At 63.9% G+C, this 57671-nt stretch carries 51 protein-coding genes and 1 tRNA gene (2 of these 52 only partly in view); 29 read left to right on the top strand and 23 right to left on the bottom strand.

Annotated elements, in window-relative coordinates:
- The 3 genes in view from E3T41_RS04415 to E3T41_RS04425 are tightly spaced (at most 37 nt apart) and all read left to right on the top strand, a layout consistent with a single transcriptional unit that may run on beyond the window.
- A protein-coding gene (locus E3T41_RS04415; RefSeq protein WP_134477473.1) for a DUF2092 domain-containing protein crosses the window boundary here: on the top strand, window positions 1-123 show its end. 1020 nt of this gene lie to the left of the window's left edge; the window shows 123 of its 1143 coding nt (coding positions 1021-1143); its start codon lies off the left edge, out of view; it ends in the stop codon at window positions 121-123.
- 37 nt (window positions 124-160) lie between these two features.
- On the top strand, window positions 161-1141 hold the full coding sequence (locus E3T41_RS04420) for an ATP-binding cassette domain-containing protein (protein WP_134477475.1): 981 nt from the start codon (window positions 161-163) through the stop codon (window positions 1139-1141).
- Window positions 1128-2000: an ABC transporter permease gene (locus E3T41_RS04425; RefSeq protein WP_134477477.1), complete on the top strand. Its 873-nt coding sequence runs from the start codon at window positions 1128-1130 to the stop codon at window positions 1998-2000. The genes E3T41_RS04420 and E3T41_RS04425 overlap by 14 nt, the downstream gene beginning before the upstream one ends.
- A gap of 110 nt (window positions 2001-2110) precedes the next feature.
- On the opposite strand, the gene E3T41_RS04430 is transcribed toward E3T41_RS04425, so the two are convergent.
- Window positions 2111-2195, bottom strand: a tRNA-Leu gene (locus E3T41_RS04430).
- Window positions 2196-2301: 106 nt separating this feature from the next.
- On the opposite strand from E3T41_RS04430, the gene E3T41_RS04435 reads away from it, so the two are divergent.
- Genes E3T41_RS04435 through mshC form a run of 3 tightly spaced genes read left to right on the top strand, consistent with a single transcriptional unit; the run spans window position 2302 to window position 5901 of the window.
- Window positions 2302-3669 carry a M20/M25/M40 family metallo-hydrolase gene (locus E3T41_RS04435; protein WP_092448594.1) on the top strand — a complete coding sequence of 456 codons (1368 nt, stop codon included), beginning with the start codon at window positions 2302-2304 and terminating at the stop codon, window positions 3667-3669.
- Between the two features lie 59 nt (window positions 3670-3728).
- Entirely contained in the window at window positions 3729-4583 is an 855-nt protein-coding gene (locus tag E3T41_RS04440) for an undecaprenyl-diphosphate phosphatase (RefSeq protein WP_092448595.1), read from the top strand.
- A 43-nt stretch (window positions 4584-4626) separates the two neighbouring features.
- A complete protein-coding gene (gene mshC, locus E3T41_RS04445) occupies window positions 4627-5901 on the top strand; it encodes a cysteine--1-D-myo-inosityl 2-amino-2-deoxy-alpha-D-glucopyranoside ligase (RefSeq protein ID WP_104132477.1) in 1275 nt (424 codons plus the stop codon).
- Between the two features lie 3 nt (window positions 5902-5904).
- Here mshC and E3T41_RS04450 read toward each other — a convergent pair whose 3' ends face one another.
- Window positions 5905-6861, bottom strand: coding sequence for a proteasome assembly chaperone family protein (locus E3T41_RS04450; protein WP_092448597.1), 957 nt, complete (start codon window positions 6859-6861; stop codon window positions 5905-5907).
- Between the two features lie 79 nt (window positions 6862-6940).
- On the opposite strand from E3T41_RS04450, the gene E3T41_RS04455 reads away from it, so the two are divergent.
- The 9 genes from E3T41_RS04455 (at window position 6941) to lnt (ending at window position 17355) form a co-directional block, all read left to right on the top strand.
- Window positions 6941-7705 carry an HAD family phosphatase gene (locus E3T41_RS04455; protein ID WP_255411845.1) on the top strand — a complete coding sequence of 255 codons (765 nt, stop codon included), beginning with the start codon at window positions 6941-6943 and terminating at the stop codon, window positions 7703-7705.
- Window positions 7702-8703 carry a tRNA (adenine-N1)-methyltransferase gene (locus E3T41_RS04460; protein ID WP_092448598.1) on the top strand — a complete coding sequence of 334 codons (1002 nt, stop codon included), beginning with the start codon at window positions 7702-7704 and terminating at the stop codon, window positions 8701-8703. Before E3T41_RS04455 ends, E3T41_RS04460 begins: the two co-directional genes overlap by 4 nt.
- Before the next feature lie 129 nt (window positions 8704-8832).
- Window positions 8833-9780: an FKBP-type peptidyl-prolyl cis-trans isomerase gene (locus E3T41_RS04465; RefSeq protein ID WP_092448599.1), complete on the top strand. Its 948-nt coding sequence runs from the start codon at window positions 8833-8835 to the stop codon at window positions 9778-9780.
- A gap of 17 nt (window positions 9781-9797) precedes the next feature.
- Complete coding sequence (locus E3T41_RS18340; RefSeq protein ID WP_241991025.1) at window positions 9798-11927, top strand: YafY family protein; 2130 nt, start codon at window positions 9798-9800, stop codon at window positions 11925-11927.
- Window positions 11928-11930: 3 nt separating this feature from the next.
- A complete protein-coding gene (locus E3T41_RS04480) occupies window positions 11931-12257 on the top strand; it encodes a hypothetical protein (protein WP_092448600.1) in 327 nt (108 codons plus the stop codon).
- 19 nt (window positions 12258-12276) lie between these two features.
- Entirely contained in the window at window positions 12277-12507 is a 231-nt protein-coding gene (tatA, locus tag E3T41_RS18815) for a twin-arginine translocase TatA/TatE family subunit (protein ID WP_092448601.1), read from the top strand.
- A 47-nt stretch (window positions 12508-12554) separates the two neighbouring features.
- The gene (gene tatC, locus E3T41_RS04490; protein ID WP_092448602.1) at window positions 12555-13316 is read left to right on the top strand and encodes a twin-arginine translocase subunit TatC; all 762 of its coding nucleotides are present in this window, start codon (window positions 12555-12557) and stop codon (window positions 13314-13316) included.
- Between the two features lie 30 nt (window positions 13317-13346).
- Complete coding sequence (locus E3T41_RS04495; RefSeq protein WP_104132480.1) at window positions 13347-15824, top strand: RNA helicase; 2478 nt, start codon at window positions 13347-13349, stop codon at window positions 15822-15824.
- 7 nt (window positions 15825-15831) lie between these two features.
- A complete protein-coding gene (gene lnt / locus E3T41_RS04500; RefSeq protein ID WP_134477478.1) occupies window positions 15832-17355 on the top strand; it encodes an apolipoprotein N-acyltransferase in 1524 nt (507 codons plus the stop codon).
- Between the two features lie 93 nt (window positions 17356-17448).
- On the opposite strand, the gene E3T41_RS04505 is transcribed toward lnt, so the two are convergent.
- From E3T41_RS04505 to E3T41_RS04520, 4 genes are all read right to left on the bottom strand, one after another.
- Window positions 17449-17817 carry an RNA polymerase-binding protein RbpA gene (locus E3T41_RS04505; protein WP_092448605.1) on the bottom strand — a complete coding sequence of 123 codons (369 nt, stop codon included), beginning with the start codon at window positions 17815-17817 and terminating at the stop codon, window positions 17449-17451.
- Between the two features lie 111 nt (window positions 17818-17928).
- Window positions 17929-18693 (bottom strand): glycerophosphodiester phosphodiesterase family protein, encoded by a 765-nt coding sequence (locus E3T41_RS04510; RefSeq protein WP_241991026.1) that lies wholly within the window; start codon window positions 18691-18693, stop codon window positions 17929-17931.
- 3 nt (window positions 18694-18696) lie between these two features.
- On the bottom strand, window positions 18697-19791 hold the full coding sequence (locus tag E3T41_RS04515; RefSeq protein ID WP_134477480.1) for an SPFH domain-containing protein: 1095 nt from the start codon (window positions 19789-19791) through the stop codon (window positions 18697-18699).
- Window positions 19784-20269: an NfeD family protein gene (locus E3T41_RS04520; protein ID WP_134477482.1), complete on the bottom strand. Its 486-nt coding sequence runs from the start codon at window positions 20267-20269 to the stop codon at window positions 19784-19786. The genes E3T41_RS04515 and E3T41_RS04520 overlap by 8 nt, the downstream gene beginning before the upstream one ends.
- Before the next feature lie 192 nt (window positions 20270-20461).
- Between E3T41_RS04520 and E3T41_RS04525 the strand changes: the two genes are divergently transcribed.
- From E3T41_RS04525 to E3T41_RS04540, 4 genes are all read left to right on the top strand, one after another.
- On the top strand, window positions 20462-21226 hold the full coding sequence (locus tag E3T41_RS04525) for an SDR family oxidoreductase (protein ID WP_092448609.1): 765 nt from the start codon (window positions 20462-20464) through the stop codon (window positions 21224-21226).
- Between the two features lies 1 nt (window position 21227).
- A complete protein-coding gene (locus E3T41_RS04530; RefSeq protein ID WP_134477484.1) occupies window positions 21228-23612 on the top strand; it encodes an excinuclease ABC subunit UvrA in 2385 nt (794 codons plus the stop codon).
- Window positions 23613-23953: 341 nt separating this feature from the next.
- Window positions 23954-26584: an AMP-binding protein gene (locus E3T41_RS04535; protein ID WP_134477486.1), complete on the top strand. Its 2631-nt coding sequence runs from the start codon at window positions 23954-23956 to the stop codon at window positions 26582-26584.
- Window positions 26585-26727: 143 nt separating this feature from the next.
- Window positions 26728-27387 (top strand): hypothetical protein, encoded by a 660-nt coding sequence (locus E3T41_RS04540; protein WP_134477488.1) that lies wholly within the window; start codon window positions 26728-26730, stop codon window positions 27385-27387.
- Between the two features lie 40 nt (window positions 27388-27427).
- Here the strand turns inward: E3T41_RS04540 and E3T41_RS17785 are convergent, their stop codons facing one another.
- The 4 genes from E3T41_RS17785 to dhaK form a co-directional block, all read right to left on the bottom strand.
- Entirely contained in the window at window positions 27428-27649 is a 222-nt protein-coding gene (locus E3T41_RS17785) for a hypothetical protein (protein WP_134495584.1), read from the bottom strand.
- 65 nt (window positions 27650-27714) lie between these two features.
- Window positions 27715-28422, bottom strand: coding sequence for a dihydroxyacetone kinase phosphoryl donor subunit DhaM (gene dhaM, locus E3T41_RS04545; RefSeq protein WP_241991027.1), 708 nt, complete (start codon window positions 28420-28422; stop codon window positions 27715-27717).
- Between the two features lie 2 nt (window positions 28423-28424).
- A complete protein-coding gene (gene dhaL / locus E3T41_RS04550; RefSeq protein ID WP_092448614.1) occupies window positions 28425-29090 on the bottom strand; it encodes a dihydroxyacetone kinase subunit DhaL in 666 nt (221 codons plus the stop codon).
- Window positions 29091-29102: 12 nt separating this feature from the next.
- Window positions 29103-30104, bottom strand: coding sequence for a dihydroxyacetone kinase subunit DhaK (gene dhaK, locus E3T41_RS04555; protein ID WP_092448615.1), 1002 nt, complete (start codon window positions 30102-30104; stop codon window positions 29103-29105).
- Window positions 30105-30342: 238 nt separating this feature from the next.
- On the opposite strand from dhaK, the gene E3T41_RS04560 reads away from it, so the two are divergent.
- Both E3T41_RS04560 and glpK read left to right on the top strand, forming a co-directional pair.
- Window positions 30343-31089 (top strand): MIP/aquaporin family protein, encoded by a 747-nt coding sequence (locus E3T41_RS04560; RefSeq protein WP_092448616.1) that lies wholly within the window; start codon window positions 30343-30345, stop codon window positions 31087-31089.
- 93 nt (window positions 31090-31182) lie between these two features.
- Window positions 31183-32697, top strand: a complete 1515-nt coding sequence (glpK, locus tag E3T41_RS04565; RefSeq protein WP_134477492.1) for a glycerol kinase GlpK — start codon at window positions 31183-31185, stop codon at window positions 32695-32697.
- 28 nt (window positions 32698-32725) lie between these two features.
- On the opposite strand, the gene trpD is transcribed toward glpK, so the two are convergent.
- Window positions 32726-33778, bottom strand: a complete 1053-nt coding sequence (gene trpD, locus E3T41_RS04570; protein WP_092448618.1) for an anthranilate phosphoribosyltransferase — start codon at window positions 33776-33778, stop codon at window positions 32726-32728.
- A gap of 143 nt (window positions 33779-33921) precedes the next feature.
- On the opposite strand from trpD, the gene E3T41_RS04575 reads away from it, so the two are divergent.
- The 5 genes from E3T41_RS04575 (at window position 33922) to E3T41_RS04595 (ending at window position 39119) form a co-directional block, all read left to right on the top strand.
- Window positions 33922-34551 carry a heme-copper oxidase subunit III gene (locus E3T41_RS04575; RefSeq protein ID WP_241978832.1) on the top strand — a complete coding sequence of 210 codons (630 nt, stop codon included), beginning with the start codon at window positions 33922-33924 and terminating at the stop codon, window positions 34549-34551.
- Window positions 34552-34588: 37 nt separating this feature from the next.
- Window positions 34589-35404, top strand: coding sequence for a cytochrome c (locus E3T41_RS04580; protein WP_092448619.1), 816 nt, complete (start codon window positions 34589-34591; stop codon window positions 35402-35404).
- Window positions 35405-35499: 95 nt separating this feature from the next.
- Window positions 35500-36573: a ubiquinol-cytochrome c reductase iron-sulfur subunit gene (locus E3T41_RS04585; RefSeq protein WP_092448620.1), complete on the top strand. Its 1074-nt coding sequence runs from the start codon at window positions 35500-35502 to the stop codon at window positions 36571-36573.
- Window positions 36570-38246 carry a ubiquinol-cytochrome c reductase cytochrome b subunit gene (locus E3T41_RS04590; protein ID WP_092448621.1) on the top strand — a complete coding sequence of 559 codons (1677 nt, stop codon included), beginning with the start codon at window positions 36570-36572 and terminating at the stop codon, window positions 38244-38246. Before E3T41_RS04585 ends, E3T41_RS04590 begins: the two co-directional genes overlap by 4 nt.
- A 33-nt stretch (window positions 38247-38279) precedes the next feature.
- A complete protein-coding gene (locus E3T41_RS04595) occupies window positions 38280-39119 on the top strand; it encodes a methyltransferase domain-containing protein (RefSeq protein WP_092448622.1) in 840 nt (279 codons plus the stop codon).
- Window positions 39120-39288: 169 nt separating this feature from the next.
- Here E3T41_RS04595 and E3T41_RS04600 read toward each other — a convergent pair whose 3' ends face one another.
- The 5 genes from E3T41_RS04600 to E3T41_RS04620 form a co-directional block, all read right to left on the bottom strand.
- Window positions 39289-39711 (bottom strand): cytochrome c oxidase subunit 4, encoded by a 423-nt coding sequence (locus E3T41_RS04600; protein WP_092448623.1) that lies wholly within the window; start codon window positions 39709-39711, stop codon window positions 39289-39291.
- The gene (ctaD, locus tag E3T41_RS04605) at window positions 39712-41442 is read right to left on the bottom strand and encodes a cytochrome c oxidase subunit I (protein ID WP_092448624.1); all 1731 of its coding nucleotides are present in this window, start codon (window positions 41440-41442) and stop codon (window positions 39712-39714) included.
- A 3-nt stretch (window positions 41443-41445) separates the two neighbouring features.
- Complete coding sequence (gene coxB / locus E3T41_RS04610) at window positions 41446-42336, bottom strand: cytochrome c oxidase subunit II (protein ID WP_092448625.1); 891 nt, start codon at window positions 42334-42336, stop codon at window positions 41446-41448.
- A 256-nt stretch (window positions 42337-42592) separates the two neighbouring features.
- Entirely contained in the window at window positions 42593-42964 is a 372-nt protein-coding gene (gene erpA / locus E3T41_RS04615; protein WP_370257105.1) for an iron-sulfur cluster insertion protein ErpA, read from the bottom strand.
- A 142-nt stretch (window positions 42965-43106) separates the two neighbouring features.
- Window positions 43107-44555, bottom strand: a complete 1449-nt coding sequence (locus E3T41_RS04620) for a dipeptidase (RefSeq protein WP_134477494.1) — start codon at window positions 44553-44555, stop codon at window positions 43107-43109.
- A 38-nt stretch (window positions 44556-44593) separates the two neighbouring features.
- Here E3T41_RS04620 and E3T41_RS04625 point away from each other — a divergent pair, with 38 nt between their 5' ends.
- Window positions 44594-45187, top strand: coding sequence for a DUF3043 domain-containing protein (locus E3T41_RS04625; RefSeq protein WP_092448628.1), 594 nt, complete (start codon window positions 44594-44596; stop codon window positions 45185-45187).
- Window positions 45188-45226: 39 nt separating this feature from the next.
- Here the strand turns inward: E3T41_RS04625 and E3T41_RS04630 are convergent, their stop codons facing one another.
- Entirely contained in the window at window positions 45227-46372 is a 1146-nt protein-coding gene (locus E3T41_RS04630; protein ID WP_241991028.1) for an alkaline phosphatase family protein, read from the bottom strand.
- Between the two features lie 122 nt (window positions 46373-46494).
- Between E3T41_RS04630 and E3T41_RS04635 the strand changes: the two genes are divergently transcribed.
- Window positions 46495-48984, top strand: a complete 2490-nt coding sequence (locus tag E3T41_RS04635; protein ID WP_134477496.1) for a DNA topoisomerase (ATP-hydrolyzing) subunit A — start codon at window positions 46495-46497, stop codon at window positions 48982-48984.
- A 183-nt stretch (window positions 48985-49167) separates the two neighbouring features.
- Here the strand turns inward: E3T41_RS04635 and E3T41_RS04640 are convergent, their stop codons facing one another.
- Entirely contained in the window at window positions 49168-51249 is a 2082-nt protein-coding gene (locus tag E3T41_RS04640; RefSeq protein ID WP_134477602.1) for a type IIA DNA topoisomerase subunit B, read from the bottom strand.
- A gap of 190 nt (window positions 51250-51439) precedes the next feature.
- On the opposite strand from E3T41_RS04640, the gene E3T41_RS04645 reads away from it, so the two are divergent.
- The gene (locus tag E3T41_RS04645; protein ID WP_166787589.1) at window positions 51440-51691 is read left to right on the top strand and encodes a hypothetical protein; all 252 of its coding nucleotides are present in this window, start codon (window positions 51440-51442) and stop codon (window positions 51689-51691) included.
- 109 nt (window positions 51692-51800) lie between these two features.
- Here E3T41_RS04645 and E3T41_RS04650 read toward each other — a convergent pair whose 3' ends face one another.
- The 5 genes from E3T41_RS04650 to E3T41_RS04670 form a co-directional block, all read right to left on the bottom strand.
- Window positions 51801-52562: a type 1 glutamine amidotransferase gene (locus E3T41_RS04650; RefSeq protein WP_134477498.1), complete on the bottom strand. Its 762-nt coding sequence runs from the start codon at window positions 52560-52562 to the stop codon at window positions 51801-51803.
- On the bottom strand, window positions 52563-53843 hold the full coding sequence (locus E3T41_RS04655) for a MurT ligase domain-containing protein (RefSeq protein ID WP_134477500.1): 1281 nt from the start codon (window positions 53841-53843) through the stop codon (window positions 52563-52565).
- Between the two features lie 44 nt (window positions 53844-53887).
- Window positions 53888-55165 carry an RNA polymerase sigma factor gene (locus E3T41_RS04660; protein ID WP_092448633.1) on the bottom strand — a complete coding sequence of 426 codons (1278 nt, stop codon included), beginning with the start codon at window positions 55163-55165 and terminating at the stop codon, window positions 53888-53890.
- A 194-nt stretch (window positions 55166-55359) separates the two neighbouring features.
- On the bottom strand, window positions 55360-56694 hold the full coding sequence (locus E3T41_RS04665; RefSeq protein ID WP_092448634.1) for a nitrate/nitrite transporter: 1335 nt from the start codon (window positions 56692-56694) through the stop codon (window positions 55360-55362).
- A gap of 62 nt (window positions 56695-56756) precedes the next feature.
- A protein-coding gene (locus E3T41_RS04670; protein ID WP_092448635.1) for a proteasome assembly chaperone family protein crosses the window boundary here: on the bottom strand, window positions 56757-57671 show its 3' portion. It continues 9 nt past the right edge of the window; only the last 915 of its 924 coding nucleotides appear in the window; its start codon lies beyond the right edge, outside the window — the gene reads right to left on this strand; it ends in the stop codon at window positions 56757-56759.

Here is a 57671-nt window from a genome sequence, read left to right on the forward strand (position 1 = left end):
ACCACGGCCGTCGACGGTGGCCGTGCCGTGACCACCTCCCTCGTCACGGTGTTCCTGAGCAACGACGGGCGGGTGTTCGCCGGCGCGGTTCCGCTCGCCGCGCTGCAGGCCGCCGCGGAGTGACAACGGTGTCCGGGACCGGCATCCTGCGCACGGCACGATGACCGGCACCGTGACAACCGCAAGCCAGGGTCACGGCCTGGCGATCGAGACCCGGGGGCTCACCAAAAAATTCGGCTCGCAAACGGCGGTGAACGGCATCGACCTCATGGTGCCGCGCGGCTCGGTCTTCGGCTTTCTCGGGCCCAATGGATCGGGCAAAACGACGAGCATCCGCATGCTCCTCGGACTCACCCAGGCGACGAGCGGCACCATCAGCGTGCTCGGTCAGTCCATGCCCGCCCGACTGCGCGAGGTGCTGCCCCGCGTCGGCGCCCTCGTTGAAGGTCCGGCCTTTTACCCGTTTCTGTCCGGTGCGGCAAACCTGCGGCGCCTCGATACCGCCGATCGGTTCGCCCCACGCGGTACCCGTCGGGCCCGAGTTCAGGGTGCTCTCGAACGGGTCGGTCTCTCCCACGCTGCCGATAAGAAGGTGCACGCCTATTCACTGGGCATGAAACAAAGGCTCGGCATCGCCAACGCCCTCATCCTCCCACGCGAGCTGCTGGTGCTCGATGAGCCCACCAACGGCCTCGACCCGCAGGGCATGCGTGAAGTGCGCAGCCTCGTGCGCTCGCTGGCCGCCGAGGGCACGACCGTGTTCGTGTCCAGCCATCTGCTCGCCGAAGTCGAGCAGATGTGCACGCACGCCGCCGTGATGAGTGCGGGCAGCCTCGTCGCGCAGGGCACCCTGGCCCAGCTGCGGCAGGTGGGCGAATCACGGGTCCACCTGCGCACACCGGACGCCGCCGGCGCCCTCCGGGTGCTCACCCACCTCGGGCTCGGGCCAGCACACGCCACGAGCGATGCCGCCGACGCGGTCGTCGTTGCGCCGCTCGGAGACACCAACTGGCAGCCGGAGGCCATCGTGACGGCTCTCGTGGCCGGTGGCGTGCGCATCCGTGGTTTCGCCATCGTGGAACCCAGCCTGGAAGAACGTTTCGTCGCACTGACCGGGGAGGGTTTTGATGTCGTCCAGTGAAATCCTGCCGCAGACGCCGGAGCGCGTTCTGTCAGCCCGCGCGGGAGGCTGGGATCTGCTCGGCTCGGAGATCTCCGTGCTGTTTCGTCGTCGTCGTACCTGGGCCATGCTCATCGCGGTGGCGCTCATCCCGATTTTGCTAGCCGTGGCCGTGCGTCTGTCCTCGTCGACGCTGGAACCGGGGGAGGGGCCGCCGTTCCTCGACCGGGTCACCCAGAACGGCCTGTTCGTCGGCTTCACCGCCATGGTGGTCGCCATTCCCCTGTTTCTGCCACTAACCATCGGAGTCGTCGCCGGAGACACCATCGCAGGGGAGGCTGGCCTTGGCACCCTGCGCTACCTCCTGGTGGCCCCAGCCGGCCGCGTACGGCTGCTATTGGTCAAATACGCCGGCGCTGCCCTGTTCTGCCTCGTCGCGACGCTGACGCTGACCGTGTCCGGCGCACTCATCGGTGCGGCACTGTTCCCGGTCGGGCCAGTGACGCTGCTCTCCGGCGACACCATCAGCGTGCCTGAATCGCTGTTGCGGTCGCTGCTGGTGGCCGCGTACGTCACGGTGTCGCTGCTCGGACTGTCCATGATCGGACTGTTCATTTCCACCCTCACCGATGTGCCCGTCGGAGCCATGGCGGCAACAATCGTGGTCTCGGTGATCGCGCAGATACTCGACGTCGTCCCGCAGCTCGACTGGCTGCACCCGTGGCTGTTCAGCCACTACTGGCTCGGCTTCGCCGATCTGCTTCGGCAACCGCTCGACCTGGGTTCGTTCGGCCAGAACGCGATCGTGCAGTTTTGCTACGTGGCCGTTTTCGGGGCTTTGGCCTATAGCCGATTCGTGACCAGGGACATCCTGTCCTGACCGACTCCCGTCACTGCTATGAATCTTAACGAGACAAGGCCGGATCCAGGGGATCCGGCCTTGTGAACTGTCTCAACCAGTCCTCGTAGATTTCTTGAAAGAAATCTCCGTGTCCGAGATGGGAATTGAACCCACACGCCCTTAACGGGCACTGGCACCTCAAGCCAGCGCGTCTACCAATTCCGCCACCCGGACTGGGTGAAACGGCCTCCGGATGAACCGGCTGCCGAGGTAATAACTTAGCACGGTTTAGAACGCCCGTTGTGTCACTGCACCCGTTGGCGACGGGTAGCGTGTGGTTATGGCTTCCTCCCCGAACACGATTCCGGCCGCAAGTTCCGCTGATTCAGCGGGTGCGTCACCCGGAACGGCCGCTGCGAAACTCGATCTGACCGCCGAAATCGCGCGCGATCTCATCCGTTTCGACACCACTAATTATGGTGAGGGTCGTTCAAACGGTGAAACGGATGCCGCCGAGTACGTTGCCCAGAAGCTGCGAGCCCTGGGCCTCGTGCCCGAACTGTTCGATTCCGAACCCGGCCGCACCAGTGTGGTGGCGCGGGTGCAGGGTCGCGATACGTCCCGCCCGGCCCTGGTCGTGCATGGGCACCTCGACGTGGTGCCGGCCGACCCGGCGAACTGGAGTGTCGACCCCTTCGCCGGCGTCATCAAGGACGGCTTGCTCTGGGGGCGCGGTGCGGTCGATATGAAGAATATGGACGCCATGATTCTGGCCTCCCTGCAGGACGTGATCGGCTCCGGCGGTGCGCCGGAGCGCGACTTGGTCATCGCCTTCTTCGCCGACGAAGAGGCCGGCGGTGTGCTCGGTTCCCATTTTCTGGTGAACGAACACCCGCACCTGTTCGACGGTGCGACCGAGGCGATCAGCGAGGTCGGCGGGTACTCCATCACCCTCGGCGGCCAACGCGCCTACCTGCTGCAAACCGGCGAGAAAGCCCTCATCTGGGTCAAACTGGTGGCCCGCGGCGAGGCCGGGCACGGCTCTCGTATGCATCCGAACAACGCGATCACCCGGCTCGCCGAGGCCGTGGCAAAACTGGGGCGTCACGAGTGGCCGATTCGGCTTACCGACACAACCGAACAGCTGCTCGGCGAGATCGCACGCATTCTCGACGTGGATCCGCAGCGGGTCGGCCCCGACGAGCTCGCCCTGGCGACCGGCACCGCCTCCGGCTTCATCCAGGCCAGCCTGCGCACGACCGCCAACCCGACCGGCCTCACCGCCGGATATAAGCACAATGTGATCCCGGATGCGGCCGAGGCGCTGATCGACATCCGCTCGCTGCCGGGGGAGGAAGACCTCGTGCTCGCTCAGATTCAGGACATCGTCGGTGCGGACATCGAAATCGTGACGATGCACCGCGATATCGGCCTGGAGACCGAGTTCAGCGGTCCGCTGATCGACGCCGTAGTGAGCACCCTGGAGCGCCACGATCCCGGAGCGCCGGTGCTGCCGTACCTGCTGTCCGCCGGAACGGACAATAAGGCACTGAGCACGCTTGGCATTAAGGGCTACGGGTTTGCCCCGCTGCGGCTGCCGGCCTACCTCGATTTTCCGGCCATGTTCCACGGCGTGGATGAACGAGTGCCCCTCGACGCATTAGTGTTTGGCAGGCGGGTTTTGACCGACCTGCTCTCCAGCTACTAGCAAGCCCTGGATCCGACACGGAGCGGGCATCCCTTGAATAATCTGAGAAAGCGAAGCGTGTGGACTTTCTGAATGCGATCATCCTGGGTCTGGTCCAGGGCCTGACCGAGTTCCTCCCGGTATCCTCGAGCGCGCACATCGCCATCGTCGGCCAGTTTCTGGGCACCGGCGAAGATCCGGGGGCACGCTTCACCGCCATCACCCAGATCGGCACCGAGGCGGCCGTGGTGATCTTTTTCTGGCGCGACATCGTGCGCATTATCGGCCAATGGGCCAGATCGCTCGGGGGCAGCGTTCCCCGCACAGATCCGGATGCCCGCATGGGCTGGCTCATCATTCTCGGCTCGCTGCCGATCATCATCCTCGGACTGCTGTTCCAGGACCAGATCGAGACCGTGCTGCGGTCGCTGTGGATCACCGCGACCATGCTCATCGTCTTCGGCATTCTGCTCGGAATCGCCGATCATGTCGGAGCCAAACGGCGCAGGCTGCAGGACATCACGGTCGGTCACGGCGTCATCTTCGGATTCGCCCAGGCCCTCGCCCTCATCCCTGGGGTGTCGCGCTCCGGCGGAACCATCACGGCCGGACTGTTTCTCGGCTATGAGCGCGCTGCCGCCGCCCGTTATGCCTTCCTACTGGCCATTCCGGCGGTGCTCGGCAGCGGCTTCTTCCAGATCTATAAGTCCATTGCCGAGCCGTGTCTGGCTGGCGCAGCCAACTGCACGCCCGAAATCTTCGGCCCGCTGGAAACGCTCGTGGCCACCGTCATCGCCTTCTTCGTGGCCCTCGCCGTGATCGCGTTCTTCATGAACTACATCTCCAAGCGCAGCTTCCTGCCGTTCGTGATCTACCGCATCGTGCTCGGCATCGTGCTGTTCGTGCTCCTCGGCACGAACGTCATCTCCGCGTAGCCCGCTCGCAAGGCGACCGCCCTTTGAAAGCTAGGCTGGTTGTATGCGTGCATGGGAACGACCCGAAATTGTCTCTGTCCCCGGGGAATCCAGTGCTCCCTGGCTCCACGACACCAAAACGGACAGCCTGGTGCTGGCACAGCCACGCGATGCGGCCCGTCTGTACGTCTGCGGCATCACGCCCTACGACGCGACGCACATTGGTCACGCCAACACCTACCTGGCCTTCGATACCCTGCAGCGGGTTTGGATCGACGCCGGCTTCCGGGTGCACTATGCCCAGAATGTGACGGATGTCGATGACCCGCTCCTGGAGCGGGCGACGGCCACCGGCGTGGACTGGCGCGAACTCGCCGCATCTCAGGTGGAGCTGTTCCGCACCGATATGCAAGCGCTCAGCATCATTCCACCGAACGATTTCGTCGCCGTGACCGAGGTCATTGACGAGATCGCTGAGGCGGTCGCCGCGCTTCGCGATGCCGGGCTGGCCTACCCCGTGCCGACCGACGATGCCGTGGCCGGTGCTGACGGGCAGATCGCCGCCGATCTTTACTTCGATATCGCAGCAGCGCAAGCGAACACGGGCTGGACGCTCGGCGAGGAGAGCAACCTCGACCTCGTGAGCATGCTCCGACTGTTCGCTGAGCGCGGGGGAGACCCTGACCGATTGGGCAAGCGCGACCGTCTCGATCCGCTGCTCTGGCGGGCCGCCCGGGCCGGAGAACCTGCCTGGGAATCCCTCGTCGGTGCGGGGCGACCCGGCTGGCACATCGAGTGCTCGGTCATCGCCCTGAAGGAGCTCGGCACCGACTTCACCGTGCAGGGCGGCGGATCCGACCTGATCTTCCCGCACCACGACATGAGCGCCGGACACGCGGAAGGGCTGTCTGGGCATCCGCTCGCCGGCGTCTACAGCCACACCGGCATGGTCGCCTACCGGGGGGAGAAGATGAGCAAGTCGCTCGGAAACCTCGTGCTGGTGTCGCGCCTGCGGGCCAGGGGCATCGATCCTCGGGCCATTCGTCTTGCCCTGCTCGACCGTCACTATCGCACCGACTGGGAGTGGACGTCCTCTCTGCTCGACGAAGGGGTGGAGCGTTTGGCCCGCTGGTCGGCGGCCTTCGGTGCCGGCGCCACGTTCGGCGCCGGTGCGTCCGGTTCAGCGACAGCAATCGTGCAGTCGCTTCGTTTGGCTCTCCGACACGATCTGGACACGCCGGAGGCGCTGCGCATACTCGACCACGCTGCAGCCGACACCGTTGACGCCCCTGAACTCGTCCATCGCGCCGTCCATGCCCTGCTCGGCGTGGAGCTCTAGAACCTACTGCCGCGGGCCCTCTGGCCGGCTGCCCGGCCCGTCGGGTCGACCGTCAGCGCGTCCATCACGTCCGTCAGTGCCGCGTTTTCGCAGGTATTTCTCGAACTCCTGCGCGATGGCTTCGCCGCTCGCTTCGGGGGAGTCGACGGTATCGCGGGCCTGCTCGAGCTGGGCGATGTAGGCGGCCATCTCTTCATCCTCACCGGCCAGCACATCGATCCCGGTTTCCCATTCGGCCGCCTCGGTGACGAGCGCACCACGGGGGATCACGACGTCGATCACTTCTTCCAGCTTGTCGATCAGGGCCAGCATCGCCTTGGGGGACGGCGCATTGTGCACGTAGTGGGGAACGGATGCCCAAATCGACAGCGTCGGAATGCCCGCCGTCTCGGCGGCGTCCGACAGCACGCTGAGAATGCCGACGGGTCCCTCGTAGTTGCTTCGTTCGATCTGCAATTCGCCGCGTACCTTCGAGTTGTCGCTCGACACGAAGATGGAAATGGGTCGGGTGTGCGGAACGTCGGCGAGCATCGCTCCCAGAAACACCACACCGCTGACATCGGCGGCGAGGGCAGCGTCGAGAATCTCCGCCGCAAAACTCTTCCAACTTCGTGACGGTTCGGTACCGATGAGCAAGTAGATGTTGCCGGCATTCGTACCACTGACCCGCAACTCGGCGTCTTCGGCCAGCGGAACGCTTACCGGGCCGGCGGCCGTCGGTCCGTACATGATCGCGCTCGGCCATCCGATGGCACGCACGCCGTCTTCATTGGTCGACACGGTCGGTCGGTTGAACTGGTAGTCAAAGTACAGTTCCGGATCGACCTCGGTAATGACCTCGACGTCGAGGAGGTCCTTGAGTGCACGTACTGCCCCGGTCGCAGCTTCGCCGGCATCATTCCAGCCCTCGAAAGCAACGACGAGAAGCCGCCCGCCCAGAAACCCAATACCGTCAGTCACCGTGTATGTCCTCAATTCTTTCGGCCTCCCGGTGGAGCGCCTCAGTCAAGGATAGGCGGTGGCCCTAGACTTGAATCCCGTGAATGTTTCTCCTGTGCCGCCCTCCGCGCCCGTTTCCCTTCCCGCCGCCGTCCTCTGGGACATGGACGGGACCATCGTCGACACCGAACCGTACTGGATGCGTGCGGAAACGGAGCTGGTCGCTGAATTCGGCGGCGTCTGGACGCATGATGATGGCATGCTGCTGGTCGGCTCCGGACTGTGGAACTCTGCGGCGATTCTGCAGTCCCGCGGGGTGGATCTCACGCCAGACGCCATTGTCGCTCGCCTCACCGACCGGGTGCAGCAGCAGCTGGCCGAGCATGGTATTCCTTGGCGCCCCGGTTCTCGTGAACTCCTGCAGGAGTTGAAGGCGGCGGCAGTGCCGACTGCGCTCGTCACTATGTCGGTCGAGCGCCTGGCTCGGCAGATCATCGACCTGATCGATTTTCCCGCGTTCGACCTGGTTATCGCCGGCGATATGGTCGCCAACAGCAAGCCGCACCCTGACCCCTACCTCGTGGCCGCCGAACGGCTCGGCGTCGATCCGCGCCGGTGCATCGCCATTGAGGATTCCGTTCCCGGCGTCGCCTCGGCGGTGGCCGCCGGTACCATCACCATCGCTGTGCCCCACCAGATCGACCTGCCGGAAAGCGACGACTACACCCGCTGGTCGACGCTGGTCGGTCGCACGATTGATGATCTGGCAGCGCTCTATCGTTTCTCCACCGCTGAACTTTCCGAACCCGTTCATCTTCTCGCCCCCACCCGGGCTGCCCAACACGAAAGCGCACCACTCGCATGAGCAACAACCAGGTAATCCAAAACAGTGGACTCTTTCGCGTCGGCGACCGCGTGCAACTCACCGGACCGAAGGGGCGAATGAACACCATTTCGCTCCAGGCTGGCCTGACCTTTCACACGCATCGCGGAATTCTCGCGCACGACGACATCATCGGGCAGCCCGACGGATCGGTCGTCACCAACAACGTCGGGGTCGAGCATCTTGCGCTGCGCCCCCTGCTGGTGGACTTCGTGATGAGCATGCCGCGCGGCGCGGCCATCATCTATCCCAAGGATGCTGCACAGATTTTGGCCCAGGCCGATATCTTTCCCGGTGCCACTGTCGTTGAAGCCGGGGTCGGTTCGGGAGCGCTCTCGCTCTGGCTGCTGCGGGCGATCGGTCCGGCCGGTCGGCTCGCTTCCTTCGAACGGCGGGAAGAATTCGCCGACGTCGCCCGGGACAATATCGCCACGTTCCTCGGCAACGATCCGGAGAACTGGACCATCACGCTCGGTGACCTCGCCGAAACCCTGCCGGAGACCCTGCCGGCGCAGAGCGTTGACCGGGTCGTCCTGGACATGCTGGCACCGTGGGAGTGCCTTGGCTCGGTTTCCGACGCCCTCAAGCCCGGCGGGGTCCTGCTCTGCTATGTTGCCACGGTGACGCAGCTATCTCGCGTGGCCGAGGCCATTCGTGGTACCGGGTTGTACACCAACCCGGACTCCAGCGAGACCATGATTCGTGGCTGGCACGTCGAGGGACTCGCCGTTCGCCCAGACCATCGCATGATCGGGCACACCGGCTTTCTCATCACCGCCAGACGGCTCGCTCCCGACACGATTCTGCCCGAATTGAAACGGCGACCGTCGAAGACCGACTTCAGTGACGCCGACGTCGAGGCGTGGACGCCCGGGGCGCTCGGTGAGCGCAATGTCAGTGCCAAGGTCATGCGCAAACGCGTGCGGATCGCCGGGACCAGCGCAGACCTCTCCAAAGCTCGAGACCTCGACGCCGGTTAGGATAGGGCTCGGCCCGTTTCGGTTGTAGTACGCGCGAGGCCTCGGCCGCGCCACCCGGTCACAGATCGACCCCACAGCATCCAGCGCAGCGCCCAGTGCTGCAGCAACCCCGTATCGAAAGAAGGACTTGTGCGCAAAGCATCCGCGCTGATCGCCACCGCCGGACTCGTGATGGCGGCATTGACCGCCTGTGCCAGCCCCGGCACGGCCCAGGCCTCCTGTGACGCACCGGTCTCCGCGGGTGCCGCCTCCGAGCTGGTGAAAGTTTCCGGCGACTTTGGTTCGGCACCGGAGGTCACTTTTCCGACGCCCCTCAAGTCAGCGTCCACCCAGCGCACCGAGGTGATTGCGGGTTCGGGGGACAACATCGTTCCCGGACAGAAGATCACCGCAGAGTTCAACCTCTACAACGGTACGACCGGTGCTGCGATCCAGCAGAGTGCTTTCGACGGCTCAACGGCCGTCCCGATCATCCTCAACGAGAGCACCCTTCCTGGATTCGTCGACGGTCTGCTCTGCGCCCAGGTCGGGGCACGTGTCGCGATCGTCATCGCACCCGAGGACGCCTTCGGACCAGCCGGCGGCAACGAACAGTTCCAGGTCGCGGCGACGGACTCCCTCGTGCTCGTGGTCGACATCGTGAAGGCCTTCCTGCCTCGCGCCGACGGTGCAGACCAGCTGGTCGCCAACGGTCTTCCCGCGGTCGTTCTGGACGCCGACGGTACGCCCGGCATCGTGGTGCCGTCCGGCGATGCGCCCACTGAACTTGAAATCGGGGTCCTCAAGAAGGGCACCGGGGCCAAGGTCTTGGAAGATTCGACGGTCACCTTGAACTACACCGGAGTGCTCTGGAAAGAGAAGACGGTCTTTGATTCCAGCTGGGCGAACGGCAGCCCGGTCGAGTTCGTTCCCACTGAGCTCATCCCCGGCATGGCAGCGGCTCTCACCGGGCAAACCGTCGGGTCGCAGATCGTCGCCGTCATTCCGCCCACACAGGCCTACGGTAAGACCGCGTCGGGCGCAGTTCCGGCCGATTCCACGCTCATCTTCGTCTTCGACATCCTCGGCATCAACTAAACGGCGGGAGTGACCTCGTGCCTTCCCTGGTCGACCCAGACGAACGCGGCGACGCGCCCAAACCGCGCCCGGTCACCGCTCCGGAACGTCTGTTCAGCTTGGTCCTGGCGCTCGTAGCGACGGACACCGGGCTGACCAAGGCGGATATCCTCGCCAACGTTCAGGGCTATCGGCAGCGATTCCTGATCGCTGGACCCAATGGCAGTTTGGAGCGCCAATTTGAGCGCGACAAGGACGACATTCGGGAACTGGGTATTCCCCTCGAGACGGTCGAGACGCCGGACGATCCGGGCAGCAACCATCACTTGCGCTATCGCATACCGAAAGGGCTGTACGACCTCCCGGCCGATGTGACCTTCACTCCCGACGAAGTGTCGCTGCTCAAACTCGCCGGCACGGTCTGGCGTGAAGGATCGCTGTCCGGTGAATCCCGTCGCGCCCTGATTAAGTTGAATTCGCTCGGCGTCGACTCGAGCGAACCTGTGCTCGGCTACGCACCGTTGCTGCGCACGCGGGACCATAGCTTTGACCCGCTCAGCAAAGCGCTGGATCGCACCGAGGTAGTGGCCTTTCTCTACCTCAAACCGGGCAAGAGGAAACCGCTTCGTCGCGTGGTCGTCCCCCGGGCGCTCGTGCAGCATGAGGGGCGCTGGCACCTCTACGCGACCGATGAAGTCGCTCATGCTCCGCGCACCTTCCTCCTTTCGCGCATCGTGGGAGCGGTCAAGGTCGTACCGGCGGCGTTCCCGTCCCCGGTCACCGATGCTGCCAACGACGTGTCCGCGGGCACTGCCGCCGACAGTGCTCGCGCCCTGGCCGAATTGGAAGAACTGTGGGCGAGCAACGTCGCGCACGTCCTGGTGCAGCCGGGCACCGACGCGGCAGTGCGCCTCGGCGCGCGTCAGTCGGGAATCCCGGCAACTGACCCGGCGTCCAGCCCGGAGCGCGTCGTGCATTTCACCGACCTGCACGTTCTAGCCGACGAATTGGCCGCCTTCGGGCCGGAAGTATTCGTCGTTGGTCCTCCCGCACTCCGCACGGCCGTGATCAGCCGATTGCTCGCTGTTCGCGATGCTCATTCGCCCGACCTGCCGGTCGGGGCAGCCGGAGCGGCGCCGCGCCGCCGCCTGACGCAATCCAAAACGCAACCGGCCACGACGGCCGCGCAGTCGCGAATCGCCAGCGACCAGCTCACTCTCCTGCTCTCGCTGGTTCCCTACCTGATCGAGCAGGGTCGGGTGACCGTCACGGAGGTCGCCGAGCATTTCGACCTGCCCCCTGAGCGTGTGCGCTCCCTGGTCAGTCTCATCGCCTTATCCGGAATTCCCGGAGAAACCCGTCAGTATTTGCACGGCGATCTCTTCGACATCCTCTGGGATGAATTCGAGCTGAACGACCGCATCGTCCTCACCCATCAGGTCGCCATCGACGATTCGCCCAGGTTCTCGGCCCGGGAGGCTGCAGCGCTCATCGCCGGCCTGCAATATCTCTCGGCCCTACCCGACAACGCTGATACGGATGCGATTGCATCGCTGATGGCCAAATTGACCCGCGGGGCGTCTGCTCCGCCGACCCAACTCGCCGTCGCGCGGCGCGATGGCGGGGCGACACGTGCGCTCCTCCAGGCAGCTCTCACGTCGGGGATGCAGGTAGAGTTTGACTACCTAAACGCCCGCGGTGCTCAGGAACACCGTCTCGTCGATCCGCTGCGCATCGAATCTGTTGACAACGACTGGTACCTGCGCGGCTGGTGCCATCTCCGCGAAGCGGTACGCACCTTCCGTCTCGATCGCATCAGCGACCCGCGCACGACCAGCAGAGCACGCAGCATGCACGCCGCGGATATTCTGTTGCCCGATACCCTGTTCCAAGCCTCCAGCGGCGACCTGGACGTGCGACTCGAACTCGAAACCGCGGCGTTGCCGTTGCTCGCCGACTATCGCCCCGAACGGTCGGTTCCGGTCGGTACGGGGGGTCATACGCGCACCACCCTGCGGGTCGCCCACTCCCACGCCCTCAAACGACTGGTCGCGGGATTGGCCGGGATCGTCACTGTTCTCGAACCGGCCGAATCACGCCGTGTCGTCGCCGAGTGGGCGGCGGCCGGCGTCGCGCAGTACACCGATGCCCCAGCCAGCGAGGAGTAGCGGATGCCCTGGTGGTCCTGGCTGCTCATCTGGAGCGCGCTGACGCTGGGTCTCCTCGCCCTTCTGGTGTGGTCCGGTGTGCGGCTCTACCGAAAATCCCTCGGTGCGCTGCGTGGCTTCGAAGCCCTGGGCGATCAGATCGCCGCACTGAACGTGGACGTCAGCCCGAGGCCGGAGCAGTTCAGACCGGCCGTCTTCACGGATCTCGCGGCGCTGCGCCACGAGGTCGAGCAGCGCGAAGCGGAACGCGTCCATCGGCGGCAGGTGCGTCGCGACGGCCGGATCGTGCGGGGTAAACTGATGCGAAACGCCCGCTACGTTACCCGCTAAGACAAGAGGACACACCCTCATGCTGCAAAACCTGACCGGATGGCATTTCCTGATCATCCTCGTTGTCGTACTGCTTCTCTTCGGTGCGCCCAAACTGCCCGGACTCGCCCGCAGCCTCGGCCAGTCGATGAAGATTTTCAAAAGCGAAATCAAGAGCGACAGCGTCGACCCCGATCCCAACGCACCGACCCAGTCGGGCGATGACACCGCGAAGTCCGCGGGTCCGACCGACCCGGCCGCGAAGCCCTAGCTACCGTGGCGGTACGCACGCGTCGGCGTACGCCCGTTGAAGGCAAAATGTCGCTCGGCCAGCATCTGGTCGAGTTGCGTAAGCGACTCTACCTAGCCGCCGCTGGCCTACTGATCGGTGCGATTGCCGGATGGTTCCTCTCGGATTTCGTCTGGGACCAGCTGCGCGAACCGATCTACGCCATCATCAACGCCCAACATCGCAACGCTCAGATCAACTACCCCGACATCACGAGCGCCTTCGACCTCAAGCTGAAGATTTCTCTGTACGTCGGCCTGATCGTGTCCAGCCCCGTCTGGCTGTACCAGGTGTTCGCGTTCCTCGTACCAGGCCTGACGCGCACGGAGAAGAAGTACACCTTCGGTTTTCTGTTCACCGCCATCCCGTTGTTCCTGGCGGGATGCGCGGCCGGCTGGGTCGTGCTGCCGCACGTGGTCGAACTCATGACGAGTTTCGCCCCGACCGAGGACTCCGCATTCATCAACGCCCAAGGGTACTTCGACTTCGTGCTCAAGCTCGTCGTTGCCATCGGGATCGCCTTCGTCCTGCCGGTGTTCATTGTGCTTTTGAACTTTGCCGGTGTCATCAGTGCTGCATCCATCATCAAATCCTGGCGGATCGCCATTCTGGTCATCGTGCTGTTCACCGCGATCGCCACCCCCGCGGCCGATGTCGTGTCGATGTTCCTGCTGGCGATCCCCATGGTCATGTTGTACTTTGCCGCCTACGGGATCGCGTGGCTGCACGATCGACGCGCGGCCAGAAAAGTGCTCGCGTTCGAAAAGGAACTTGGACTCCGGGCACCCTAGGAGCCCGCTGTCGTAACTGATAAGGATCACGTGACGCACACGCAATCGCCGGCCGAACGCTACTCGGCCGCTCGTACCCGGGCTAGCCAGCCAAAACTGCAGGCCTTCGAAAGCGGTCTCAAGTTCGACCTCGACCCGTTTCAACGCGAGGCCTGCGCTTGTCTGGAGGCGGGCAATAGCGTGCTCGTCGCGGCACCGACCGGTGCCGGCAAGACGATCGTGGCCGAATTCGCGATCTACCTCGCGATGCAGCAGTCTCGCGCAAAGGTGTTCTATACCGCGCCGATGAAGGCGCTCAGCAATCAGAAATTTCAGGAGTTTGTCGCCGAGTACGGTGCGGATCAGGTCGGATTACTCACCGGCGACAGCAACGTCAACCCCGGTGCGCGCATCGTGGTCATGACGACCGAGGTGCTGCGCAATATGCTCTACGCCGACTCCGACCTGCTGGCCGACCTCGCGTTCGTCGTTATGGACGAAGTGCACTACCTCGCCGACCGCTTTCGCGGCGCTGTCTGGGAAGAAGTAATCATCCACCTTCCGCAACCGGTGCGGATGGTCTCGCTGAGCGCCACCGTGTCAAACGCGGAAGAATTCGGAGACTGGTTGCAGGCGGTCCGTGGCGAAACCGACGTTATTGTCTCCGAGGAGCGCCCAGTACCCCTGGAACAACACGTTCTGGTCAAGAACAACATGCTCGATCTCTTCGATTCCACCGGTTTGATCGGCACTCATCGGGTGAATCCCGAACTCGTTCGGCTGTCCCACGCCGGCGGGCGTTCGGCCGGCGGGCGCGGCCGTGGCTCCGGCCGGCAGGGCGGTTCCTCCGGAGGGTATCGCGGTCATGACAACCACCGCCCGCAGTTCGATGCCGGCCGGATGGATCGCGGCGACATCGTGCGCATGCTCGACAGTAAACATCTGCTGCCGGCCATCTTCTTCATCTTCAGTCGGGTCGGTTGCGACCAGGCGGTGCGTCAGGTGCTCCGCTCCGGTGTGCGCCTGACGCAGGAACACGAACGCGACGAAATCCGCCAGATTGTCGACGACCGATGCCGCACCCTGCTCGACGAAGACCTCGGTGTGCTCGGCTACTTTGAGTGGCTCGACGGGCTCGAACGCGGAGTAGCCGCTCACCATGCGGGCCTGCTGCCCGCGTTCAAGGAGGTGGTTGAGGAGCTGTTTCAGAAGAAGTTGGTCAAGGCCGTCTTCGCGACCGAAACCCTTGCCCTCGGCATCAATATGCCGGCGCGCACCGTGGTCCTCGACAAGCTCGAGAAGTTTAACGGTGAAGCGCGGGTGCCGATCACGCCGGGGGAGTACACCCAGCTGACCGGGCGGGCCGGCCGTCGCGGCATCGACACGCTCGGTCACTCCGTCATCCAGTGGGCCCAGGGCCTGGACCCGCAGGCTGTCGCGTCGCTGGCCTCCCGTCGTACCTATCCGCTGAATTCGAGTTTCAAGCCGACCTACAACATGGCCGTCAACCTGATCGATCAGTTCGGCGTCGCCCGTACCCGAGGTATCCTCGAATCCTCCTTCGCCCAGTTCCAGGCCGATCGGGCTGTCGTCGACCTCGCGCGCTCCGTGCGTCAGCAGGACGAGTCCCTGGCCGGGTTCAAGACCAGCATGACCTGCCACCTCGGCAATTTCGAGGAGTACTCATCCATTCGACGACGGCTGACCGAGGTCGAGCGTGAAGGTACCAAGGCCGACAACTCACTCCGTGGGGAGCGCGACAAGCGGCAGCGTGAGGTGGCCAGCCTGCGCAAGCAGATGCGCGCCCACGGCTGTCACCACTGCCCCGACCGCGAGGCGCACTCCCGCTGGGCTGAGCGCTGGTTCAAGCTCAAGCGGCAAACGGATGCCCTCAACCAGCAGATCTCCCAGCGCACCGGCGCCATCGCGCGGGTTTTCGACCGGGTGACTGACGTTCTGCTCGGTTACGGCTACCTCGAATCCGACGCGCGCGGAACGATCGCGTTGAGCGAAAGCGGACGCATCCTGCGCCGCATTTACGCCGATCGGGACCTGCTCGTCGCCGAATCCCTGCGCCGCGGCCTGTGGAAGGACCTGGATGCCGCCAGTTTGGCCGCCATGGCCTGCGCTCTGGTGTTCGAGCCTCGCCGCGAGGAGGGGCTGATCGATGCCCGCTACCTGCCCAAGGGGCCGTTCCGACCGGCACTGGACGAGACGCAAGACCTGTGGAGCAGCATCGACGACCTCGAACGCAACAACAAACTGCCCGGCAGCAATCCGCTGGCGGTTGGCCTTAGCCTGGCCATGTGGAAATGGGCCCGCGGCGCGTCGCTCGCCGATGTGCTCTACGAAGCCGAAATGGCCGCGGGAGATTTCGTGCGCTGGACCAAACAGACCATCGACCTCCTCGACCAGCTCGTGCAGGTTGACCAGCGCAGTATCGCCGGTAACGGTCGCGTTGGGCCGACCGCGCGCGAGGCCATGGACTCGATCCGTCGCGGCATCGTCGCGTACTCCTCGGTGGCCTGAACCAGCCATGGGGGGGAACGAGAGTGCGTTCAGCCTGCCACTGTGGGCATCCGTTCTGGTGGCGGCCGGTGCCGGCGCCATCCTCGACGCCGGATTTCCGGACCGGGACTGGTGGTTTCTCGCCCCGGTCGGCGTGGCGCTCATGCTCGTGGCGCTGCTCGGTCGAAGCCTCGGTACCGGGTTGCTGGTCGGGCTGGTCGCCGGGCTGTCCTTCTGGCTGATCCACATCTACTGGATCACTCTGTATCTCGGACTCGTGCCGTGGTTCGCGCTCGGTGGCTTGCAAAGCCTGTTCTTCGGCCTCGGCCTCGGCCTCACCGCGCTCGTTCTGCGGCACGGGCCGCGCCTCTGGCCGAGCGTCTGGGGTCGCGTCGGACTGGTTCCGGTCATCGTGGCCGGGCTCTGGACGGCCAGGGAAGCGATCAGCGCGGTCTGGCCCTACGGCGGATTCGCCTGGGGCCGAGTCGCGCTCTCCCAATCGGAGAGTCCGTTCGGCTCGCTCGTCGCCTGGGTGGGACTGTCCGGCCTGAGTTTCATCCTGGTCTGGCTAAGTGCCCTCGCCGTGCAACTATTGCGGGAGCCCGACCTGGCCCACACCCTGCGGGCAGCCGTGGCGGTCGGTGCGGTCGCCCTCGTGCTCGCCATCCCCGCGTGGCCGACGCTGCCCAGCGGTACGACCCGGCTGGCCGCGGTGCAGGGCAACGCCGACGCCGGGCTGTTTGCGGAGTATTCACCCGGTCAGATTCTGCAGGACCACACTTCGGCCACCCTGCCGTTGATCGGCGAGAGCGTGGATTTTGTGGTTTGGCCGGAGAACGCCAGCGACATCGACCCGACCCGCTCGGCGGCGGCGGCGCAGGTACTCGACTACATCAGCACCGAAATGGATGCTCCGCTCATCACGGGCACGATCACCCAGCCCGAAAACACCTATTTCAACAGTTCTCTGCTCTGGGAGGCCGGACGCGGGGCCGTCGACGTATATGACAAGGTGCATCCGGTGCCGTTTGCCGAATATATGCCGGATCGAGCATTCTGGCGCCCGTTCGCGCCGGAGCTGATTGATCTGATCGCACGCGACTACGGTATCGGTACCCGCGACAATGTCTTCAACATTGACGGTGTGCTGGCCGGCATCGCAATCTGCTTCGACATCGCCGATGACCAGCTCGTGCAGGAGATGATCGACAGCGGGGCGCAGCTGATTCTGGCCCAGACCAACAATGCCGACTTCGGACACACCGATGAAAGCGTGCAGCAGCTCGCCATCGCCCGGCTGCGTGCGATCCAAACCGGTCGCACCGTTGTGAACATCTCCACGGTCGGGTCGAGCGCCATCATCACACCCAACGGTGACACCCTCGACAGCCTGCCCACGTTCACTGCGGGCGCCATGGTGCAGACGGTGCCGCTCAGCGACACCATCACGCCGGCGATGGTGGCCGGTCGGGCAACTGAGTGGTTGCTGTCGGGTCTGGGCCTGGCCGGTCTGGCGCTCTGCCTGGGCGCGGCCCGGCGACACCGCCGGTAAAATCCGCGTTAACCAACGACGACCCCGCCACCACGGGTGCGAGTACGGGGGTACAAACGCAGTGGTGCGGGGTCGAGCGGGGATTTTGAGCGGTTAGGCACCGATCTTCTGCTGGCCACCACGGCGCAGACGCAACACCGAGAGGCGCTCTTCGAGCAGCTCTTCGAGTTCGTCCCTAGTGCGACGCTCCAGCAACATATCCCAGTGGGTCCGAGGAATTTTCTCGTCGGAGTGGTCAACGATTACGGGCATGGAGTCGACGAGCCGAGTCGCCGTCCGTGCGCAGTACTTGCATTCCCATTCGTCCGGAGCCTCGGCTTCGGCCGAGAAAATCATTACCGTCTCGCGCCCGCATGTTTCACACCGGTAGGTGTGGCCCACTCGGGGGGAGAAGGTGACGCCTTCTTCGCTCTGCAGGCTTTGTGCGCCCAATCTCATGCCACGCAAACTGCGGTCAGCCATAGTGTGGTCTCCTCTCGCTCGTAATCACAGATCGATCACGATGCCTTCACAGTTCTAAACCATCAAGCTGGACGTTAACCTTCCCGCTCCCCCCGTTCTGGAAGGTAACTCTCAGGTTCGGCGAGTAATGGCGGCAACGGCCAGATCTGCACGGTCCGTGACGAGGCCGTCAACTCCGCTGTCGAGGAGTCGAATCATGTCGATCGGATCGTTCACGGTCCACACATGCACCTCGACATCGACCCGATGCATCATCTCGATAAATCGGGGAGTGACAATGCGCACCGGTCCGAGCCGTTCGGGCACCTGCACAGCGACGCACCCCTGCAGGGTGCGTCGAACCAGGGCGGTCAGCCCCAGATTCGTCGCGGCGACGGCCTGGGCCACGAGTGACGATGACGCCGACGACACCACGCCGGGGAGAAGGCTGAGAGCGTGCCGCCGCCGTGGTTCGGTGAACGAGGTCACGAGCACTCGCTCAGAGGCCCGCTGATCGAGAATCGCCCGCGCGGTCGGCTCCGCCGCAGCATCACTTTTCATATCAATGTTGAACAGGGCGTCCGGAAAAGCTTCCAGAGCATCGCTGAGCGACGTGAACCCCTGGCCCTCGCCCAGACTGATGCGTTTGAGCTCGACCATGGTCAGCTGATCAATGCGCACATCCCGACCCAGCCGCGTGAGGTCGGGGTCGTGGCTGAGCACCGCGACACCGTCGAGTGATACCTGCACGTCGGTCTCGAGGTGCGTGGCCCCGGTCGCGAGCGCCTTCACGAAGGCTAGCAGCGTGTTTTCCGGGGCGGCCTGGGTCAGGCCCCGATGGGCGAACACCCGGGGCGGCGTCCCGCTGAGAAACACCGACTGGGCATTTTCGGCCACCGGCTAGCCCTGCGGCGAAACCGGGGGAGCGGATGCTGCCGGTGCCGCCGCGCCGGCAGCATCCGCCGGGTTCGCACCAGCAGTCTGGGCACCGTTTTGTTGTGCACCGTTTTGTTGGGGACCGCTGTGTTGAGCACCGCCTTGTTGAGCACCGCTGTGTTGAGCACCGCTGTGTTGAGCACCGCCTTGTTGAGCACCGCCTTGTTGAGCACCGAACGCGCTGCCGATTCCCTTCATCGCCTCGGTGAGTTCACTCGGAACGATCCAGAGCTTGTTGGCGCTTCCCTCGGCGAGCTTAGGCAGGGTCAACAGGTATTGGTACGCCAGCAGCTTGGGGTCGGGGTCGCCATCGTGGATGGCCTTGAATACGGTCGTGATCGCTTCGGCCTCACCCTGGGCGCGCAGGACGGCAGCCTTGGCGTCGCCCTCGGCCTCGAGAATGGCCGCCTGGCGGGCGCCCTCGGCGGTGAGGATCGCGGACTGTTTGGTTCCCTCAGCGGTGAGGATGAGCGCACGGCGGTCACGTTCGGCGCGCATCTGCTTTTCCATCGAGTCCTGAATGGAGTGCGGCGGTTCAATGGCCTTGAGTTCAACTCGGCCGACACGAATGCCCCACTTACCGGTGGCTTCGTCGAGCACGATGCGGAGCTGGCTGTTGATATTGTCCCGGCTGGTGAGGGCCTCTTCGAGGTTCAGGCCACCGACGACGTTACGCAGGGTGGTCGTGGTGAGCTGCTCGACCGCGCCGAGGTAGTTGTTGATCTCATAGGTGGCCGCCCGGGCATCCGTCACCTGAAAATAGACGACGGTATCGATCGAGACGACGAGGTTGTCCTCGGTGATGACCGGTTGCGGAGGAAAGGACACGACTTGCTCGCGAATGTCGAGGAGGGGACGCACCCGGTCGACGAACGGCACGAGCAGGTTCAGACCGGGCAGCAGGGTCTTGTGGTACTTCCCGAGGCGCTCGACCACGCCGGCGTTGCCCTGCGGAATGATGCGAATGGCGCGCAACAAAATGACGATGACGAACACCGCCAAAACGGCGAGCAGGGCGAACACGAAGATCTGTCCGATGAAGGCTGCGGGGTCAAGCATGATTCTGGGTCCTTTCGGCGGAGATGACGACGGCGGTGGAGCCTTCGATGAGGTGCACGGTGATCGCCTGTCCGGGATCAATGGATCCGTTGTCGGTGGTACCGGCCGGTCCGACCAGGCGCGCGGTCCAGGTTTCACCATTGGCCAGTTTGACGAGCCCGCTGGTCTGGGTTACCGTCGCGACGACGCGACCGGTCATGCCGATCAGGGCGTCGATATTACTCAAGGCCGGATCGCCGCCCCTGCGCAGGGCACGCAGCAGGAACGGCCGGATGGTGAGCAGGAGCAGCACCGAAAGGCCGGCGGCGACGACGATTTGCAGCCACCACTCCAGACCGAGCAGATTGGCGGCCAGGCCGCCCAGGCTGCCGATGGAAATCATCAGGAAGGTGAATTCCAGGCTCAGGAGCTCGATCGTTACGGCGACGAGAATGAAGACGAGCCACAGAATCCAGAGATAATCAGTCAGGTCGACCATGGGTGCCACTTTCCCCAATCCATTTCCTCTGAAACTAGCAGGTGCCACCGACAACACGCCGGGGGAGCGACCGGTGCTTCTTGATATGGTCGACAGGCGAGTGTGTGGCAGTCGATGCCCGCCTCATCTAAATTCGACGTGAATGACTAACGTGCATGACTACCGGCGTGCATGAAACTAAAAGGAGCCCCCGTGACCAATCCACTTGCAGCAGGATCACTCGAGGGCAAGCGTGTACTCGTCACCGGCTCCTCCCGCGGTATCGGTGCCGATACTGTCGGGTACTTCGCCGAAGCCGGCGCCAGGGTCGTCATTAACTACCGCAATAAGGAGGCACGCGCGAATAAACTCGCCGACGCCATTCGCGCTGCCGGCGGTACGGCCATCACGGTCGGTGCCGACCTGACCGACCCGGCCTCGGTCGCCGCGATGTTCGAGACCATTCGCACCGAATTCGGCGGCCTCGATATTCTGGTGATGAACGCCTCGGGCGGCATGGAGAGTGGCATGCCCGCCGACTACGCCATGACGTTGAACCACGATGCCCAGGTGAACCTGCTCAACGAAGCGGTCCCGCTGCTCGGCGATGACTCCCGCGTCGTGTACGTCACCAGCCACCAGGCGCACTTCATCAAAACCACGCCGACCATGCCGGAGTATGAGCAGGTGGCTCGCAGCAAGCGTGCCGGTGAGGATGCCCTGCGCGCGGTGATCCCCCAGCTTGAGGAATCCGGCATCGGCTTTGTCGTGGTCTCCGGCGACATGATCGAGGGCACCATCACGGCGACACTGCTCGAGCGGTCCAACCCCGGTGCCCTCAGCGCCCGCAAGGAAGCGGCCGGTCGCTTGTACAACGTCAGCGAGTTCGCGGCGGAGGTCGTAGCCGCTGCGGTTGAGCCGGTTCCGGTCGGCAACACCCGCTACGTGGGCGAAACGATCGGGTTTACGGGCGAATAGCATGACCACGAACACGGCGAATCCGGAATCAGAGATGCAGGTTGCAGACAGCCACGACCTGATCCGTGTGCAGGGCGCTCGGGAAAACAATCTCAAGAACGTCAGCGTGGAGATTCCCAAGCGCCGGTTGACCGTGTTCACGGGCGTGTCCGGCTCGGGCAAGAGCTCACTAGTGTTCGGCACCATTGCTGCCGAGTCGCAACGCATGATCAACGAAACGTACAGCACCTTCGTGCAGGGCTTCATGCCGACCCTGGCCAGGCCAGACGTCGATGTGCTCGATGGGCTGACGACGGCCATTATCGTCGACCAGGAGCGGATGGGGGCCAACGCGCGCTCCACCGTCGGTACCGCCACCGACGCCAACGCCCTGCTGCGCATCCTGTTCAGCCGACTCGGCAACCCGTACCTCGGCTCACCCCAGGCGTATTCGTTCAACGTCGCCTCGATCAGTGGAGCGGGCGCCGTTTCGATCGAACGCGGGGGACAGACCGTCAAGGAACGCCGCAGCTTCAGTATCACCGGGGGCATGTGTTCCCGCTGCGAGGGTCGGGGATCGGTCACCGATATCGACCTCCGCGCGCTCTACGACGACACCAAATCCCTGAACAAGGGCGCACTGACCATCCCCGGCTACAGCATGGACGGCTGGTTTGGCCGCATCTTCAATGGCTGCGGCTTCTTCGACCCCAACAAAGCGATCAAGGACTTCACCAGGAAGGAACTCGCAGACCTCCTCCACAAAGAGCCGACCAAGATCAAGATCGAGGGCATCAACCTCACCTACGAAGGCCTGATTCCCAAGATCCAAAAGTCGATGCTCACCAAGGATGTTGACTCGCTGCAGCCCCACATTCGAGCGTTCGTAGAGCGTGCCGTGACCTTCACCGTTTGCCCCGACTGCAACGGCACCCGATTGAACGAGGGCGCGCGATCGTCGACGATCAACGAAATCAGCATCGCGGATGCCTGTGGGATGCAGATCAGCGACCTCGCCGAGTGGGTTCGTGGCCTGAACGACTCGTCCGTCGCGCCGCTGCTTACCGCGTTGGAGCTCCTGCTGAACTCCTTCGTGCAGATCGGGCTGGGTTACCTGTCCCTTGACCGGGCCTCTGGCACGCTCTCCGGCGGTGAGTCGCAGCGTACCAAGATGATCCGTCATCTCGGATCTTCACTCACCGACGTGACCTATGTCTTCGACGAACCGACCATCGGACTGCACCCGCACGACATCCAGCGCATGAACACCCTGCTCGTCCAGCTGCGCGACAAGGGCAACACGGTGTTGGTGGTGGAGCACAAGCCGGAGATGATCGCGATCGCCGACCACGTCATCGACCTCGGGCCGGGTGCTGGTTCGGACGGCGGCGAGGTTGTCTTCGAGGGCTCTCTCGCCGGACTTCGAACCAGCGGCACGTTGACCGGTCGGCATCTGGATGACCGCGCCGCCGTCAAATCGACCGTGCGTGCACCGTCTGGTGTCCTGCCGGTTCGTGGCGCCAGCGCCCATAACCTGCAGAGCGTCGATGTCGACATTCCGCTCGGTGTGCTCACCGTGCTCACCGGTGTGGCCGGGTCCGGTAAGAGTTCGCTGATCTCCGGATCGGTCTCGGGCCGGGACGGTGTGGTGACCGTCGACCAGGGCACGATCAAGGGGTCGCGGCGCAGCAACCCGGCGACGTACACCGGCATGCTCGAGCCGATCCGCAAGGCATTCGCGAAGGCCAACGGCGTGAAGCCGTCGTTGTTCAGCTCCAATTCCGAGGGCGCCTGCCCCAACTGCAACGGCGCCGGCGTCATCTACACCGACCTGGGAATCATGGCGGGTGTCGCCATCCCCTGTGAGGTATGCGAGGGCGAGCGGTTTCAGGCATCCGTCCTGGACTACCACCTCAATGGGCGCGACATCAGTGAGGTGCTGGCGATGTCGGTGACCGAGGCCGAGCAGTTTTTCGGTGCGGGGGAGTCACGCATTCCGGCGGCGCACGCAATTCTCTGCCGGCTCGCCGACGTCGGCCTCGGCTACCTCAGCCTCGGCCAGCCGCTGCCGACACTCTCCGGCGGTGAGCGGCAGCGGCTCAAGCTCGCCACGCAAATGGCCGACAAGGGCGATGTCTACGTTCTGGACGAGCCGACCGCCGGCCTGCACCTTGCCGACGTTGAGAATCTGCTCGGACTGCTGGATCGGCTGGTTGACTCCGGTAAGTCCGTCATCGTGATTGAGCACCACCAGGCGGTCATGGCGCACGCCGACTGGATCATCGACCTGGGCCCCGGCGCCGGGCGCGACGGCGGCCGAATCGTCTTTGAGGGAACGCCCGCCGATCTCGTGGCCGGGCATTCAACGCTGACCGGCGAGCACCTGGCAGCCTACGTCGGCGCCTGATCCGGCGTTACCGGAGTGATGTCCGGCCCGCAGTTCGGCGGGCCGGACACCACTCTCGACCACTCTCGGGCATGTGACTGATAATGCACATTATGTCAAGTCAGACTCGATAGGAGTCATTATTCCAAGCAACCACCATCGACGCATACCGTCCGCGATTACGGAGAGGAATGCGCAGTATGATCCAAGTTCGCATCAGCTGGAGGTCAACGATTTTAGCCTGGCCCCCGTTTGTAGACACGGGTTCAGTGGCGAGCTGAACTTCCGCGGTCTGTGCGGTTTCCTACTATGTAGGGTATCCTTACCTAACCAGCCCCTGCGCACCGTTCGAAAGTATTCTCGTGCTCCACACTATGCCCGCACCACGACTGACCCTCCTTAATGGCTCAGACGACGACGTCGCATTCGTCACCGGTAGTGGAGACCTCAGCTACGCCCAGCTAGCCAGGATGGTCGCCATACGCCGTCTCGAGCTTGGTCGTGTCCGCCGACTCGTGATGCTGGAGGCAGCAAATGCCGTCGAGCCGATCGTTACCTACCTTGCAGCTCTGGAAGGTGGCCACCCGGTGCTTCTGGTCGCACCGGGTAACGATGAAGCATCACGGATTCATCGCGCGTCACTGGCTGAACGGTTCGACCCTGACGTCATTGCCGTCCGCGACGGGGACGGCCCGGCCCTGCGGGAGATGCGGCCTGGATCCACGCACAGCTTCTCCGACGACCTAGCCATGCTGGTGAGCACCTCCGGGTCCACCGGGTCGCCGAAGCTCGTTCGGTTGTCCCGGCAAAACCTGCTGAGCAACGCACAAGCCATTGCGGCGTACCTGCGTCTCACGCCTGCAGACCGGGCAGCAACCACGCTGCCGATGCATTACTGCTACGGCCTCTCGGTCCTGAACAGCCACCTCGTGTCGGGAGCGAGCGTCGTCCTCACCGAGCGATCGGTGGCCGACGCGGCGTTCTGGGACGAGGCCGGGATGCATCGGATCACTTCTTTCGCGGGCGTGCCCTACACCTTCGAGCTTCTTGAGGCGGGCAATTTCACGGATCGGTTGCCAGCGAGCATCCGCTACCTCACCCAAGCCGGCGGCCGCCTCGCCCCAGAAGCGGTGCGCCGCTTCGCACGCCTCGGTGAGCGTCGCGGGTTCGAATTCTTCGTGATGTACGGGCAGACAGAGGCCACTGCGCGGATGGCGTACGTCCCCGCGGAACTCGCCGACCACGCCGCCGGCAGCATCGGCCGCCCCATCCCTGGAGGTCACCTGCGCATCGATGCCGAGGCGGGAGCGGACGTCGGCGAACTCGTCTACGAAGGCCCCAACGTCATGCTCGGCTACGCCGAGACACCGGCCGACTTCGCATTGGGGCGCACGGTCCACGAGCTTCGCACCGGCGATCTCGCCCGGCACCGCGAGGACGGCATGTTCGAGGTCGTCGGACGGCTAAACCGATTCGTGAAGGTGTATGGGCTCCGGGTCGACCTCGATTCCGTCCAACGCCTCCTCGCCGAGGAAGGAATCGAAGCCCGTACGGCAAGCACCGGAGAACGCTTGCTCGTATTCATTCGTGCGGCCCGGTACGTCGACAGGGCACGAACCCGCACCGCTGTGCTACTCGGAATCCCCACGCACGCTATACACGTCTACACGGTGAGCGAGTTTCCTCGCACAGCCAGCGGCAAGCCCGACCTTGCCTCGCTCGTCCGTTATGCCCAGATGATCGACGCCCAGAAGGCGTCGACAGCAGCGAACCCCGGGCAGGTCGCAACCTCCGACATGATCCGTAACCTTTTCATCGTTCTCCTTGGGCGCCCAGACGCGACCATCGACGACACTTTCGCCGGGCTCGGCGGGGATTCGTTGAGCTACGTCGAGGTGGCCCTGCGGCTGGAGGACCTCCTCGGCGCGTTGCCGCGGGATTGGCCAGCACAATCGGCCCGGAACCTCGCGTCCTCGGCCGACGGCCCTCCCCCACAGGCTGACAGCACGGCCGTGGGCGAAACGGCGAAGCGTGGAGCGGCGACAGTCGGAGCGTGGAAGGTCCGCTTTCCCCGGGTCGAGACTCCCGCCGTTCTCCGCGCACTCGCAATCGTGCTGATCGTCGGCACCCATGCCGACCTGATCACCGTGCAGGGCGGCGCACACCTGCTGCTCGCCGTCGCCGGATACAACCTGGCCAGGTTTCAGCTCGCCGACGTTGCGGGGGCCACGCGCGTTCGCCGCCTGCTCAGAAGCGCAGCCCAGATCGCGATTCCGGCCACGCTGTGGATAGGGGCCGTCGCCGTGCTCACCGGCAAGTACACCTGGACCACAGCACTGCTGGTCAACCACCTCGTCCCCGGCGACGGCAAGTGGAACGAGCAATGGCAATTCTGGTTTCTCGAGGCCGCCGTCTGGACCATGCTCGGCTTTGCGGCAATGTTCCTAATTCGCCCGATCGACCGCCTCGAACGACGGCACCCGTGGACGTTCCCGATCACCCTGTTCGCGGCAGCCGTCACGACCCGATTCGCACTCGTCGGCATCGAGGCAGAAGGAATTGAAAGATACACCCCGTTCACCGTGCTCTGGTCTCTCGTGCTCGGCTGGGTCATCGCCCGGGCCGACAATAACTGGAAGCGTGTGGCGGCATCGTCAGCGGCGATCGTCGCCACGATCGGATTTTTCGGGGATCCAGCACGCGAAGCAGTTGTGGTGGCCGGAATACTGTTGCTGATCTGGGTGGAACGGCTGCGAATGCTGCGCACCCTCGTTCCGGCCGTTCGACTACTGGCCAGCGCATCCCTGTTCATCTACCTCACCCACTGGGTCGTCTACCCGACTTGGGAGGCCAGTGCCCCCTGGTTCGGAACGATCTCGTCACTAGCCATCGGCGTCGCCGCGTGGTACCTGTATCGCCTGGTCGGCCGAGCATTCAATTACGCTGCCACCACAGGCTTGAGGAGCCGAAACCACTTTGCAATCCGAAGTTAAACCGCTTGATATCAACGGATCGAGCCAACCGAGCATGAATCGATGGGCAGCGGAGGGGAGCGGGAAATTTCGCTCCCAAGACATGAATTGCCGCGAGCCAGAGGCGGTGCTCGAGCGGAATCCTTTCCTGCACCGGACTCCAGATGTTCCCGCAGCGCCAGGACCACAAGAGCGAGTGCTTCACTCGTGCCAGCCGTGACGGCGATGTCCTCGGCCTCACACCGCACTCCCCTGGCATGCCCCAGGTGGTCGGCGATTTCCGCGCGCAGGGCCAGGGTGCCCTGCAGGGGTGGTTCGGTCTATGGAATGGGTCTCGCGGCGGCCAGGCGCCACGCGGCCGTCCAAGGCCGCCCCGACAAGCTTCCGGTCGACGGGTATCCCGGTATCAAATCCAGCACATCAAGCGGATGCTGCTGACCCGCTTCCACCATCGGTCGCGCTGGCGCCGCGAGGGTTCCCCCGTGCAGCAGAACGGCCACGCGCGTCGACGCTCCCTGGGTGCTGACCAAATATTCCTCGCCGTTGAGCTGCTCGTTCTCTCCGAACGGTTCATGCCCGGCCGAAATGAAGAAGTGCGCCCGATGACGCGCCGCGAACTGGCAGCGACCGTCGTGCTGCGCATACCCCTCACCGAGATGAGCATGAAGATGCGCAGTGGTGCACCGAGCGAGGCCGTCGACGATGGCGAAAACCACGCGGTCTGGGCCGGAGTGGTCCCGGTGGTGACCGGATGGGGCGCACCAGCTGGCTCACCGTTGACGGCGGATGGAACGGAAGTTCCCGCATCCGTTCGCCGGCACTGAGCCAGTGACAGCGAGCTGGCCGCGCAATCAGAATTGCGGATCAGGCGTGCGCATGGTGCATGACCATGCCGAATTCATTAACCGGTTCGAACGCGTCACGATCCCAGGCCCCGGGGTGGGGCACCGGACAATTGACCACCGTGTTCCGCGACGAGTGGTCGATGGTGTGTTCACGCATCGCATGACCGCAGATCGGGCACGACCGGAAATCGGTTGCACCCCACTGTTCCGGACCGCGTGGGGTTTTCCTGTCCTGAATCATGCCATTACGATACGCCCGATTGGACAAAAAGGCGCGCAGCTGGTAAGAGAAACGTGCAGGCCGAGCTAGGCCTCGCCGAATCCGGATTCCAGCAGGGCCGCGAGGGCGCTGATTGCGGGCCCGGCCGCGGGGTCGGTCGAGGCCAGGTGCACGCGACTCCCCCGGGCCAGCCCGAGCGACATAATGCTGAGCAGGCTCGTCGCGTCCGTGCCGTTCACCGTGAGGGGCACCGCGAAGGTGCTCGCGAGGCTCACGAATTCCGCCGCCGGACGAGCGTGCAGACCGTCCCTGTTCACCAAGATCACAGTGCGGGAGATCTCCCCAGCCTCGCCTGGATCTGCGGTCCCGGCATCGGCACTAGGCTCGCCCGCGTGGGCCGGCTGAAGTGCAGAGCGCGCGGCTGCCACGACGGCCTTGAGATCTCCCCCGATTTCCGCGGCGACCGCCGCCGCAACCCCACCTTCGACGAGCGGAGCATCCACAATCTGTACCTGATCCTGCTTCGCCTGGTCGAGAAAATCGCGGGCCATTTCCGCGGTCAGAATGGCCGAGCCAAGATCGCACAAAATCACCACACCGGCGCCACCCTCCGCCTCGGCCAGTGCCGTCGTGATCATATCGAAGCTCGTTCCGATTGTGCCCTCGTCGGTGCCACCGGCAGCGACGAGTCGCACGGTCGGTGCCATCTGACGGGCCAGTTCAACCAGTCCCGCCGCGATCTTCGCGCTGTGCGAGACGAAAACCAGGCCAACCCGGTCAGCGGATGCCGGCACGCTCACTCCGTCACCCGGGTCGCGTCGACGGCGGCGCGTAGCAGGAGCGCCGTCGACTGTGCGCCCGGATCCCGGTGACCAATCGCGCGCTCACCGAGGTAGCTCGCTCGGCCCTTCCGCGCCACGAGCGGTTCGGTGTCCTGGGCGCCCCGCGCTGCGGCATCCGCTGCCGCTGTCAGCACGGCCGGTGCGCTCCCGCCCGCCGACTGCGCGGCCTGGGCCGCATCGACGGCCGGGCTCCAGGCGTCGATCATGGTTTTGTCCCCCGCCCCGGCTTTGCCGCGCAGGACGATGCCGTCCCTGGCCGCCGTCAGGAGGGCGACGAGCGCCATACCGTCGAGAGTGCCCACGGCAGCAGTTGCGCCGGCGGCCTTCAGAAACGCGGTGCCGTACAGTGGCCCGGCGGCTCCGCCGACGGTGGAGATGAGCGTGGTGGCGAGTAACTTGAGTACGGTACTCGGGGTCGCATCGTCAGCCAGACCATCGAGTTTGGGCAGGACCGCCTGAAAACCACGATCCATGTTTTCGCCGTGATCGCCGTCGCCGATGTCACGATCGAGCGTGTTCAACGCGGCGCGCTCGGCGGCCAACACCTCTGCGCTGCGCCGAATCCACCGCACCGTCCAGGCGGTATCCAGGTCCGAGTTTGTTCTTGCGTCCGGGCTCATCGGCGCCTCCTTCTATCGTCCCCACCGTAGCGCGGCCGTCTGCACCGGTGCATCCCAGAGGGCGGTCAACTCTGCATCCAGCTGCAGCACGGAAATCGACGCCCCCGCCATTTCGAGGCTCGTCGTGTAGTTGCCCACGAGGCAACGCGACACAGTGATGCCCCGCTCGTGCAGTACTGCGACCGCGCGCCGGAACACGATGTATAGCTCCACCAGCGGCGTGCCGCCCATGCCGTTGACCAACAGCAGCACCTGGTCGCCGCTGGCCAACGGCAGGTCCTCCAAAATGGGCATGAGCAGGCGGTCGACGATGGCATCGGCCGGCTCGAGCTTGATGCGTTCCCGGCCGGGCTCACCGTGGATTCCGATGCCGATCTCGATCTCGTCGTCAGCGAGCACGAAGCTCGGCTCGCCGGCGTGCGGCACCACGCACGGCGTCAACGCCACCCCCATCGTGCGTACCCGAGAATTGACCTTTTCGGCCACGGCAACGACAGCAGCCAGGTCATCGCCGCGTTCAGCAGCGGCCCCGGTGATCTTCTCGACCAGCACCGTTCCGGCCACACCGCGGCGTCCCGCGGTATAGAGCGAGTCCTTCACCGCGACGTCATCATTGATGATGACCGTGCGAACCTCAATTCCTTCAGCGGATGCGAGATCGGCTGCGGTCTCGAAATTCAGCACGTCCCCGGTGTAGTTCTTCACGATGTGCAGCACCCCCACTCCGCCGTCGACCGCCTGCGTTGCGGCCAGGATCGGGTCAGGTGTTGGGGACGTGAAAACCGGCCCAGGAACGGCTGCGTCGAGCATTCCGAAACCGACGAATCCGCCGTGCAACGGTTCGTGTCCGCTGCCGCCACCGCTGACGATTCCGACCTTGCCCTTCACAGGTGCATCCGCTCGCACAATGAAAATAGGATCGTGCGAGACCCGCACGATGTCGGCGTGCGCCGTCTCGAACCCGGCGACGGCTTCGTTGACGACGTTCTTCGGATCGTTGATGAGCTTCTTCATGACCAGCCATTCACTCGGTGGTGCCACGGATTGATCGGACGCTTCGCCCCAAGCGCATTTTCCCACGATCAACCTACACGCATCGATCACGCACGGAAAGGGTCGAGGCCAACTCGAACAGCCTATTCCCCTCGATGACACCGCGCGCTATGTTGATGCCATCCGCTCACTTTAGAGGGGCAGCTTCGGCATCCCCGGCCTGACCAGAAAGGTTCTCGTGGACAATATCGGAGCTGTAATGATCTCGGAGGTCGTGGGCACCGCAATGCTGGTTCTGCTCGGAACGGGCGTCGTCGCCAACGTCGCCTTGGCCAAAAACAAGGGCCTCGGCGGGGGGTTTCTCATGGTCACCATCGGTTGGGGCTTCGCGGTCTTCGCCGGTGTCACCGTCGCCTACCGTTCGGGGGCGCACCTGAACCCCGCCGTCACCCTCGGACTGGTCGCCAACGGCGCCACGGAATTCGGCATGGGTGTTCCCGTTAACGTCGTCTCCGTGCTCGCCTACATCGGAGCCCAAATGCTCGGCGCCATCCTGGGCGCTGTCGCGTGCTGGCTGGCCTACAAACAGCACTTCGACGCCGAGCCCGAACCGGCCAACAAGCTCGGTGTCTTCTCCACCGGGCCGGCCATCCGCTCGTACGGTTGGAACCTCGTCACCGAAATCATCGGCACCTTCGTGCTGGTCTTCGTCGTCATCGCCTTCGGCGGCGGTCGTCAGGGTGAGTCCGGCGGTCTCGCAGCGCTCGGAGCCCTTCCCGTGGCCATTCTCGTCATCGTGATCGGCACCTCACTCGGCGGGCCCACCGGCTACGCCATCAACCCGGCTCGTGACCTCGGACCGCGTATCGCCCACTTCATCCTGCCTATCAAGGGCAAGGGCAGCTCTGATTGGTCCTACTCCTGGGTTCCGGTAGTTGGACCGGTCATCGGCGGCCTGCTCGCCGGCTGGACCGCAACGGCACTTCTTCCCCTTCTCGTCTCTTAACCGGCCCACACGGGCCGGTTCCCTTCGTGAGAATCGGCCCGTTTGTGCCGCCACCCGCACGTCTCGCACCAATTTCAAGGAGGACACTGACCCATGACTGACTACATTCTTGCGATCGACCAGGGAACCACCAGTTCCCGCGCCATCATCTTCGACAAGGCCGGATCGATTGTCTCGACCGGGCAGCTGGAGCACGAGCAGATTCTTCCGCAGGCCGGGTGGGTCGAGCACGATCCGAAGGAAATCTGGGACAACACCCGCGAGGTTATTGGCCAGGCGCTGTCCAAGGCCAATCTGACCCGCCACGATATCAAGGCCATCGGCATAACCAACCAGCGCGAGACAGCCGTCGTCTGGGACAAGACCACCGGTATTCCGGTGTACAACGCCATCGTCTGGCAGGACACCCGCACCCAGCCCATTGTCGACCGCCTCGCCGCGGACGGCGGTGTCGAGCGCTTCAAGCAGAAGGTCGGCCTGCCGCTGGCCACCTATTTTTCCGGCACCAAGATCGTCTGGATCCTCGAAAACGTCGAGGGCGCGCGCGCGAAAGCGGATGCCGGCGACCTCCTGTTCGGCACCACCGACTCCTGGGTACTGTGGAATCTCACCGGCGGTGTCGACGGCGGAGTGCACGCGACCGACGTCACCAACGCGAGTCGCACCCTGTTCATGGACCTCGAAACGCTGCAGTGGGACGACGAGATCCTCGCCATCTTCGACGTGCCCCGGTCGATGCTCCCGTCGATTCGTTCCTCATCGGAGGTCTACGGAACAGCCCACACCTCGAGCCTGCTGCGGGAAGTTCTCGTTGCCGGCATCCTCGGCGACCAGCAAGCCGCAACCTTTGGTCAGGCGGCCTTCGACCAGGGCGAGGCGAAGAACACCTACGGCACCGGCAACTTTCTGATCTTCAATACCGGCACCGAGATCGTGCACTCGAAGAACGGGCTGCTCACGACGCTCGGCTACAAGCTCGGCGATGCAGCACCGCACTATGCCCTGGAAGGCTCAATCGCGGTCACGGGTTCCCTGGTGCAGTGGATGCGGGACAACCTCGGCATGATCAGTTCCGCCGCCGAGATCGAGGATCTCGCCAAAACGGTCGACGACAACGGCGGTGCGTATTTCGTGCCGGCGTTCTCCGGCCTGTTCGCGCCTTACTGGCGAGCCAATGCCCGCGGCGCGCTCGTCGGCCTGACCCGGTTCGTCAATAAAGGGCACATCGCCCGGGCAGCGCTCGAGGCAACAGCATTTCAGACTCGGGAGGTGATTGACGCGGTCAATGCCGACTCCGGTGTCCCCCTGACCGAGATCAAGGTCGACGGCGGCATGATCGCCAACAACACCCTCATGCAGTTCCAGGCCGATATTCTCGGTGTTCCCGTGGTGCGCCCCGTCGTCGCCGAGACGACCGCCCTGGGCGCTGCGTACGCGGCCGGCCTCGCCGTTGGGTTCTGGAGTGGGCTCGACGAGCTGCGCACCAACTGGCAGGAGGACAGCCGCTGGACGCCCCAGATGAACGACGAGGAACGCAACCGTCAGCTGCGCAACTGGAAGAAGGCCGTCACCAAGACGTTCGGTTGGGTCGACGAGGACGTGTTGTAGCGGGCGACCGAGTGTACGGCGGCCGGGGTCAGATCCGGGTCGCCGCTACCCAGGCGGACAATTTGGCCGTGGCCGCACCGGAGTCAATCGCTTCGGCGGCCACGACCAGCTTGCTGCGAAAACGATCCAAAATCGCAACCTGCACCTGAGCGGGATCGTTGGCGAGATCGAAGGCGACGAGTCCGGCTGCGGCGTTGAGCAGCACGATGTCCCGAATCGGTCCCTGATTGCCGGCCAGCACGGAATGCACGACATCGGCGTTGTGCCGTGGGGAGCCACCAACCAGGTCGCCGATCTGCGCCCGCTTAATGCCGAGGTCACGCGGGTCAATGTCATGTTCGGTTACGAGGCCGCGGGAGACCTCCCAAATGTGGCTGTGCCCGGTCGTGGTCAGCTCGTCGAGCCCGTCGTCACCGCGAAAGACAAGGGCCGTGGCACCGCGGGTCTGAAACACGCCGACGAAGAGGGGAACCCGATCCAGGTTCGCCACTCCGACAGCGGATGCCTCCGGCCTGGCCGGATTGCACAGGGGGCCGAGGTAGTTGAACACGGTGGGGATGCCCAATTCGCTCCGGGTGAGGGCTGCGTGCCTAAAGCCCGGGTGAAAGGCCGCCGCAAAAGCGAAGGTAATTCCGGTCTCCTCAAAGACCTGCGCTACCCGAGCGGCGTCTCGCGACAGGTCAATGCCGAGTTCACCGAGTACGTCTGACGACCCGGAAGCTGAGCTGGCTGCCCGGTTTCCGTGTTTGACGACCGGCACGCCGGCCGCCGCACAGACGATCGATGCCATGGTCGAAATGTTGACCGTGCCGAACTGGTCGCCGCCGGTTCCGACAATGTCGAGCGCCATCGGATTGACGGGGAGTTCAATGGCATGCTCCAGCACGGCATCCCGAAAACCGACGATCTCATCGACGGTCTCTCCCTTGGCCCGCAAAGCGACCAGGAAGGCTCCGAGTTGGGAGGGGCTGGCCTCGCCGAGCATGATCCGTTCCATGCTCCATGCGGCGTCTGCCACGCTCAGGTCCCGACCGGACAGGAGGGAATCTAAAATCTTTGGCCAAGTCTGGGATTCGAGCATGTTTTCGATCTTAGGAGAACGGGCCCGACTCGCCCGAATTCACAACGAAACCACCCGGGAAAAGAACCACTCCATCGGGCATAAAAGGTCACTTGCATGGCAGATTGAGAAAAACTTGGGGGAATATCAGCCATAATAGAGGGGTGACCAGCACCTCAATTACTCAGACGGCGAGTGCGCCCGTTGTGAACCGGCCTAACAGCGTGGCTGTGGGCACCATTGTGTGGTTGGGCAGCGAAGTGATGTTCTTCGCGGGGCTCTTCGCCATCTACTTCACACTTCGTTCGACCTCTTCCGAGCTCTGGCTCTTCGAGGCGGACAAACACAATTTCACCTTTGCGTTGATCAACACACTCGTGTTGGTGTCTTCGTCGGTGACCTGCCAGTTCGGGGTGTTTGCCGCCGAGCGGCTGCAGGCCCGGTCAACCGGCTGGAAGCCGAGCGAGTGGGGCATGGTCGAGTGGTTCTTCCTCACCTATGCCCTCGGTGCGATCTTCGTCACCGGCCAGGTGTTCGAATACGCCACGCTGGTGTCCGAGGGAATCTCACTCTCCTCCAACGCCTACGGTTCAGCCTTCTACATCACGACCGGCTTCCACGGAATTCACGTGACGGCGGGCCTGATCGCCTTCCTTCTGATTATTGGGCGCGGTTTCGCGGTCAAGAACTTCGGACACAAGGAAGCCACCAGCGCCATCGTGGTTTCGTACTACTGGCACTTCGTCGACGTCGTCTGGATCGGGCTCTTCCTGGTCATCTACGTTCTTAAATAGAAGTTCTTACTGAGAAACGGGAGCGGACTACTTCAGCATGACCACGATCAAAAAGACTCGAGCACACCGACCAAGTAAAACCGGACGTCGCCACCCGCTCGCCAGCGTTGCCCTCATCGCCATCGGACTGCTGTTCACCGGAGGTGCCTATGCGGCCTTCAGCACCAGCACCGCCGTTGCGACAACAGATGCTTCCTCCCAGCAGACCATCGCTGAGGGCGAAAAGCTCTTCGCCGCAAACTGTGCAACCTGCCATGGACTGAGCGCCCAGGGTTCCACAGAAGGCCCCAGCCTGATCGGAGTCGGCGCAGCGTCGGTCGACTTCCAGGTCGGCACCGGACGGATGCCCATGCAGATGCAGGGCCCGCAGGCACAGAAGAAGCCGGTGCAGTTCACGTCTGAGCAAATCGCAGCTCTCGCGGCCTACGTTGCTTCGCTGGCTCCCGGCCCCGCAATTCCGGCGGCTGAATTGCTCGACGCTGCTGCTGGCGATGCGGCAAACGGCGCAGAGCTGTTCCGCATCAACTGCGCGATGTGCCACAACGTGGCCGGCGCCGGCGGCGCCCTGACCGAGGGTAAGTTCGCCCCCGCGATCGAGAACGTGTCGGCGCAGCACATCTACGAGGCCATGATCACCGGCCCGCAGAACATGCCCGTCTTCAACGACATGAACATCACGCCGGAAGATAAGCGCGACATCATCACCTACCTCAAGTACGTCGAGGACAACCCGTCTCCGGGCGGCTTAGCACTCGGTTCCCTGGGGCCGGTGGCTGAGGGCCTCTTCATCTGGATCTTCGGGCTGGGCGCAATCGTGGCCCTGACCGTGTGGATCACCGCAAAATCCAACTGATGACCGGGAATCGGTCTTGACCAGTTCCCCCGTTTCACCCGAACGCCGCGCAGCACGAGCGCGCAGAGTATTTTCACAGCCCACAAAGGAGAACAATGGTCAAGGACGATAACGGCGCGGAGGACGTAACCGCCGCCGACTCGCCTGGCGACTCGCTTGCTCCAATCGCCGCAAGCACCGCCGTCGTCACACGGGATTCCCTGGTCAACCCGGGGTTCCCACCGCATCGTCCGCGCATCACCGACCTTGACCACAAGGAAGAGCGCAAAGCGGAGCGCGCTGTCTACACGTTGTTCTACGTTTCCATCGTGGGTAGTGTTTTCGCGATCGCCGCCTACATGGCCTTTCCCATCGTCCCGGAAGATCCGGGATCCGTACGCCTGAACAACCTGTTCATCGGTCTTGGGCTCAGCCTCGCGTTACTCGCCATCGGTATCGGTGCTGTGCACTGGGGCAAGGCCCTCATGAGTGATCATGAAGGCGTTGACGAACGCCACCCGGTTCGCGGAACCGAACCCGTTCGGGCCCGCGCCGTGGAGATATTTCAGCAGGCAAATGAAGAATCCGGCTTCGGTCGTCGCACGCTCATTCGTAACAGCCTGATCGGCGCGCTCGTCGTCTTCCCGCTGCCTGCCGTTGTCTTGTTCCGCGGGCTCGGTCCGATGGACCAGAACCCCGTCGACCTTCTAAACGAAACCATGTGGAAAAAGGGTGTCCGCCTGACCATGGACCCGAGCGGCACACCGATCAAGGCCTCGGATGTCACGTTGGGATCGTCCTTCCACGTCATACCGGAAGGGCTGTCCGAGATGGAGCATGGTCGCCTGGAAGAAAAGGCCAAGGCAGCCGTCCTCCTAATTCGTATGGACCCAGCGGACCTGGTAGAATCAGAGGAACGCAAGACCTGGTCCTACCAGGGCATCGTGGCGTACTCAAAGATTTGCACCCACGTAGGATGCCCGGTGGCACTGTATGAACAGCACACCCATCACCTGCTTTGCCCGTGTCACCAGTCGCAGTTCGACGTTGAGAACCACTGCAAGGTCATCTTCGGACCGGCGAAGCGGGCACTACCCCAGCTCCCGATTGCCGTGGACGCTGAGGGCTACCTGATCGCGCAGAGCGATTTCACTGAACCAGTCGGCCCGAGTTTCTGGGAGCGAGCATGACAACCGTAAACACCCGCGAATCTGCTGGGGATCAAACCGTCGGGGCGAAGAAGACCGGTGGCTTCACCGCCACGGCCGCCAACTACATCGACGAGCGCACAAGCATCTCTGGCGCGGTCAAAGAACTTGGTCGCAAGATCTTCCCTGACCACTGGTCCTTCCTCCTCGGCGAAGTTGCGCTCTACAGCTTCGTTATCATCCTGCTGTCCGGGTCTTTCCTGACCTTCTTCTTCCAGGCTTCCATGGCGGAGGTCGTCTATGACGGTTCCTACGCGCCGCTCAAGGGCATCCCGATGTCGGTAGCGATGTCGTCGACCATGGACATTTCGTTTGACATTCGCGGCGGCCTGCTCATGCGCCAGGTACACCACTGGGCAGCTCTTCTGTTTGTCGCCGCCATCGGGCTGCACATGCTGCGGATCTACTTCACCGGTGCGTTCCGCAAGCCGCGCGAGCTCAACTGGGTCATCGGGTTCATCCTATTCATCCTCGCAATGGCTGAAGGATTCACCGGCTACTCCCTCCCTGACGACCTGCTCTCCGGTAACGGCCTGCGCATCATCGACGGTCTGGTCAAGGGCATCCCGGTTATCGGAACCTGGACCTCCTTCTTGCTCTTCGGCGGCGAATTCCCCGGCACCGATATAGTCGGACGGCTGTACTCGCTGCACATCCTGTTGCTGCCGGCGATCATCGTCGCGTTGATCGCGATGCACCTCCTCTTCGTCGTCGTGCACAAGCACACCCAGTACCCGGCGGCCGGACACACCAACCAGAATGTGGTCGGATATCCGGTGCTCCCCGTGTACGCTGCCAAGGCCGGTGGGTTCTTCTTCATCGTCTTCGGCGTCGTCATGTTGATCGCGTCCCTATTCACGATCAACCCGATCTGGAATTATGGTCCGTATGACCCGTCACCGGTGTCTGCCGGTACTCAACCCGACTGGTATATCGGTTTCGCTGACGGCGCCATGCGCCTGATTCCCCCGGGGTGGGAGGTCGTGTGGCTGAACCACACCTACTCGCTCAACATCGTGGTCGTACTGGCCGTGGTCGGACTATTCATCGTCACCGTCATGGTCTACCCCTTCATCGAAGCCTGGATCACCGGGGACAAGCGCGAGCACCACGTACTGGATCGTCCGCGCAACGCCCCGACCCGCACCGCTATCGGTGCTGCCGGCGTCACGTTCTACGCCTCACTCTGGGCGGCGGCCTCGTCGGACATCATGGCCACGCATTTCCACCTCACCATGGAAGGTGTTATCCACACCCTCCAGGCCACAACGTTGCTGGGACCGATTCTGGCTTTCTTCATCGCCAAGCGCGTCTGCCTCGCGTTGCAGAAGAAGGACCGCGAGATTGTACTGCACGGCTACGAGTCAGGCCGCATCGTTCGACTGCCCGGCGGCGAGTTCGTCGAAGTGCACCAGCCGGTCGATGAGTACGAGCGCTGGAAGCTGGTGAGTTACAGCGACTTCAAGCCACTCATGCTTCGGCCCAACGCCCAGGGCAAGATCGGCCCCGCCGAGAAGGTTCGCGCCGGACTGTCCCGCTGGTTCTTCGAAGACCGGATCACTCCGGTCACGCAGACCGAGCTGAATCGCGCTCATGGCGACCACCCCTCAGCGATCACCGACCAGGAACACCAGTCGGCGATCACCGATAAGTAGCGCTCTTCAGGCACCACCACAGATCGGGCATCGATGTCACTCCAGACGTTATCGGAGTGGCTTCGGTGCCCGAACTGCTTTCTGCCCCTCGCTCCGACGGGCGCACTCCGATTGGGATGCAGCACGGGGCATTCCTTTGACGTCAACAAGCGCGGTTTCATCAACCTCCTCACCGGCCCGCCCAAGTTCATCGGCGACAGCGCAGCCATGCTCGATGCCCGCGACAGTTTCCTCGCAGCCGGCTGGTACAAGCCGCTCCAGGCCGCCATTCGCACCGTCATTTCCCCCGAGCATCCCCGACGTATTCTGGACGTAGGCTGCGGTACCGGCTACTATCTGCGCGAGGCATTGCCCCTAGGCGAGGACGTCCGGGCGCTCGGCATGGACCTCTCCCCCACTGCGGTGAGCCGAACCATCCGCTCGCATGACCGCATCGACGGGCTGGTAGCAGATGTCTGGTCCCCGCTGCCCGTGCAGGGCGCGTCGGTCGATGTCATCCTCAACGTTTTCGCGCCCCGCAATGCTGCGGAATTCCATCGCGTTCTCCGACCTGGCGGGCTGCTGCTCGTGGTGGTCCCTCGACCGACGCATTTGCGAGAGCTCCGGCGGGCCGGCCTGGCCGTGGAGATGCAGGCTGACAAGGCCGCGCACCTCGAAGCCAGCCTCGCGGCTTGGTTCGCCCTGGAGAGTGCCCAGCATCTCGAACAAACCGTAGCGCTCTGCGTGGCCGAGGTGGCCTCGCTCATCGGCATGGGACCGTCGTCGCACCACGCTGCACCGACGGGTCATGAGCCGGCCCCCGCTTCGGCGCAGGACGTGACCATCGCATTCGACATCTTCGGGTTTCGGCGCCGCGCCACGGACCCGCGCTGACACAGCCCGACCGGGACATTGACCTGCGCTGGTACGCCCCGGCCCGGAGACTGCCCGGCGCAGTCACAGCCTGACCAAAACATGCACCTGCCCTGACACGGCGTGGCCGAACGTTAAACGACGATACCGACCTGCCAACAGCAGATCGGTATCGGTTGGTGTTGTGTGCTTAGCGGGCGAACAGGCCGCGGTAGTACTCGTACACCCATCCGGTCAGGGAGACCAGACCCAGGCCGAGTCCAATGAAGGAGACCCAGAAACCCACCGCGAGACCGAGGAAGACGAGCGCCGTGGCGGCGGCCAAGAAGATCGGCCACCAGCTCCACGGGCTGAAGAAGCCCATCTCGGGATCCCCGTCGTCGACGTTCCCATCGAGACGGTCCTCGGGAAGCTCAGCACCCTGAGCGGCGTGCACCTTGTCCAGGTAGAAGGCGACGAAGGCCGTGAGCAGCGTGGACAGGCCAAGCATGAACGTTCCGGCCCACTCAATCTGGCCGTGGAAGGGATCGAGCAGGCCCCAGACGACGTACACAACCGTGACGATTCCGAAGAAGACGGTGAGCACCCAGAGCAGGTTGACGTTGGTCTTCACTTATTTCACCTGATTCGAGTCGATGTCGTAGACGGGCGCATCGGGCGCATCCTTGCCGGGTCCGATTCCGACGGGGATGCCAGCTTCGGGGTGGTTGAGGTCGAAGGCCGGGCGTTCGGACCGAATGCGGGGAATGGAGGTGAAGTTGTGTCGCGGCGGCGGGCAGGACGTAGCCCACTCGAGCGAGGAGCCGTAGCCCCACGGGTCGTTGACCGTGACCAGGGGCGCCTTGCGGGCCGTGATGTACACGTTCAGGAAGAACGGGATCATGGACACGGCGAGGATCATGGCGCCAATGGTTGATACCTGGTTCATCCAGGTGAAACCATCCTCTGGCGAGTAGGTGGCGTACCGACGCGGCATTCCCATAACTCCGAGCCAGTGCTGGATCAGGAATGTGGTGTGGAAGCCGATGAACAGCAACCAGAAGTGCCACTTGCCGAGACTCTCGTTGAGCATCTTGCCGGTCCACTTGGGCCACCAGAAGTAGAACCCGCTGAACATGGCGAATACGACGGTACCGAAGACCACGTAGTGGAAGTGGGCGACGACGAAGTAGGTGTCGGATACGTGGAAGTCGAGCGGCGGCGAGGCCAGAATCACGCCGGTGAGACCACCGAAGGTGAACGTGACGAGAAAGCCGATGGCCCAGATCATGGGCGTCTCGAAGGTCAGCGACCCTCGCCACATGGTGCCGATCCAGTTGAAGATTTTCACCCCGGTGGGGACCGCGATGAGCATGGTCATGAGCGAGAAGAACGGTAGCAGCACCGAGCCGGTGACGTACATGTGGTGCGCCCAGACCGAGATGGACAGCGCGGCGATGGAGATGGTCGCGTAGATCAGCGTCTTGTACCCGAACATCGGCTTGCGGCTGAACACCGGAAAGACTTCGGACACGATGCCGAAGAACGGCAGGGCGATAATGTACACCTCGGGGTGTCCAAAGAACCAGAACAAGTGTTGCCAGAGTATGGCACCACCGTTTGCCGAGTCGTAGATGTGCGAGCCGAAGATCCGGTCGGATGCGGCAGCGAGCATGGCTGCGGCAAGCACCGGGAACACCATCAAGGCAAGCAGGGCCGTGATGAGCGTGTTCCAAGTGAAGACGGGCATCCGCCACATCGTCATTCCAGGGGCGCGCATGGTGATAATTGTGGTGATGAAGTTGACCGAGCCGAGAATGGTACCGAAGCCCGACAGGCCCAGCCCGACCATCCACAGGTTGCCGCCGATTCCCGGTGAGAATGTCGTGCTGGCGAGCGGCTGGTAGGCGAACCATCCGAAGGACGCAGCACCCTGCGGGGTCAGGAACCCGGCAACGGCGATGAGGCTGCCGAAGTTGAAGAACCAGTACGCGAGCGCGTTGAGGCGCGGGAACGCAACGTCGGGAGCGCCGATCTGCAGCGGAACGAGGAAGTTGGCGAATCCGAAGAACAGCGGTGTCGCGAACATCAGCAACATGATTGTGCCGTGCATCGTGAACAGCTGGTTGTACTGCTCCTTCGTCTGCACGACGTCGAGTCCGGGGGCGAACAGCTGGGCGCGAATGATGAGTGCCATGACGCCGCCGAGGCAGAAGTAGATGAACGACGTGATCAGGTACATGTACCCGATGACTTTGTGGTCGGTGGAGGTGATCCACCGAACGAGGATATTTCCCTTGGGCTCCGCAGACGGAGAGACCGGCAGTGCCGGACGTGACTCGACTGGTGCGATGGTCGTGCTCATGGTTTAGTTGCCCTCCGGAGCCGTCGGGGCACTCGTGCCCGGCTGATTCTGATTGCGGTCGTAATTGTTGTCGAGCTGGCCGACGTTGCCCGCGGAACGCAGAGTCTGGATGTAGGTGTCGTAGTCCTCCTGAGAGACGACCTCGACGTTGAAGAGCATGAGCGAGTGGTACTCGCCGCACAGCTCGGCACACTTGCCCTTGAAGGTACCGATGCGTTCGGGGATGACCGACATGTAGTTGGTCTTGCCGGGAACGACGTCCTTCTTGTACAGGAAATCGATGACCCAGAAGGAGTGGATGACATCGCGAGATTCGAGAGCGATTTCAACCTTCTGGTCGACGGGCAGAACCAGGACGGGAAGTTCGGACTCGATGAGTGAACCGCGTTCACCGTCGGGATCCGGCTGGCCCTGAATGCCCGGTGAATAGACGTCTTCGTCGACATAGTTGAAGTCCCAGGCCCACTGCTTGGCCTGCACCTCGATCTTGACGTCGGGGGTCTCGAATCGGGTCTCAATGGCGATCTGGTCGCGAACCGTGAATGCGAAGAATCCGACGACCAGGATGAGCGGCACGACCGTGTAGAAAATCTCGATCGGCATGTTGTAGCGAAGCTGAACCGGGAGTCCGGTCTGGCCCTTCCTGCGGCGGTAGACCACGATTGTCCAGATGATCAGCCCCCAGGTGATGAGGCCGACGACGAGGAGAACGATCCACCCCGTGGTCCACAGTCCGGCGATGCGATCGGTCTGATTGCTGACCGGCGCTTCACCCTCTTCAATAAAGCCGGGCAGGAAGCCGTGGAGCTGGGCCTGCGTGCATCCGGCCAGTACAACGGCTAACGTCGCTGCGAGCGGAATAGCAGCCCAACGAAGGCGGTGATTATTGCGCACCGGGGGACCTTTCGGGAGATTCGAGGACACTTCTCAGGAAGTGTTTTGATCCATCCCAGCCTACTCCGCGAGAACGTGCCCGACGTGCACCCTCGGGTCGTGGCGGCGAGGTTTTCTGCAGCGCCACCGCTGATGGCTGGCTAAATTAGGCGAGACCACGGGAAAACGGCGGGGGAATGACGGGCTGAAAGCAAAAAAGGCAGGAACATTATCGGGTGATAATGTTCCTGCCCTGCAGGTTTTCTAAAGCGGATGCTTAGCTGAAGGAATCGCCGCAGGCGCAGCTGCCGCCGGCGTTCGGGTTGTCAATGGTGAACCCCTGCTTCTCGATCGTGTCTTCAAAGTTGATCGAGGCGCCATCGAGGTAGGGGACGCTCATCTTATCCACGACGACCTCGACACCGTCGAAGTCGACGACGGCATCGCCATCGAGAACCCGCTCGTCGAAGTACAGCTGGTAGATCAGGCCGGAGCATCCGCCGGGCTGCACGGCGACGCGCAGACGGAGGTCTTCGCGGCCTTCCTGGGTCAGCAGGCTGCGCACCTTGAGTGCCGCGACCTCGGTGAGGGCGATGCCGTGCGCGGCGCTATGCGTCGCTATGTCAGCGGAGCTGATAGTCGGGGTCATGGTGTCGGTCATGCTTCTCCTTGGTTCGCGCAGTAACTGCTTCGCACGCAGGTTTTGGTCTTGACAATGCTATCCGGGACAACCAGAAAGTCGACCTGGGCATTCCCACGCTCTCATATTTCCCTGAGCGAGGTTCTCGAGGTCAATGCCCGGTGCGCTCATTCAGGCGACCGAGCAGGAAGGCTTCACTCAGTACGGCCCGTTTGAAAACTCCCAGGTGCAGGGATTCATTCGGGCTGTGTGCGCGGGAGTCGGGGTCTTCCACGCCAGTCACGAGAATCTGGGCGGCCGGAAAAACGCGCACCAAGTCGGCGATGAACGGTATCGAACCGCCGACGCCAATGTCCACCGGCGGCGTGCCCCAGGCATCCGTCATGGCCGTTCGCGCTTCGGTCACGGCCCAGCCGCTGGTGTCGACCAGGAAGGGTTCGCCGGTGTCGATATCGTCGATCTCGACTGACGCGCCGAAGGGGGCGTGCTCACGCAGGTGCGTTTCGATGGCGACCGCGGCCTCGACTGAGGACTGCCCGGGGGCGATGCGCGTGCTGATTCGAACGCTGACGCTCGGTGTGAGCGTGTTCGACGCCTTGTCGACGCTCGGGGCGTCGATGCCGGTGACGGTGAGAGCCGGCTGCGACCAGATTCGACTGAGAATGGAACCGTGTCCGATCGGGCTGACGCCGGGCAACAGCCCGGTCTCGGCGCGCAGCTGCTCCTCGGAGTAGTCGGGGGTGGGCACGTCGATGCTGGTCAGTCCGGCGACGGCAACCGAACCGTCATCGCCGTACAGCGTCGCGAGCAGTTTGATCATGGCCAGCATGGCGTCCGGGATTGCTCCGCCGAACATGCCGGAGTGCGAAGCATGCTCGAGCGTGCGCACGGTCAACCGCAGGGTGACGTTTCCGCGTAGTGCAGTCGTGATGGCGGGCGTGTTCACGTCCCAGTTGTTGGAATCGGCCACGACGATAACATCGCCGCGCAGGGCCTCGCGGTTCTCGTTCAGGAACGTGGCGAACGAGCGGCTGCCGAACTCTTCTTCGCCCTCGATGAACAGCGCGAGCCCCAGATCGAAGTCGCGGCCGACAGCGGCGACGAGAGCTCGAATGGAGGCGATGTGCGCCATCACCCCGGCCTTGTCGTCGGCGGCACCGCGCCCGTAAAGCCGGTCGCCGCGGACGGTTGGGGTGAACGGGTCGGACTCCCAGTCTTCGTCCTTGCCGGGAGGCTGAACGTCGTGGTGAGCGTAGAGGAGCACGGTCGGCCGGCCGTTGCGCGCCGGACGAGAGGCGAGAATGGCGGGCTGGCCGACTTCGGTCCCGCCCGGTATACCTGCCTGCACGATGTCGACGGACTCGAACACGTCGAGGTGGCGCACGAGAGCGACTACGGCGTCGGCGCTGGCGGCGACGTGGGCACGGTCGAAAGCGGCCCAGGATACCGACGGGATGCGCACCAACGCGCACAGGTCGGCGATCGTGGTGGGGAGCCCCTGCTCGACGGCGGTGCGGAGGGCGTTTTGCGCCCCCGAATCCGCTTCCGAGTGTGCGGCGGAGCCCGTGGTTGGGGAATTTGTCTGTGGGTTACCAGTCATACGGGTAATCTTAAAGCACCCAATTGCAAGGATTTGATGTGGCTAAGACTCCCGTAAACCCCGACGCCCAGCCGTCGATTGAAAGCGCAGACGAGACCGCAGCGCGCCTCGGTCTCGCGCCCACTGCCGGCAAGGGTCAGGCGACCCCCACCCGCAAGAAGCAGGAAGCGGCCAACAAGCGCCCGCTGGTGCCGGACGACCGCAAGCTCGCCGCCAAGCAGGCGCGCGCCAAATCCACAGCAGCTCGGGATGTCGCTCGGGCCGGCATGGCTGCCGGAGTCGACAAATATCTGCCGCTGCGCGAACGCGGTCCGCAGAAGCGCTACGCCCGCGACTACGTCGACGCGCGGTTCAACGTCGGCGAACTGATGATCCCGATCATGTTCCTGGTGATTCTGCTCACGACGATTCCGAGCATTGACGTCTACGCGATCTTCGCGCTCTGGGCATTCTTCATCCTCGCCGTTATCGACTGCGTCGCACTCGGCTTCATTCTCACCAAGAAGATCGAGGCCAAATTCGGCGAGGACAAGGCCGAGCGCATCCGCTGGTATGCAGCCATGCGCGCGCTGCAGCTGCGGCCGATGCGTTTGCCCAAGCCGCAGGTCAAGCGCCGTCAGTACCCGGTCTGACCGCTCCGGCGCCCCACGCGGGGCGCCGGAGCGTCTTCGCTATCGTTCGAAGGCACCAGCACGAATCAGCGGCACGCGCACTTCCTCATCGGTGAGGGAACCGTGCTGCCCGATCATGTTGCGCGCCTTCTGGTTCGCCGGCCGGGAATCGTAGTAGGCGATGCCCTTGCGGGCGGCAATGAGCACATCGCCAATGCGCGGCAGCACCTCGTCGGCGACGCGCCCGTAGAGGCCGGCCGCCACCGCCTCAGCGCGAGTGTAGACCCAGGCGCGATCCCCCTGCGACTGCCGCCAGGCATCCGCGAGTGAGTCAGCGTCGACCGCGGATTGCTTCGGTTCGAGGTAGAGCTGCACGCAGCGCGGGTCCCCCGCCACGTGGCGAACCCCGGCGACGAGTGCCGGCTCGGTGTCCAACAGAACGTGTTTGGTGCTCGGCACGTCGATCACGCCGTGGTCTGCGGTGAGAAGCAGCCCCTCATCGGAGCGCAGAGTCGCCGCGAACCGGGTCACCTCCGAGTCGAGGTACTCGAGCACGGCCAGCCAGCGGTCCGATTCCCAGCCGTGCGCGTGGGCGACAACGTCAAGTTCAGCGACGTACAGGTAGATCAGGGCGGTGGGGTTCTCATTCAGGATCCTGCGCGCAGCGGTAAAACGATCGGCCACCTTCTCGGCGGACACGTACTGAGCCCCGCGCAATACCGCCTGGGTGAAGCCCGAGTCCAAAAACTTTTTCGGGCCGACGGCGAAGCTGGGAACGTTGTCGTCGGCGGCCCGGTCGAAAACGGTCCGGGCCCGCTGCCAGGTCGCGGGCTGCATACCCGCGTCCCAGCCGGTCAACTGGTTGACGACCCGGTCGCGAGCCGCATCGAGCACCTGGTAGCCGACCAGACCGTGCTGGCCCGGTTCCACCCCGGTGGTCAAAGTCGCTATCCCCGCCACGGTCGTTGCCGGGAAGACCCCGTCGATAATGCTGGATTTATTGAGGCGGGAAGCCAGAAAACGGGCGTGCCCGGCCCGAGCCCGGATCGAGCTGACGCCGAGGCCGTCCGCCAGAATCACGACCGCTTTGCGCACCGCGGGCAACCCGAGCGAATTCGGTCTGGCACAGACGGCATCGAGAGAACTGGTGAGAACATCGGCCAGGCGCAGGGCACTGAATTGGCGGGCCGGTAGCATGGTGGGCATCGGGTTCTATTCTTTCACAGGGACGAACCCGCGCCCTCCAGCGCTCCCGAGAGCGCCCCAGACGTAGTGCAGCACGACCGGATCGCTCGGTCGCCGCCGCACGCTTGAAGCAGAATTCGCGAATGAGCCGCTCAGATAGCACCACACCCGACACCAGCACAGCCAGCACCGAACGCATCGAGGACGTCGATGTCTCGGTCGAGATGCAGGGGTCTTTCCTCGAATACGCCTATTCGGTGATCTACTCGCGCGCCCTACCCGACGCCAGGGACGGTCTCAAGCCGGTGCAGCGACGCATCCTGTACCAGATGAACGAAATGGGATTGCGCCCCGACAAGGGGCACGTGAAGAGTGCCCGTGTTGTCGGTGAGGTGATGGGCAAGCTGCACCCGCACGGCGACACCGCCATCTATGACGCCCTCGTGCGCATGGCACAGTCATTCTCGCTTCGGGTGCCGCTGATCGACGGACACGGCAACTTCGGTTCTCTCGACGACGGGCCGGCTGCTCCCCGCTACACCGAAGCCCGTCTGGCGGCCCCGGCCCTCGCCATGACCGAGAACCTCGACGAAGACGTCGTCGACTTCGTGCCCAACTACGACAACCAGCTGACCCAGCCCGATGTGTTGCCGGCTGCTTACCCCAACCTGCTGGTCAACGGCACGAGCGGCATCGCCGTCGGCATGGCGACCAACATGGCACCGCACAATCTGATCGAGGTCGTCGGAGCGGCCCGGCATTTGCTCGCGCACCCGAACGCGACCCTGGACGACGTCATGGAGTTCGTGCCGGGGCCCGACCTGCCCACCGGCGGCACGATAGTCGGTCTGGCTGGCATCAAGGATGCCTACAGCACCGGCCGTGGCAGCTTCAAGACCCGAGCGCGCGTCTCGGTCGAGTCGATCAGCGCTCGTAAGACCGGGCTCGTCGTGACCGAACTCCCCTATCTGGTCGGCCCGGAAAAGGTGATCGAGAAGATCAAGGACGGCGTCAACTCGAAGAAGCTCAGCGGCATCTCCGACGTCACCGACCTGACCGACCGCACCAAGGGGCTTCGTCTCGTCATCGGTATCAAGACCGGGTTCAGCCCCGACGCCGTGCTCGAGCAGCTCTACCGCTACACCCCGCTCGAAGACTCGTTCAATATCAACGCAGTCGCCCTCGTCAACGGAGCCCCGCAGACCCTCGGCCTGCTCGAATTGCTGCACGTCTACGTCAATCACCGCATCGAGGTCGTCACCCGCCGCTCCGCCTACCGGCTGGCCCGCCGCAAGGAACGCCTGCACCTCGTGCTCGGCCTGCTCGTGGCCATTCTCGACATTGACGAGGTCATCCAGGTGATTCGCGCGAGCGACGACACCGAGCAGGCGCGCGCCAAACTCATCGACGTGTTCGACCTGAGCCAGATCCAGGCCGAGTACATTCTCGAACTTCGGCTGCGTCGCCTCACCAAATTCTCCCGCATCGAACTCGAAGCCGAACGCGACCAGTTGGTCGCCGAGATCGCCAAGCTGGAAAAGCTGCTGTCCTCCAAGGCCGCCATCCGCACCCTGGTCTCCGAAGAGCTCGGTGCCGTCGCCGAAAAATTCGGCACCCCGCGCCGCACGGTATTGACCGAGGCCAAGCCGAGCATCGCCGGCCTCTCGGTCGCCGCCGCCAAACGCCAGGCGGCCGTGCTCGAGGTGCAGGACATCGCTACCCGCATTTTCCTGAGCGCGACCGGTCGCATCGCCCGGGTCGACCTGGTCGCGGTCGACGATTCACTTCCGCAGCGAATCCAGCCGCCCCAGCGACGTAGCAAGCACGACGCCGTGCTCTCCACGCTGGACACGACGAGCCGCACCGAGGTAGGCGCGGTGACCAACCGGGGTCGCCTCATCCGCTTCTCCCCAGTTGATCTGCCCGTGATGCCGCCGACGTCGATTCAACTCGCCGCCGGGGTGCGAATCAGCGAGTACCTCGTGCTGTCCGATAAGAAGGAACACGTACTCGGCATCGTCTCCCTCGACTCCGATCGGGCGATTGCACTCGCCACCCGCCAGGGTGTCGTGAAGCGCGTCACTCCCGGGGACTGGGCCAACAAGCCCGACTTCGAGATCGTCGCGCTTAAACCGAAGGACGAAGTGGTCGGCGCGGTCCAGGGCGGCGAGGACGACGACCTCGTCTTCATCACCTCCGACGCCCAACTCTTGCGCTTCACCGCCTCCGGTGTGCGTCCACAGGGCCGGGCAGCTGGCGGCATGGCCGGTATCAAGCTGACGCCGGGTGAGACGGTCGTCTTCTTCACGAGCCTGTCGACCGATGACGTCGCCACGGCGATCGTCGCGACGGTAGCGGCGAGCAGTCAAACCCTGCCGGGGACCGATCCCGGCAGCGCCAAGCTGAGCGACTTCTCTGAGTACCCGGCCAAGGGGCGAGCCACCGGAGGTGTGCGTGCCCAGCGTTTCCTGAAGGGCGAAGATACGCTCGCCGTCGCCTGGGTCGGGCCAGCGCCGGCGCGGGCCGTCGGTCCGGACGGTATTCCCCGTGCCCTCCCCGAGTCCGGATCCCGCCGAGACGCATCCGGGGTCATGCTTGACGCCATCATAGGAGCCATTGGCTCCGAAATATAGGCTCGACGGGCGTAGCCGTGGAGCGGATCCGGCCCGATTCATTGCGAGTTAAGGAAGAACGAATCGCCGCCACTCTCCGGGCCCAAAAACACGCGGTAGTTTTTCGGCGACCGGAAGAGACGTCCTGAATTAGCCCCCGGTGCGCGTCCATGGACTGGGCTCCGAGCCAAAGCGGGTGTCCGCCTAGACGTCGATGCGATCGCGGGAGAGCTTGTCGGAGCTGTCGATGATGAACTCCTTGCGCGGGGCCACATCGTTCCCCATGAGCAGTTCGAACACCTTGCCGGCCGCCTCGGCATCGTCGACGCGCACCCGGCGCAGGGTGCGGTGGGCGCGTTCCATGGTCGTTGTCGCGAGCTGGTCGGCATCCATTTCGCCGAGGCCCTTGTAGCGCTGGATCGGGTCTTGGTAGCGGCGATTCTTCTTCTCGAGCGCCGTCAACACCGCGTGCAACTCGGTTTCGGAATAGGTATAGATGGTCTCGTTGGGCTTGCTGCCCGGGTTCATCACGACCACCCGGTGCAGCGGCGGCACCGCAGCGAACACGCGGCCCTCGGTGATCATCGGGCGCATGTAGCGAAAGAACAGGGTGAGCAGCAGGGTACGAATATGGGCGCCGTCGACATCGGCGTCGCTCATGATGATGACTTTGCCGTAGCGCGCCGCCGACAGGTCGAAGCTACGCCCGGAGCCGGCACCGATCACCTGGATGATCGAGGCACACTCGGTGTTGGAGAGCATGTCCGAAACGGATGCCTTCTGCACGTTCAGAATCTTGCCGCGGATCGGCAGCAGCGCCTGATGCTCACTGTCGCGCGCGAGCTTGGCGGTGCCGAGCGCTGAGTCGCCCTCGACGATGAACAGCTCACTCGTGGACACGTCGTTGCTGCGGCAATCGACCAGCTTGGCCGGCAGGGAGGAACTCTCCAGGGCGTTCTTACGCCGCTGGGTTTCCTTGTGCGCCCTGGCGGAGATGCGCGACTTCATTTCGGCGACGATCTTGTCGAGCAACAGCGCCGACTGCGTTTTGTCGTCACGTTTTGCCGAGGCATAGCGCTCCGCCATGGCCTTGGCGACAACGCTGGCAACGATCGCCCGCACGGCCGGCGTGCCGAGCACCTCTTTCGTCTGGCCCTCGAACTGCGGTTCGGGCAGGCGCACGGTAAGCACGGCGGTGAGGCCGGCCATCACGTCGTCCTTGTCGAGCTTGTCGCTGCCGACCTTGAGCCGACGGGCATTCAGCTCCAGCTGACCGCGCAGAAATTTAAGCAGCCCGGCGTCGAAGCCGGCCTGGTGCGTGCCTCCCTTCGGCGTGGCGATGATGTTCACGAAACTCTGCACGATTGTGTCGTAGCCGGTCCCCCAGCGCAGGGCGATATCCACCTCGCAGTCGCGCACGAGTTCGGTGGGCACCATGGCGCCCTTGTCGGTGAGCACCGGTACGGTTTCGCTGAAGGTGCCGCTGCCGGTCAGCCGCCAGGTGTCGGTGATCGGGGCATCCGTCGCAAGATGCTCGACGAATTCGCTGATCCCGCCATCGAACTGGAACAGGCTGACCACCTGCTCTTCGGTGCGCCGGTCGGCGACCTCGATCGCCAGGCCCGGAACCAGGAACGCCGTCTGCCGGGCCCGGTTCAGCACCTCGTCGGTCTGAAAGGCTGCACCTTTGGTGAAAATCTGCCGGTCGGCCCAATAGCGGATGCGGGTGCCCGTGACGCCGCGCTTGACCTTGCCGATCACCCGCAGCTCGCTCTGGTTCTCAAACGGAGTGAACGGGGCGTCCGGACTTTTCTCCCCCGTGTCGGCGAACAGGCCGGGCTCTCCGCGGTGGAAGGACATGGCCCAGGTCTTGCCGTCCCGGTCGACCTCGACATCGAGACGTTCGGACAGGGCGTTGACGACGGATGCTCCGACCCCGTGCAATCCGCCGGACGCGGCATAGGATCCGCTGCCGAACTTGCCGCCGGCATGCAGTTTGGTGAAGACGACCTCGACGCCGGTCAGGCCGGTCTTGGGTTCGATATCGACCGGGATACCGCGGGCCGTGTCGCGCACCTCGACGCTCTTATCGGGGTGCAGCTCGATATTGATGCTCGCGCCGTGGCCACCGAGGGCCTCGTCAACCGAGTTGTCGATGATCTCCCACAGGCAGTGCATCAGACCGCGAGAGTCGGTCGAGCCGATGTACATGCCGGGGCGTTTGCGCACTGCCTCCAGTCCTTCGAGGACGGATAGGTGGCGCGCAGAATAGTCAGAACTCACAATAACCAAGAATACCGGGGCCAACCGGGGTGCCTTCGCGCATCGCCTGCCGCGCCTCGTGTCTCGCGTGGGTCACAACTGAGCAACATGGCTACGCGGTGAGCGAAATACCACCCAATCACCGCGTAAACCCAGCCAGGCCGTGTTTACATTAGTCAAAGGGTTCAAGCAATAAAGTCTGGAGGAGGAGAATATGTCCCAGATCGCCACCGAAAATGGTGCTGTAGACAACGGTGCTGAGAACAAGCAGGGCGCCCCCCACCAGCTCACCGCAGCCGACCGCTGCGATGCCTGTGGTGCCCAGGCCTACATTCGCGTCGTCGTGAAGAACAGTGAGTTGCTGTTCTGTGCTCACCACGGCCGCAAGCACCAGGAGAAGCTCGCGAGCATTGCCGAGAGCTGGCACGACGAGTCAAGTCGTCTGCTCGAAGACCAGCGTTCCTAGCTGGTCAATAATCTCGTTCGGCTCGAGCTGACGAAAGAACGGATACCGCACGCGCGGCTGGCTCAGGCCAGTCTCGGGTGCGGTTTCCTCATTAACGCCCGGCCGGCTGCTATTCGGTCGGCTGCCCGAGCCGCAACGCAACCCGGTTGCGCGCGGTGCGCGCCGTCTCATCGACGGACTCGGCCACAGCGCCGCGGGAATAGACGAGACCGCGGCGACGGAATGCCGCCTTGAGCAGGTGATCGGCCAGCCCGGGGTTTCTGGCCAGAACGGGACCGTGCAGGTGGGTGCAGAACACCTCACCCATGGTCAGGCCCTCGATCTGCGGTCCGCTCGCCGGAGCATCCGCATTGCCTGTGCCATGGAGCACCCGGCCCAGCGGGCTCGCCTCAGCGCCGACATAGTCGCGGGCGTGGTTCTCGAACCCGATCAGCCGCCCAAACTTTGACGACACGATGATGTCGTCGGTGGCGCGTTTCGTGCGGGGAACGGCGTGGCCCGCGACCAGTCCGAGTCCCTCGATTACGCTTCCGCCAGCGAGGTCTATCCCCCAGCTGATCAGCTCCCAGCCGGTGCCGACGGCCAGAATGGGCACGCCGGAATTCGACCAGACTCGCAGGTCTTCCAGCACGGTGCGCAGGGCATCCCTCGCAGGCAGCAGCGCAGCATCCGTTCCCGATCCGATCGACACCGCGTCGACGTGTTCGGGCAGATCGGCCCGGGTATGCACGTCGACGACTCGCGCTTCGCGGCCGCTCCACCGGGCGCGCTGGGCGAACACGCGAGCGTTGCCGGCATCGCCGTTGGTGTCGAGGAGACGAGGCAGCAGCGAGACCACCGTGAAGGGGCGCTCAATCGACGTGGCGGTCATTTACGATTCCTCAACGTTGGAGACGAGGCCGAGGTGGGCGCGGGTGCGCCGCATGCCGTCAGCCGAGAAGATGATCGTTTTCACCCCGGACACGGGATCCGGCAGTGCCAGGAAGGCATCGAGCGCGGTCGGGACGTCGGGTTCGATGCGATCGACCGCCACGCCGTCGTAGGCCAGCTGCAGGGCGATGTCGTGCGCCTTCAGTCCGGAGGCGATCAGCACGTGGCCAAGCCCCGAGGTATCGACCGGCCAGAAATAGGAGGGATCCCGCACATCGGAGCCGATGATCACGATGATCTGCTCCGTGCCGGCCTCGAGGCTGTCCACGTTGAGCTGAAAGCTCGACGGGTTTTGCACGAGCACGAATTCGATCGTTTTACCGCCGACGGTGACGACTTCGCCGCGACCGAAGACGGCCGGCATAGCCGAGAGTGCGGCACAGGCGGTGGCAGGGTTGAAAGTCTCCCCCAGCGTGGCCTCGGCGGCGCCGAGCGCGGTCAGAGCATCAACGGCGTAATGGATGCCGCGGGCCGGCAGTGCAATGCTGTGGCTGCCGCCGTTGGAAGGGAATTCCACTTCGGCAGTTCGCCCCGCCATTCCGGTCAGTTGGAGTCCCCTTCCAGCGGGCAGACGCGATTCGGCGGTGTCGGCGTAGCCCAGGCCACGGGGGTGCAGCGTGAGAACGTGGGCGGTGACGCCGTAGCTGGACACCCGTATGCTCGGTTCGAGCCTGGAGCCGACGTCGGCGAGGTAGCGGTCGTCGGCATTGAGAACCACGGTTTCAGTGGCGCGGGCAGCGATCTTGCCGAGCAGGGCCGCGACCATCTCTGAGTCGTGGAACCGGTCGATTTGGTCGACCATGACGTTGGTAAGGGCGACAACGCGCGGGCTCAGCGACCCGGCGATCAAGGCACCGTGCCCTTCGTCCATTTCAAGAACGGCAACGTCACCGGCGATGCGCCCGGTCAGAGTGACCCGTTCAAGCAGTGCGCTGGTCAAACCCTGGCTGATATTGGCCGTCGACTGGTTGGTGAACACGGTCAGGCCGTGCGCCCGCAGAATGGCCACGAGCATCTTGGTCGTCGTCGACTTGCCGCTCGAACCGGTCACGATGACCAAACCGAGCGGAAAGCCGTTGAGGGTGTCGGCCAAAAAACGAGGCGCGATGCGGTTGACGACGACGCCGGGGATGGCCGAGCCACCACCCGGTTTGCGCCAGCGGGCTAGAACCCGAACCGCTCGACCAATCAGAATCGCCGGAGCGTACTTCACCGACTTCACGAGAGCAGAGTCACGATCCGGGACCGCCGTGTCAACGCCACTCTTTACTCGAGGTAGTCGCGTAGGGACTGCGACCGGGACGGGTGGCGCAGCTTGGCCATCGTCTTGGACTCGATCTGACGGATGCGTTCACGCGTGACACCGAAGGTGTCGCCGATCTGGTCCAGTGTCTTGGGCATGCCGTCGCCGAGGCCGAAGCGCATTCGAATGACGCCGGCTTCGCGCTCGGAGAGCGAATCGAGCAGGCTCTCGAGCTGCTTCTGCAGCATCGTGAAACCGACCGCATCCGCTGGTACAACGGCCTCGGTGTCTTCGATGAGGTCGCCGAACTCGCTGTCGCCATCTTCACCGAGCGGGGTGTGCAAGGAGATCGGCTCGCGACCGTATTTCTGTACCTCGACGACCTTTTCCGGCGTCATGTCGAGTTCGCGGCTGAGTTCTTCGGGCGTGGGTTCACGGCCGAGGTCTTGCAGCATCTGCCGCTGCACCCGGGCGAGCTTGTTGATGACCTCGACCATGTGCACCGGAATGCGGATGGTGCGGGCCTGGTCGGCCATGGCGCGGGTGATCGCCTGACGAATCCACCAAGTGGCGTAGGTGCTGAACTTGAAGCCCTTGGTGTAGTCGAACTTCTCGACGGCGCGGATGAGCCCGAGGTTGCCCTCCTGGATCAGATCGAGAAACTGCATTCCGCGACCGGTGTAGCGCTTAGCCAGCGAGACAACGAGGCGGAGGTTGGCACCGAGCAGGTGGCTCTTGGCGCGGGCGCCGTCCTTGGCGACCCACTGCAACTCGCGGCCGAGCGCGTTTTTCTTCTCGACATCGGTCATGACCGACAGCTTGTCCTCAGCGAACAGGCCGGCCTCGATGCGCATGGCCAGTTCGACCTCCTCGGCAGCGTTCAGCAGGGCGACCTTACCGATTTGCTTGAGATAGTCCTTGACCGGGTCGGCCGTCGCGCCGGTGATGGCACTCGAGTAGACCGGAACCTCATCGTCGTCGTCAACCAGCGACAGCACGAGGGCGCCGCTCGGCAATGGCTCGGCCGAGGCCGGGCGCTTGGTGCCTTCGTCGTCTGAGTCGTATTCCTCGCCGTCCGGCGCGCTGTCGACGTCGGCTTCTTCGTCTTTCTTGACGACCTTGGCCTTGGTGACGCGCTTCTTGGGAGCAGGCTTGTCGACGCCAGCTGCGGTGGCCGCGGACTTCTTCGTCGCGGCGGCCTTGGCTGCTGGAGCCTTGGTGACGGTCTTCTTGACCGTCGTCGTGGGCGCCTCGTCGGTCGCCTCGGTCTTTACGGTGGTTGCCATTGGAGCACCTCTCATGCGGAGTCTTACCTGCTTCTGTGCGACCGGTGACGGCGCCAGATGCGTTTTTGGGCAGAACTTGGACCCATGTCAAGCCCAGGGATGCCCAAACCAACACTGTAAGTACCACACGGTGTGGAGATGCCCCGGACCAGAACGGGTCCTTGAACAATTATTGCACGGTTTGTCTGGACGACAAGCCACGCCACGCACTAGGATTCTCCGTTACGTCGTTTCCAGGTGCGTGATAGTGCAACCCAGATGGGCGCCACCTCTATTCCCTCATCGCGGGAGAGCTGGCGACGGGTGCGGCGGCGGGCGTGCAGCAGAAATACGACTCCGATGCCGACCACGAGGTATTGCACCGAGAACGCCACCCGGAATGCATCGAGGGCGTACAGGTCGCTGGCCGCTCCCCCGGCGACCTTCCATCCGTTTTGCAGGTCGAGCAGCAGCCCCACCAGATACATCGTGACGAAACTCGCGGTAAACCCGCCGACGTTGACCACACCGTTTGCCGAACCGAGACTGCGTTGCGGGTTGAAGGTGCGGGCAAAATCAAAGCCGATGAGCGAACCCGGTCCGCCGATGCCGAGTACCACGAGCAAAAGCACAATAGTCCAGAGTGGTGGAATACCCGGCCAGAGTAGAACGAGCGCCCAGGCGGCGGCTATGCCCGCGACTATTCCCAGCACGATATTGCTGCGGCGCAGGGGATGACGTGCCGTCAGCAGGCCGAGAATCGGCCCGAACACGAGCCCGGCCCCGACCAGCACTGTCAGCATGGCGGCAGCGAAGGCCGGTTCGTAGCCGAGGCCGAAAACCATGAACGGATAGCCCCAAAGCAGGCTGAACACGGTGCCGGCGGACTGCGTCACATAGTGCGACCAGAACCCGAGCTGGGTGCCTGGACGTTTGAAACTGTGCCGCAGCTGGGTCAGCGCGATGGCCAGGCTGTTCGTCCTGACCTGCTCGGTCAGGTCGCTGGGGCGGTCCCGCACAAAGATGACGACCACGATCAGGGCGATGACGGCGACGGAGGCGGCCGAGAGAAAAGCCGGCACCCATCCGCTCGTGTGCAGCAGCCAGGCCAGGGGGACCGCGGATAGAACCTGGCCGAGCTGGCCGATATTGCCCATCCATTGGGACAGCAGCGGAACGATGCGTCCGCTGAACCACGAGCTGATCAGGCGAATCATGGAGATGAAGATGGTCGCATCGCCCGCGCCCACGAGAATACGCCCTACGACGGCAAGGGTGATGTCCGGTGCGAGCGCGAGGGTGATCTGCCCGATCACCATGAGTGCCGTGCCGGTGATCATGAGCACCCGAGGCCCAAAACGATCAATCAGAACGCCCACCGGGATCTGTGCCGCGGCATAGACCAGGAGTTGCACAACGGCGAGGCTCGAGAGCACGGCAGCCGAGCCGCCGAAACGCTCGGTGGCCGCCACTCCCGCAATGCCCATCGAGGTGCGCTGCAACACGGCGGACAAATACGCGAACGATCCGATGACAAAGATCAGGGTAGATCGCCGGGAGTTCACTTGTCCCAACTTACCGCGCTTGCGCCTGCCCCGGTTTCGGAACGCCCCGCCGGCACTTGTTGTTAAGCAGACGGGCCGTCGTCGCGGCTGCGACGCAGGGCCAGGAAATTTTCCAGCTCGGCGGCGATTTCGTCGGCCGAGGGCAGTTCGCCGTCTTCATCGGTCAGCGGCGACCGTAATGTGCTGCCCTCCATGTAGGCGTCATAGCGCTGCTCCAGGGTGCCAACGAGCTTGGCCAGTTCGGGGTTATCCCGAACCTGGTCGTCGATGCGGGCGACGAATTCACGGTTGGCTTCGCGCAGACGATCGGTGGGGAAGATCAACCCGGTCGACGCGCTCGTGCTCTCCAACGCGCTCAGTGCTGCGGCGGGAAACTCGGCGTCGCCCAGGTAGTGAGGCACCAGCAGAACGTAGCCGACCGCCCCGGCACCGCGCTCCTGCAGCCGAAATTCAAGCAGGTGCAGCACGTTGGCCGCGACCTGCGTGTGCGGCCGCCACACCGACCGATTCTCGATCAGGTCGGAGCGATTGCCGCTCACCGTGACGCCGATCGGACGGGTGTGCGGAACCGGCATCGGGATGGCGTGTACCCAGGTGGTCGAGGTAACGGTGAACCGTTCCACCAGCTGCATCACGGCGGCCGTGAATTGTTCCCAGCGAAAGTCGGGCTCGAACCCGGCCAGGAACAGGAACGGCTGCCCGATTTCGTCACGAGCCAGATACAGGCGCAGTGACGGCGGCTGATAATTGGTCAGGTGGTCTTGATCGAAGTAGATGATCGGGCGTCGCGCTCGGTAATCCAGCAGAGCGTCGGTGTCGAACGACGCGACAACGGTGTGCTCGAGGGTGGTGAGGAGATAGTCAGTGAATTGCGCGACCGCACCACCGGCATCCGCGAAGCCGGTCAGCCCCGCGACCAGGTGTAATCCCTCTGGAACGCCATCGGCGTCAGAGGTCAGTTCGTACAGCTCAGCAGG

The sequence above is a fragment of the Cryobacterium sp. Hh38 genome, assembly GCF_004403235.1.
Taxonomy (GTDB): domain Bacteria; phylum Actinomycetota; class Actinomycetes; order Actinomycetales; family Microbacteriaceae; genus Cryobacterium; species Cryobacterium levicorallinum.

Bases quoted from the DNA above. Each gene is read 5' to 3' on its own strand.
- E3T41_RS04620 (WP_134477494.1), bottom strand. From the start codon at position 44,555: ATGACTGGTAACCCACAGACAAATTCCCCAACCACGGGCTCCGCCGCA.
- glpK (WP_134477492.1), top strand. From the start codon at position 31,183: ATGACTGACTACATTCTTGCGATCGACCAGGGAACCACCAGTTCCCGC.
- E3T41_RS04630 (WP_241991028.1), bottom strand. From the start codon at position 46,372: ATGCCCACCATGCTACCGGCCCGCCAATTCAGTGCCCTGCGCCTGGCC.
- E3T41_RS04420 (WP_134477475.1), top strand. From the start codon at position 161: ATGACCGGCACCGTGACAACCGCAAGCCAGGGTCACGGCCTGGCGATC.
- E3T41_RS04585 (WP_092448620.1), top strand. From the start codon at position 35,500: ATGGTCAAGGACGATAACGGCGCGGAGGACGTAACCGCCGCCGACTCG.
- trpD (WP_092448618.1), bottom strand. From the start codon at position 33,778: ATGCTCGAATCCCAGACTTGGCCAAAGATTTTAGATTCCCTCCTGTCC.
- E3T41_RS04435 (WP_092448594.1), top strand. From the start codon at position 2,302: ATGGCTTCCTCCCCGAACACGATTCCGGCCGCAAGTTCCGCTGATTCA.
- E3T41_RS04460 (WP_092448598.1), top strand. From the start codon at position 7,702: ATGAGCAACAACCAGGTAATCCAAAACAGTGGACTCTTTCGCGTCGGC.
- tatC (WP_092448602.1), top strand. From the start codon at position 12,555: ATGTCGCTCGGCCAGCATCTGGTCGAGTTGCGTAAGCGACTCTACCTA.
- E3T41_RS04515 (WP_134477480.1), bottom strand. From the start codon at position 19,791: ATGCTTGACCCCGCAGCCTTCATCGGACAGATCTTCGTGTTCGCCCTG.
- E3T41_RS04530 (WP_134477484.1), top strand. From the start codon at position 21,228: ATGACCACGAACACGGCGAATCCGGAATCAGAGATGCAGGTTGCAGAC.
- E3T41_RS04505 (WP_092448605.1), bottom strand. From the start codon at position 17,817: ATGGCTGACCGCAGTTTGCGTGGCATGAGATTGGGCGCACAAAGCCTG.
- E3T41_RS04590 (WP_092448621.1), top strand. From the start codon at position 36,570: ATGACAACCGTAAACACCCGCGAATCTGCTGGGGATCAAACCGTCGGG.
- E3T41_RS04650 (WP_134477498.1), bottom strand. From the start codon at position 52,562: ATGACCGCCACGTCGATTGAGCGCCCCTTCACGGTGGTCTCGCTGCTG.
- E3T41_RS17785 (WP_134495584.1), bottom strand. From the start codon at position 27,649: ATGATTCAGGACAGGAAAACCCCACGCGGTCCGGAACAGTGGGGTGCA.
- E3T41_RS04645 (WP_166787589.1), top strand. From the start codon at position 51,440: ATGTCCCAGATCGCCACCGAAAATGGTGCTGTAGACAACGGTGCTGAG.
- dhaK (WP_092448615.1), bottom strand. From the start codon at position 30,104: ATGAAGAAGCTCATCAACGATCCGAAGAACGTCGTCAACGAAGCCGTC.
- E3T41_RS04540 (WP_134477488.1), top strand. From the start codon at position 26,728: ATGTTCCCGCAGCGCCAGGACCACAAGAGCGAGTGCTTCACTCGTGCC.
- lnt (WP_134477478.1), top strand. From the start codon at position 15,832: ATGGGGGGGAACGAGAGTGCGTTCAGCCTGCCACTGTGGGCATCCGTT.
- E3T41_RS04480 (WP_092448600.1), top strand. From the start codon at position 11,931: ATGCCCTGGTGGTCCTGGCTGCTCATCTGGAGCGCGCTGACGCTGGGT.
- E3T41_RS04660 (WP_092448633.1), bottom strand. From the start codon at position 55,165: ATGAGAGGTGCTCCAATGGCAACCACCGTAAAGACCGAGGCGACCGAC.
- mshC (WP_104132477.1), top strand. From the start codon at position 4,627: ATGCGTGCATGGGAACGACCCGAAATTGTCTCTGTCCCCGGGGAATCC.
- tatA (WP_092448601.1), top strand. From the start codon at position 12,277: ATGCTGCAAAACCTGACCGGATGGCATTTCCTGATCATCCTCGTTGTC.
- E3T41_RS04520 (WP_134477482.1), bottom strand. From the start codon at position 20,269: ATGGTCGACCTGACTGATTATCTCTGGATTCTGTGGCTCGTCTTCATT.
- E3T41_RS04580 (WP_092448619.1), top strand. From the start codon at position 34,589: ATGACCACGATCAAAAAGACTCGAGCACACCGACCAAGTAAAACCGGA.
- E3T41_RS04560 (WP_092448616.1), top strand. From the start codon at position 30,343: ATGATCTCGGAGGTCGTGGGCACCGCAATGCTGGTTCTGCTCGGAACG.
- ctaD (WP_092448624.1), bottom strand. From the start codon at position 41,442: ATGAGCACGACCATCGCACCAGTCGAGTCACGTCCGGCACTGCCGGTC.
- erpA (WP_370257105.1), bottom strand. From the start codon at position 42,964: ATGACCCCGACTATCAGCTCCGCTGACATAGCGACGCATAGCGCCGCG.
- E3T41_RS04635 (WP_134477496.1), top strand. From the start codon at position 46,495: ATGAGCCGCTCAGATAGCACCACACCCGACACCAGCACAGCCAGCACC.
- dhaL (WP_092448614.1), bottom strand. From the start codon at position 29,090: ATGAGCCCGGACGCAAGAACAAACTCGGACCTGGATACCGCCTGGACG.
- E3T41_RS04595 (WP_092448622.1), top strand. From the start codon at position 38,280: ATGTCACTCCAGACGTTATCGGAGTGGCTTCGGTGCCCGAACTGCTTT.
- E3T41_RS04425 (WP_134477477.1), top strand. From the start codon at position 1,128: ATGTCGTCCAGTGAAATCCTGCCGCAGACGCCGGAGCGCGTTCTGTCA.